Source organism: uncultured Granulicatella sp. (assembly GCF_963516875.1).
GTDB lineage: Bacteria > Bacillota > Bacilli > Lactobacillales > Aerococcaceae > Granulicatella.
In genome coordinates this window covers 115,344-173,014 of the sequence record NZ_CAUQCL010000002.1, presented here as the reverse complement: position 1 = coordinate 173,014, position 57,671 = coordinate 115,344, and the positions used below count along the sequence as shown (strand labels likewise).

Genomic DNA, 57,671 nt, shown 5'->3' with positions numbered 1-57,671 from the left:
TAAATCATACTTAGTCACTTTACTTCTACGATCTAACTCTCCTCGACCGACCACAAATGCATACGTACCATTTGAACCAGCTTCATATTCAAAAGTAATTTTATATGTCTTACCAGCTTCAAATCGATAGTTTTGTGGAATTGTTTGATACACCAATTTATCACGACTCGTTAATCCATTTGTTTTTAGTGACCAGTCACCGTCAATAACATCATTTACTTTTTTACCATTCCATCCACGTTGTGTATATGGTTCATGTTTTTCAGATAAGTGTGTACGGTTATCAGATACGCCTTCAACATTTCCTACAACAAATGGGAAAATACCTTGTGGAACATCTTCAAAATTTTGTTTAAATTTGCCAGTTCCTGTATCATGTCCATCTCCATACATTACTGAATGATTTTCAAATACACGGATTTCATCAAAATAAGTCGCCTTACTATCTGCATCTCTACCTAATTCAAGAGTAACATTTGAAACATCATCACCCGTTGTAAAGAATACATACATATTTTGGAAATAACTTGTATTATTAATTGTTGCATTTTTCGGTAATGTATTATGTGCATGAGCTTGTACATAATTTTTTGCAATAGATTTATTTGTATAGTTAGAAATTGTCTTATCTCCAACTTTCACAGTAATATCTGCTTTTGCATCACTTCGATTATCCACTCCAACATATACAGCATATTTTGTATTTGGTTTCAAATCTGTTAATGTTTGTTTCAAAGTAACTCTTTGAGTATTTCCTTGAATTCGAAGCATTTCATTGGCTCCTTGAGATTTTACAATTTCAGCATGCTCTGCATCTCCTGTTTTTTGCCAATGATCTAAATTACCGCTATTAAACCCTTGATCATATAGGTGTAATCCTTCACTCCAAACAATTGTCTTTTTACCTTGAGGTTCTTTATAAAGTACATATGGTTGATTAGCTTCACCTTTCAAATTAATTTTACGATCTGCTCCAACTTTTACTTCTACAACATCTTGTTTTCCTTGATCCGTTAAACGATAAAGATATACTTTATCAACATTCCAATCTTCTGGTAATGTCCATTCAGTAGTAGCTGATTCATTTGAATAGAAGTACATTTTTTCTTTATTACCTGTTAATGCATTTCCATTTGCATCCCAATTCCAAGGGACTAAATACTTACCATTATCTTCAATGACTCTTCCATTTAATGTAACAGTTCTTTGACGATAACCTACTTCATTAGGATTATTAGATTTACGTTTGATATTCACAGTATTTCCATGATCATCCGTTAATCCAACTTCCATTTCAGGAGTCCATTTATAAGTTGTACCATCATTATTCATTGTAACTGGTTGTCCATTTACCCAACGATTTACTTTAAAGTGTTGGAAATATTTTGTCATAACATCATTTTCAAATAAATTACGAATGTATCCTTCATAATCACTTCGACCTTGCCAACCTTCAAAGTCTTTCATATTATATCCACCTAATAATGGATAATCTGCAGCACCACCATATTTAGGATAATCACCGACCCAAGAATCTTTTTGATGATTTCGAATGAATCGAACAATATTTGAATTAATTCCTTTATTTGTGTAACCACCATATGTTAAATCAGCAGCCCAGTGTTGGAATGTAGAATCATATTCAGCACCATGTCCCCATTCAATCGCCATTCTCCACCCTTGAGAATTCAATTCTTTCGCTAATACATGTGAAGGCCAGGCACTATTATCTCCAGATTGACCATTTCCCCAAACGTCAACATAAATAAAGTCTAGTCCATCTCCTAATTTATCTTTTAAATCTTTCCAACGTTGTAGACGATTGTGTGCTAAGTCATAAGAAGCATCAATATTAATTCCTTGATCTAGCCAGTTCCATCCATACATATAGCTTCCATCTTGGTTTTTACGTAAAATCGCTTCTGAGAAATATTTAGATTCTGGATAAGTTTCAGAAGCATTGACATGGATACCGATTTTTGCTCCATATTCTTTTGCTTTTGCAATTAAAGTTTTGAAGTCTTCTACTCCACCGATACGTTTACCAATATCTGCATAATTCAAGTGTCCTGAATCATGTCCCTCACTACCATATCCTTTTAGTAAAATAGATTGACCTAATCCATCTGTGTGAAGATTAATTTTCTTAATACCATCTAAAGTCATTAGGAATGGATTTTGAGCTTGAGAAGCAAAGTTCATTGCAATACGATATGCTACTAAATCAGGAACATTTTCTGCTCCTTTTGGATTATTCATAATATTACGGTATGCAATAGCACCGTCTTGCCAATCAACTTTATTGTCATTGTTCGCATCTTTTGTAATCACAACTTTTGAACTTGGTAATTCAAGAGTATATTCCGGATATACTAACTTATTGTGAGCACGTTGATAGTAATATGGAGAACTTTGGATTCCTAAATAATTTACCCCTTCTACACGTTCTAAAAATGCTGTTAAACGTGTAAAATCACGATTTCCTCCACCATAACTGAATTGAGAATTACTCCATACTGCTGCAGATAACTCATTAGAAGAAACAAATCCATACATATATGCATCTGCAAAATCTTTCATAACGCCTTTTTTCAAAGCAATATGTTCATCTCCAGATTTACGTGTATTATTGGACATTTTTGCTCCATCAAATTTAGCATCTGTTTTATCAGATCCTACTGAAACAAGAGAGTTCCCAGGAAATTCAATTGTTTGAATTAATTTTTTAGTATTATCAATTTCTTTTCCCATTTCGACTTGATTATTATTTTTAATTTTTGTCACGTCAAAATGCATTTCATTACCAACAATTTCTAATTTAACAGTAATTTCCGCATCAATAAATTCAGCTTCATTTTTTACTTTAAGCGTATATGTTGCTGCTGAATCACTATCTTTATGGTACGTAACAGTTGGAGTCACTGTTTGACCATTAATACTCATTTGACTAATTTTTTGTACTTGTCCAGTTAATGTTTTTCCATCTAATTCATATTGTTTTACACGTGGAAATGCTGTATCAATCACCGCTTTTAAGACATCAGAATGAATCGTTTCATAACGAACATCTTTATCATTTTTTTCTAATCCCTTATTGTCAACAGTTGTATCTTCCGTTGCTTTTACATTTTCTTGATTATCTGTTTTGACATCAACTTTAGTAACTTCATCTCCCCATGCTCCTGCTTTTAACATTACTTTATTAACATCCTTTAATGCATTCTTCACAGTTTCAGGAACTAATACTGTACTAAATAAATTAACTCCATTATTTGTCGCATTTAATTGACCATCTTTTTTATATGAAATTTCTAAATGATTTTCTGAATCTGGGGAAGGTGCTGCCACACGTTCTTTACTATACCAAGTATCAGTGTTTGGACCTTTATATTGCCAAAACCATCCTTGTTTATCATACCCTACAAAAATATTATTTTTATTATCTTTATAATTTACATAAACACCAAAACGTCCTTTTTGATCATCTGAACGTTCTTTAAAGGTTAAATCGATATTGACATTTCCTTCCTCATCACCTTTTAACCCTTGTTTCTCAAATAAAGCTTCTTTATCACTATTATTGTTTGCAGTTGTTGAAGAAAGTTGATTATAACGTACACCGTCTTCGGCAACTTCTTTAACAGTACCTTTAACTTTACTTACTGATTCCCACTCTATTGTTTTTGCTTGAGTAGTCGTTTCTTTTTCAGTTGAAGAAGCAGATTTTTCTGTAGTTGGAGCTGCAGGTTGAATTGGAGTTGTAACCTCTTGTTTTGTAGCTGTATTTGGTATAGTTGAATTTAAAGTTTCTACTGGAGTTGTATTTTTTTCTACCTTATCTGTTTTAACTCCAACTATTTCTGTTTTTTCTTTAGTTTCAACATTTTCCTTATGAGTTGTTTCCTTTCCAGCATCATTAACTACTACAGTTGATGAATTAATATTTGTAACCGCAGCATTCTCCCTTTGTTTTGACACTTGATTTTCGGTTTTTTCAACAGTTTTATCCATTGGTTTTACCGTCTGATTATTATCCACGCCACTAGTAGAAGCGTTTTCATTTTCAGCTGTTACTAGTTCACTTTTTGCTTCAGTTTGTGGATTTTCTGCGGCTGCTACCATAGGTGCACTTCCAAGAAAATATGCCCCAATCAGAAGTGAGCACGTTCCAATGGTCAATTTTCGAATCGAAAATCGTTGTCTCTTCTCTCCTTGAATATTTTGTTTTTTCATATAAATACCCCCTTACAAAATTGTAACGCTTTCAATTCAGAATATAGCATAATTTAATGGGAATAACTATTGCTTTATTGCTAATTTCTATCACTTTTTTGCTATTTTTGTAAAGGGTTACATCGTTGTTATACCGGAGTATTTTAAAAGATAAATTTTGTTATATTTTTTATAATTTTAACAATATAGATTAAACAAAAAAAGACGACTTTCGTCGTCTTCATCATTATTGAAATACATGTTGTAAGTCTTGTAGCATTAATTTAGTAGATTCTAATCCTCCACCACTTAAATACCATAAGTCAGAAGTTAAGTTTACAACTTTATTATTTTTTACAGCATTTGTTGCTTGAATTAATTCATTTTTCATTAAGGCATCTGCTTTAGAATTATCTCCACCGATTGCTAATGTACGATTTAATACAAATAATACATCAGGGTTTAATTCACTAACACCTTCAAAACTAATTTCTTGTCCGTGTCTGCTTTCTTCAATTTTAGCATCTGTTGGACGGAATTTTAAATCTTGATATAAAAATCCAAAACGTGATTGTGCTCCAAATGCAGACATTTTACCTTCGTTTAACATAATTGCTAAACTTTTTTCGCTATGTTTTTCATTTTGAGATGCAATTGTATCAATAACTGATTGTAATTCTTTTACTTGAGCACTTGCTTTTTGTTGAGTTGCTTCATCAAATAAGCTCGCTAAGCTTTTAACATTTTTTTGAACAGAACCCCAATAATCTTTGCTATCTACATTAAAGATAACTGTTGGAGCAATTTCTTTTAATTGAGGGATAAAATCTTTTACACGTGTAGAAGCAATAATTAAGTCTGGTTGCATTGCCGCGATCGCTTCGATATCCGGTTCTTTCATGCTACCTACATTTTGAACCTTTTCTCCTAAATCCTTAATATAAGTTGGTAATGGTTTTGTTGGCATTCCAACGATTGTTTCACCTTGCCCAATTGCACGTAATGTATCTGCTGAACCTAAGTCAAATGTCACAATTTTCTTTGGATTTGTCTTCACTTCAACAGTTTCTGCTCCATCTGTTAGTTGTACTTGTTTCACTGTATTCTCTTGTGTTGTTGATGTTACAGTTGTTGTTTTTGTACCACAAGAAGCTAATAAAAATGTTGCTCCCATCATTACTGTTGTTAATAATTTTTTCATAATTCTCTCCTACTTTACTGTAATATATTTTTTCCCTGAAACTTCTATCACTTCGATATCAATTTCATATAATTCTGATAAACTCTGATTCGTAACTACATCCATGGTTTTACCATGAAACTCACATTTTCCTTCTTTAAAGGCTACTAAATAATCTGAAAAGTTAATCGCCATATTTAAATCGTGCATCACAATGACCACTGTTTTATCTAGATTTTCTACCATATAACGGAGTAATTTCATTATTTCTACTGCTTGTTTTAAATCTAAATGATTTAAGGGTTCATCTAGTAAGACAATGTCTGTATCTTGAGCTAATACCATTGCGATAAAGACTCTTTGCATTTGCCCGCCTGATAACGTTTGTATAGAACGTTCTCTTAGCTCTAATAAATTCGTATGTTTTAATGCTTGATCAATCATTTGATAATCAAGTGTCGATAACTTTCCTTTTGAATATGGATAACGTCCAAAGCTAACTAACTCTTCTACTGTTAAAGATACTTGAAAAGATTGATTCTGTTTTAAAACGGATAATTCTTTTGCCAGTTCTTTGGAATTCCAAGCTTCAATTTCTTTACCCTTAATCCATAATTGACCAGAATCTTTTTGTAATAATCGACTCATAATGGAAACTAAAGTAGATTTTCCTGCTCCATTTGGTCCAATAAAAGCTGTTAATTGATTTTTGGGAATCGTTAATGAAACGGAATCGACAACTACCGTATCATATGCTTTATGAATATTTTTTAATTCCACTACGGTACCTTCCTTTCAATAACAATACAAAATATAATAATCCTCCAAACCATTCGATGACGACACTAATTGGAATGTTTAAATGGAAGAGCTTCTCAATAACAAGTTGTCCTCCAAGTAATAAAATACTTCCTAACAAAAATGCAATCGTCCACATATGTAAGTGTCGATAATCTTTAATCCATTGATACGTTACATTTGCAATCATAAATCCTAAAAATTGCATTGGTCCCACCAATGTTGTAGACAGACTAGTTAGTAATACAATCACTAATAAAATCCACTTCTCTTCTCTTGCGACATTTACACCTAGTATTTGTGCTTGAACTTTTCCAAGGTGAAAAACATTTAACACCATATGTTTTCTTATTAAATAGATTACTGAGATTACCGTTAAAATAACTACCACAATGACTAATTCACTTTGATGATGCATTCTTTGGAAGGATGGAAATAATTTTCCTTGTAATTTATCAAATTCATTCGGATCCATTAACACTTGCACGAATGTACTTAAACTTCTAAACAATGTTCCAAAAGCTAAACAAATAAATAATAGCATTGAAAATGGAATCGACAGTAGATCATTAAATGCTCGATAAATCAAGAAGAAAAAGATCATCTGCAAGACAATCGTCAGCATTGAAATCCATAGATTTGGCGCTGTTTCCATTCCTAAACTTAATTGCCCCCAATAAACCATCGTTTGAAATAATACAAACACACTCTCAATTCCAAGTACACCTGGAGTTAGAAATCGATTCTGTACAATTGTTTGGAAACTAATCGTCGATATTGAAACACATAAACTCACTAGTAAAATAACTGCCCACTTTAAAAATCTCTTTTTAAATAAGAGGACAGAAAATTTTCCCATATTTCCAATTGGAAAGAATAAGAAAATAGCACTGATAATGAGTAATAAGCTTACTAGTGTTATAGTTAATAGAAGGGTTCTCCTCTTCATCGATGGCTCCCTCCTCTTCGAGAACTAATTCTCAAGATTTGACTAATTAATAGTCCAGCTCCAACAATTCCTAAAATCAGACTAACCGATACTTCATATGGTGGAATCACTAATCGAGCAATAATATCACAGGCTAAGACTAACACTGCTCCTAATACTGCTGTCTGAGGAATCGTCTTTTTCAAATCATCACCAGATAAATAGCGTACTAAGTTCGGAATAATAATTCCTATGAAAGGAAGTGCTCCAACTGTAATCATCGTAACACTTGTTGTGAGTGAAACTAATAGTAACGTTAGCCATTCTAATCTCTTATAAGAAATTCCTAAATTCAAGCTAATTGATTCTCCTAAATTAGCAATCGTATAAACATGCGCTAATTTGGTAGAAATAACGATTATGATTAGACCAAAGAATAACCATTCGTATTGGTGAGTTTGAATCATAGAGAAGGATCCTTGTGTCCATGAGGTTAAACTTTGTACGAGATGAAATTGATACGATATCATATTTGTAAAGGCTGAAATCATTCCACTAAAAATTAATCCGACAAGAGGAATCATCCACTTCTCTTTTAAATCTAAAGATTGCTGAATCATAATAAACACTATGGTGAGGGCAAATGAACAGATAAAGGCACATAGCATTTTCTGAAATAAGCTAGGGCCATTAAAAAAGAATAAACTTAACAATAATCCTAGTTTTGCTGCTTCAGTGGTACCAATTGTACTAGGTGCTGCAAATTCATTTTGCGTCATCGTCTGCATTAATAATCCTGCAATACTCATGGAACTTCCTGCTAATATCACACTCAACAGTCTAGGAACTCGAGATAACCAAAAGACTTGTTGCATTTTGCCATCTTGTTGAAATAATAATTCCCAAGAAAATGTTTGGGCTCCAACAGATAAGGAAATCAATGATAGGATGACCAAAAGGATACATAAATTTCTAAATTTCATAATCTCTCCTTTCTAATTGATAATCATTCTCAATTACATAATTATTAGTTTACCAAAAATTTCTGTGATTGCAATGGGTTTGGGGAAGATTGGACTTATTCTAAAATAGTTTGTATAGACTTTTTGACACAGTAGCAACGGACGCAAGCAAACCCGCTGGGTTTCATTGCTAAAAATTGAGCCTTGGTCTCAATTTTTCCGATAATATAAGCCAATTTTGGCTTATATTATTTATGCTACTGTAAAAAGTCTATGGTTGGAGCTTTCTATTACTCTTTTTTCAATTCAATATTTTTTCATTTCTACTTTATTATTCCTTATAAATAAGCTATAATATTCGCAAGAAAACGTTATCAAATTTTAATTTAATTAATTGGAGGTTTTGTTATGATGGTTATAAATCCTCAAAGGTATAAAAATGGAGATACTTTTTATAAATTTTAATCAACAATTCTATTCGATAATCTGTTTAAAATCATTATGGAAAGCTTTTTCTATAAAGGAGGAATTTATATGTTAGGTGTTTTAATTGCTACAGTAGTATTTGCGTTAATTGTTATTGGATTGATTATGAATTTCAAAAAAATAGTTAGATGGATAAAAAATATTTAATATTTAGTTTCAAAGTAAAAAGGTATAAAAGCTTTGCTATTGCTCTGCTTTTATACCTTCTTCTTATACAAATCTTTTATGTTTTGATTGGCTCCATTTTACGGTGATCCAACCGCTGAATGTTCCTACAATTGCTCCTGCTAGTATATCTGTAGGATAATGAACGTATAAATACATTCTTGAAAAAGCAATGAGGCTTGCTAAGACGAAAGCCATAATCCAGTACTTTTTCAAACGAAGGAAATACAATACACTAACTACTGTAAATGAAATAGCTGTATGTCCTGATGGGAATGAATAATCTAATGGTTTTGAAATTAATAAAGAAACCGCTGAATTAACCTCATACGGACGAGTTCTAGCTACGATTGGTTTAATGAGACCATTACACAAAACCGTATTGACTACTACCGCAATAGCTAAAAGAATCCCTAAAGTTCTTGTTTTCTTATTCATTAACAAAACTGCAATTATCGCTAACCAAATGAATCCAACATTCCCTAATGAAGTAATAAAAATCATAATAGAATCTAATATTGGATGATGTAATTTTTGAAATCCATCAAGAATTTGTAATTCCGTCATCTATTTAGAATCCTTTTCTTTTAATTTTTGTAATCCTAATACTAATAACAAACCAACTAAAGCTGCAATTGGTGAAAATGTTGAAAAATTCATTGCTTCTTGAGGAATTTTTAATGTCGTTGGTCCCATTACAATCGCATAAAATGAACCAATCATCATTCCAATGATGCCATAAATCATTTGACTACGATAATGTTCCAGACAATATTTAATGGCTTTAACAACAAATAAGGCTCCTGCTAATACCCCTAAACTAAAAATAGCTAAACTTGGAACATAAGCTAAGTGGAAAGTTAATACTTCTTTCACTGCAAAAACAACTGGAATATAAGCTCCAAAGATTAATAATAATGTTGAACCAGAAATTCCTGGTAAAAACATCGCAGAAATTGCAATCATTCCAATAAAGAACAATTTAATGGAATCTACAATAGAAAACTGGCTTAAATCAAAACTTCCTTTACCAGTACGAGAATTCATCCAAGTAATTCCAGCTACAATCGCTACCCCTAGAAGAATATAAAAAATTCCCATTAATGGTTTTTTCAAAGATTCTTTTTCTTCCATCATCATTAAAGGAATGGCTCCTGCAATAAATCCGATAAATAATGAACTGACACCATAAATATGCGATTCAAATAAGGAAGATAATACTAAAATGGCACTGACCATTCCAATTACCCAACCAATACCTAATTTTACTAAATAAGTAAAAGCTTCTTTCTTCTCCTTTGTACTTCCAAAAGCAATATCATGAATAGAACCGATAAATTGATCATAAAAACCCATAATAAAAGCTACCGTTCCTCCAGAAACCCCAGGAACACTATCGGCTAATGCCATACAAAATCCATTTAAAATTTGACGAAACATAAGTTTCTCCTTTCATTTATAAATAAAGAGACTAGGCTACTGCCCAGTCTCCATCAATACTAGTCTAAGAAATCTTTCAATTGTTTTGAACGACTTGGATGACGTAATTTGCGAAGTGCTTTCGCTTCAATTTGACGGATTCTTTCACGAGTAACTCCAAATACTTGGCCTACTTGTTCTAATGTACGGATTTCTCCATTTTTGTCTAGACCAAAACGTAAACGTAATACATTTTCTTCACGATCCGTTAATTGTTCTAATACTTCATCTAATTGTTCTTTTAATAATGCATAAGCTGTATGTTCAGCTGGACTTGTTGCATTATCATCTTCAATAAAGTCTCCTAAATGTGAATCATCTTCTTCCCCAATTGGAGTTTCTAATGACACTGGTTCTTGAGCAATTTTTAGAATTTCTCTCACTTTTTCAGTTGGTAAGTCCATTTCTGCTCCAATTTCTTCAGGAGTAGGTTCGCGTCCTAAATCTTGTAATAGTTGTCTTTGAATACGAACTAATTTATTAATTGTTTCTACCATATGAACTGGAATACGAATTGTACGTGCTTGGTCAGCAATGGCACGAGTAATTGCCTGACGAATCCACCATGTAGCATATGTTGAAAACTTAAACCCTTTTGTATGGTCAAATTTTTCAACGGCTTTCATTAATCCCATATTTCCTTCTTGAATTAAATCTAAAAACTGCATTCCACGTCCTACATAACGTTTCGCAATCGATACTACTAAACGTAAGTTTGCTTCTGCTAAATCTTGTTTTGCTTCTTGATCTCCTTGTTGAATTCTTAAAGCAAGATTCACTTCTTCATCCGCACTTAATAATGGTACTCGACCAATTTCTTTTAAATACATACGAACAGAGTCATTAATTTTTACATTTGAAGATATAGCTGTTTCATCTTCTGAGATTTCTACTTCTGCTTCTTTTGAAGATTCTGCAGATAATTGACGACTAGTTGGTCCACCATCTGTATCCACTACACTAACACCAGCATCTTCAAATTGTTGAATTAATTTATCCATTCCCTCTGCATCTAATTCATATGGAATCGCAATTTGCGCTGATAAATCATCATATAAAATTTGTCCAAACAATTTTCGTTCTGCTAATAATTTACTTGTAGCTTCTTTTAGCGTTTGACCATTTTTATTGTTTTCAACTGTCATCCACTATTCCTCCATTCATGATTTTTTTAATTGTTTCTGTATATTAATTAACTCCATCATTAACTGATTCGCTTTCGTTTTATCATTTAATAATTGAGCTTCTTTTAGTTCTTGCAAACATCTTTGATACTGTTGTTTTAAATCTTCTTTTTTAGATAAAAAATACATTAAATCATGAATCTCTTTTTCCGTACATTCTTGCGGCATTTCTAACCACTCAATCATCGACAATAAATTCCGATTTACTGTATCCGATTCATCTAAAAAATTCATAAATTCTTGAACTAGTAACTCTTCAAGATGTTGCTCACGAAAACTTTTCAACAAAATATAAAATTGTTGATAGTCCACAAAAGGAAATTCAAACTCTTCATCTTCCCTTAATAAATAACTCCATGCTTCTGGAGAATGTAACAAACGATAGAGAAGTTGTTTCTGAGAAATTTCCATTGGACTTTCCTGAGAAATTTTTACAGGAGTTGATGTCCACTCTCGTGTTGTTTGAGAAGATTGTTGTTTAAATTTTCTCTGGGCAAAATGAACTTGACTAGAAAGTAAATCAACTGAAATTCCGAACTCATCTGATAATGATTTTATCGCAAATTCACGTTCAATGGGTTTAGAAATTTTGGCTAATTCCATCGTCATTTGTTCTAAAAATTGCACTTTTTCTCGTTCAATATCTAAGCGATATTGTTTTGAAAAATATCGTTTTTTAAACTGAAAAACAGATTCTGTATGATGAGACAATTGTTCTAGATAAGCTTTGGCTCCTCGTTGTTGAATGAACTCATCTGGATCTTTTCCAGCATCTAAAAACAAGATTGAAATCGTTAGAGCAGAGTTTTCTTGTAATAATTCAATTGCCCGATTTGTTGCATCCAATCCCGCTCTATCACTATCATAGGCAATAATAATTTCATTTGCCACTCTTGATAAGATTTGAATTTGATCTTTTGTTAATGAGGTACCCATCGATGCTACCCCATTTTTTGCACCAGCTTGCCACGAAGCAATGACATCCATATATCCTTCATATAAAACGACTTGTCCTGTTTTACGAATCGATGATTTTGCTAAATCATAATTAAATAAGAATTGTCGCTTATTAAAAATAGGAGTTTCTGAACTATTTAAGTACTTTGCTTCTTGTTCATCAACTATTTCCTCATCATTGGGTAATATGCGGCCAGAAAAAGCAATGACTTTTCCTTGCTCATTTCGAAGAGGTATCATAATTCGATGATAAAAACGATCGATAAACTCATCATTTCTTGAAATGAATAAGCCTGATTCTTCCATCTGTTGAGGTGTTAATGGAATTTGTTTGATTAAATTCGTTACATACGTACGATCTTTTAACGCAAGTCCCATTTTAAAGGTTTGAATCGTCTCTAATGTATAGCCTCGATTTTGTAAATACTCTAGTGCTTTTTCACCGCCACGTGTTTGTAATAACACATGTTGATAAAATTCAGCCGCTTTTTCATGAGCTGTTATTAGCGGTTGATAAGTATCTTGAACCGTTGGTCGAGAAATCGAATATTTATTTTCAAATGGAATTTGTGCTAATTCTGCAACTTTTGCTACAGATTCAACAAAAGAAAGTCCTTCGATTTCTGATATAAAAGAAAAAACAGATCCTCCTCTACCACAACTGAAACAATGATAGAGTTGTTTTTCCTCTGTTACTGAAAATGAAGGTGTGCGCTCATCATGAAAAGGACAATGGCCAAAATAATTCTTTCCTCGTTTTTTCAAAGAAACATACTGACTAATAATATCCACAATATTTGCTTGTGATTGAATCTGATTCAGTGTTTCTTCAGGAATAACTTGACTCATAAAACTGCCTCCTTTTCCTGAAATATTAAGGAACTTCTCCGGTTTCGCCTAATATCCCTAATGATACAGGATATATAATATCATCAAATGAAAATTGTTTCAACTAATTTTACTTTTCTTTTAAAAATAAAAATAATGGGGCAAAAATGGGGCAAACTTTTCTCGTTTTTACCACTTTGAGCTAGTTTTTGCAAAAAATAAAAACCCAAGAATGCGATAATACCGCGATTCTTGGGTTACAGCTAGTATAGAAAAAGACTAGCCTAATTTGTTGTAATATTCAACGATTAATGATTCGTCAACATCAGATGTTAACTCATCACGTAATGGTAGACGGTTTAATGAACCTTCTAATTTTTCTTCATCAAATGTAACAAATTCTGGACGTCCATATAAAGATTCTAAAGATTCTTTAATGATTGTTAAGTTACGTGATTTTTCACGAACACCAACAACATCTCCAACTTGTACTTGGAATGAAGGGATATCTACACGTTTACCATTTACAGTAACGTGACCGTGGTTTACTAATTGACGAGCTTGACGACGAGTTGAAGCTAATCCTAAACGGTAAACTACGTTATCTAAACGTTGTTCTAGAAGGATCATGAAGTTTTCACCATGTTTACCTTCTTTAATTTTGCCAGCTTTTTTGAATAAAGTAGCAAATTGACGTTCGTTCATACCATACATATGACGTAATTTTTGTTTTTCTTGTAATTGTTGACCATACTCAGATAATTTACTACGGTTATTTGGTCCGTGTTGACCTGGTGCGTATGGACGACGAGCGATTTCTTTTCCTGTTCCTGAAAGTGAAATGCCTAAACGACGAGATAACTTCCAGCTTGGTCCAGTGTAACGTGACATTGAACATTCCTCCAATAATAAAAATTTTTTTGGAGTAAAATAATTGCGAAACAGTAGATTCGTGCAGTCTCTACTAGGGTTCACCTTTGCAGCCGTGGTTACTACCTTCCTCTTAATGGATAGGACTGTTGACGAGCTTCTCTTATTTCTGCTGCATATTTTACACAAAAATTATTGTATCAGATGTTTGAATAAAATGCAAACTATTTTATCCAATTTCTTCCCATTCCATTTGAATATTTGCACATCGATTTCCATCTTGAGAAATTAAATGATACGTATGTGTTCTCTCTTGACTTTCTTTTGGATTTTCTTCCCATAAAGTCGAACATGCAATCGTTGATTCTGGTAATACTTCTTTTTCATATTTAATCACAACTTGTTTTAACTGATGCCCCTTTAAAAAATCCATTCCTAATTCACTAAAAGCAAAATCAAAGTAACGAGCATTATTGACGTGGAGATTAGCATCAATATCATTGATTCGTATTTTATATTCTCCCGTTGTGGCATCTGAAAAATCTTTTTTAGGAATTCGAGTTGCTTTTCTCATTTCTTTTCCAATAGACAATGGATATTCCAACACAACTTCTTCATCTATTGAAACAATTTTGCGTGCCTTCATATCCAGCATAGCAAATGTCGTAATACATTCAAACAATTCTTCTCTTTCTTTTGTAAGAATGCGATATTCACGGTAAGTAAAAAATTTATTATAGCTAATCGCTTGTGTTTCAATGATAACTTCTTCATCTACTTTTGGCATACGCTGAATCTCAATTTCGTGTTGAATCACAATCCATGTATAGCCTTTTTCATAAATTAAGTTTGGATTTTGTAATTGTTGTTGTTGCTTTCTAGAAGCTAACATCATCATTCCTAGAGCTTGGCTTAATAACAAATTTCCTTTCCAATCACATTCATAAGGAAGAATTGTACGCTCTATTTGGCAAATTACGTCAACCGTCATAGCTGCCTCCTATTAATTCCAAATATCTTCACTATTTTCATTTAATACCGATACAATTTCTCCTTTATGGAAAATCACAATTGTATCTGTTGGTAAATGCATCATATCATAAAAGCTAGGATAATCTGGGAAAATTTCATAAGCTTTTGCTCCTGATAATGGTTGAGATTCAATTTCTTGATCCACAGGTGCTACATACCATGTTTCATCATCAAAACGATGCGCATAAAAATCTTCCACTTCAAATGTATGATTTGCAATAATAACAGGACTATCAAAACGGAATGGAACTAACTTTCCTAATGTTTTCGTACGTTTCCCTGCTTTAAATGTTTTTTGAACAATCTCTAAGAAATAACTACAATCTGTAATCCATTCCTCTAATTGTTTTTGTTCATAATTTGGAACGCAAACATGATACTCATTTTCAATGGACACCACTTTAATATTTCCATAATGAATTGGAATCAATTGATTTAATTCTTCTAAATTTTCTTCAAAATAGTCTTCTACAATTGTTAATAAATCTTCTGCTTCTTTTTGGTAAGCCTCTTTGGCTTCTATAATAAATAAATGTTCTTGAATTGTTCTCGTAAATTTCATTTCATCACTCCTCGTTTTCTAGTATACAGTATTTGAAACATTTTTTCTTGTATCTTCCCCTCTTCCTAATAAATTTGTTATACTAGAGTTACTAAGGGGGCTTAATATGAACGACCATTTATTTTATAAATTTTATCAAAAAACACCGCTAGAAAGAAAAAATATTTTAACAAACTTATCTCATTTATCAGATGAAAAAAAATCAAACTTATTAACTGGATTTAACTTACCAGAATCTGTAGCAAATCAAATGATTGAAAATCAAATCGGACTATATGACTTACCACTTGGAATTGTTCCTGAAGTTACCGTAAATGGTATAACTTATACTGTTCCAATGGTGACAGAAGAACCTTCCGTCATTGCTGCAGCAAGTAATGGTTGTAAAATCATCCATCGTTCTGGTGGATTTACTACTTCTCAAGAAAAGAGAGAAATGATTGGTGAAATTGCGATCTATGATTCCCCATACTCTATAGAAGAAATAGAGAAAAAACTTTCAAAGGAAATCGAACATTTATTTACGATTGCTCATGAAGCTCACCCTTCTATTGTCAAACGTGGTGGTGGAATCCAATCGATTTGGGTAGAAGAAAAACAACATCCAAATCATACGTTTTATGTATTTTATATTTCTGTAGATACAAAGGAAGCAATGGGGGCAAATATTTTAAATACGATTTTAGAAACCTTAGTTTCTCCTATCGAAACTTTTACAAATGGAACTTGTATTATGGCAATTTTATCGAATTTAGCAACTCATTCAGTCGTAACGACTACTTGTTGTATTCCATTTGAACAATTAGGAACAAAGACGATTTCTGGAGAAGAAATTGCCAAAAGAATTGAAATAGCAAGTGAACTATCCCACGTAGATACTTATCGAGCTGCTACTCATAATAAAGGAATTATGAATGGAATTGATGCAGTTGTGATTGCAACTGGAAATGATTGGCGAGCGATTGAAGCTGGGGCACATGCTTATGCAACCCTTTCAGGAACCTATCAACCTTTTAGCAAATGGTTTATCCACGACGATAAAGAATTAGTAGGAACATTACGGATTCCAATGCCAATTGGAACGGTCGGTGGTTCTATTGCCATTCATCCCGCTGCTCAATTTGCTCATGAATTATTGATGAATCCATCTGCTAAAGAATTAGCTTCTATTATTGCTTCTATTGGTTTAGCACAAAATTTTGCCGCATTAAAAGCATTAGTAACCGATGGCATTCAAAAAGGACATATGAATTTACAAGTAAAATCTCTAGCTTTAACAGTTGGAGCAACAGAAGAAGAAATTCCACAAATTGTCCAATTACTGAAAGAACAAAAACATTTTAATTTAGAAACCGTACAAAAAATATTAGAAAGCATTAGATAAGCATAAAAGCCATGATATTCGCAAATGCGAATCTCATGGCTTTCGTTACTACCTCAGAAAAATCTATTTCTTTATCTTTCGTCTTCAGTGTATTCCATCAATGTAAAGATGTCATATCCTTCGATTTTTTCACGGCCTTTTAAGTCTGTTAATTCCACTAAAAATGCTAAACCAACTACTTCTCCGCCTAATTTTTCAACTAATTTTGCACAAGCATCCATAGTTCCACCTGTCGCTAATAAGTCATCACAAATTAATACTTTTTGTCCTGGTTTTACAGCATCTTTATGTAAATGCAATTCTGCAGTACCGTATTCTAAATCATATTCTACAGAAACTGTTTCACGAGGTAATTTACCTTTTTTACGAGCAGGTGCAAAACCAATTCCTAATTCATAGGCAACAGGACATCCAACGATAAATCCACGAGCTTCAGGACCAACAATCATGTCAGCTCCTCTGCTTTTTGCATAATCTACGATTTGTTGTGTCGCATATTGGTATGCTTTCCCATCTGCCATTAAAGGTGAAATATCTCTAAAAATAATTCCTTCTTTAGGATAGTTTGGTACACTTGCAATGTAATTTTTTAAATTCATTTTTCTTCCTCCATATTTGTCAGCCAATTCGTTAATTCGGAAAATTGACTATAGATAAATACTCTTTCGAGCCAAAGTTCTTCTTGCAATTGTTTCATTAAGGTTGACTGCATTAAATCCATTGATGTGGATTCTGGATTCAATCTTAAACAGCCGTTTTCTATTATAACAAATTTTAATTCAAAAAACACTTTTAAAATCACTTTAAATTGATCTAATGGAATTTTTAAATAATTAGCTAATTCTCCAGTTTTTTCATTATAAGGAACATTCGAATGTGTTTTTAAATATTGATATACAGCCACAAAGCGTTCTCTTGTCGGAATCCCCATTGTCATAATAGATTTTGGCGTATATGCAATGATATACATTTTTTGCATATATGAGTGTTTACGGAATTCTTGAATGACTTCTTTAGATTTTGGACAATCAAATAATACAATAGATTCAAAATCATCTTGCTGTACTTCTTTCATCCATTCTTCTATTGAGAATACTTTAGAAGTTGTATCAATTCTTTCACTCACTAATGGTTTTAGAGCATCTCTTTCAACTAAATAAGCTGCCCTCTTCACTGATAAATGCTCTGGGCGAATTTTATTTGTACGCCAATCAAAAATTAATGCATCTTTAACAGAGATATCTTTTAACATTAATTGAGGTAAACGATTTTGTTGCCATTCATTGATTTCTAAAGTTCCAATGACTTCAACCTCTGCTTGAAGATTTAAGCTATCTGCCCATTCTCCTTTATTAAAAATTAAAGCCTGTAACTGATTCTGTTCAGAATTCAACGTTAATTTTAAATGCTGCTGTTGAGCTCCAATCTTTTGTTTTTGACCAACTAATATATTACTAATTTTAAAAATCGGTTCAGCATTGTTCGTTCCATAAGGTTTTAATGCTTGAAGAGAATCAATAAACTCAACATTTACTTGAGAAAGTGATAATGATTCTTCAACACTAATCACTTTTTCCTCTTCAAATAATTCAGGATGTTGTTTCGCATAAGTTTCGATAGCTTCCATAAATCCTGGTAGCTTCACCGTTTCTACACTAAGCCCAGCAGCCATATGATGGCCTCCAAATTTAGCTAAAGACTCTTGGCATTCCGTTAGTGCATCATAGAGATTAAACTGAGCGCAAGATCTTGCAGAACCTTTTGCCATTAATCCATCTGGTTGAATTCCTAAAACAATCGTCGGTTTTTGTAATTGTTCGACGATTCGACTCGCAACAATTCCTAATACACCTTCATGCCAATTAGATTGAGCTAATACTAACACTTTATGATCTATTTGAGATTTAGCTAATTCTAAAGCTTCTGCTGTAATATCATCTACAATTTGCTTTCTTTTGGCATTTTCTTGTTGCATTAAAGTCACAACTTCTTGGGCCACTTCATCATCAAAAGTTGTAAAGAGAGCTACACCTGGAGTCGCATCTCCAAGTCTTCCAAGCGCATTTAAACAAGGTCCTACTTGAAATCCTATCGTTTTTTCATCTATTGAACCAGGATTTAATTGTAATTCTTGAAACAAATAACTTAATCCAATTCTCTCTGTTTGATTTAATTGTTGTAAGCCTAATTTTACTAAACTACGATTTTCATCTGTTAAGCTAACTAAGTCTGCGATTGTTCCAATACAAGCAATTTCAGCTAATTCAACAGGAAGTTCTCCTAATAATGCATGTGCTAATTTAAAAGCAACTCCTGCTCCAGATAAATCTCCAAATGGATACTCACCATCGGGATGGCGAGGATGAATCACTGCATAAGCTTTAGGGAGAACAGGAGGAATCTCATGGTGATCTGTTACAATAACATCACATTGTTGACTCATTGCCCATTCAACACTTTCATGAGCAGCAATTCCACAGTCAACCGTTATAATTAAAGATACTCCTTTTTCAAGATACTCTTCAAAAACACGGATATTCGGACCGTATCCATCTATAAAACGATTTGGTAGGTAATATTCTACTTGTGCACCCATCATTTCTAATGTTTCGTATAATACTGCAGTACTAGTAATACCGTCAGCATCATAGTCCCCGAATATTAAAATACTTTCATCCGTTTCAATCGCTTGTTGAATACGTTGAATTGCTTTTTCCATATCATACATTAAATATGGATCATGCCATAATGTCGGTGAAGATGATAGAAATTCTTGAATTTGTTCCTCAGTTTGATATCCTCTTCTCCTACAAATTTGAATCAATAAAGGAGAAAGTCCTAATGCTTTCGCAATGTCTTTAGAGCTTTCTTCTATCTCATTATTCACTAAATCCCATTTAGCATTTGCAAAAGACATCCTATCACCTCCAGAACTTATTTTTTATTAAATAATTTTAAAATACTCATGTCTCCGATTTTTGGGAAACAGAAGTTTAATTTTGCTGCAAGATTCATACTATACGGTACATTCACTTCTCTTTTTTGAAGTTTCATTCCTCGAACAATTTTTCTTGCAACTTCCTCACTTGTTAAAACATACCTAGACACACTTGCTAAATATTTTCCTGTTGGTTCTGCTTTTTCAAAAAATTGAGTAGCAATTGGTCCAGTATTGACCGTCATTACATGAATGCCTTGTTCTTTTAATTCTAATCGTAGAGAATTGGAATAACCTAACACTCCAAATTTTGAAGCTGAATAAACCGAAGTTTTTGGAGTTGCTGTTTTTCCAGCTTGAGAAGCAATTTGTACAAACATTCCTGATTTTTTCAGAATAAATTTAGGAAGATATTGTTGAGTGATTTGAATTAAAGTATATAAATTCAATTGTAACATTTCTTCAATTTCTTTTTTTGATAAATCAACGGCTTGTTTTAAATAGCCTCTACCTGCATTATTAATGACAATATCGACATCAATGGATTGAATTTTTTCTAATAGTAATTCTACTTCAACTGCATTCGATAAATCACAGGCATAATAATAGACGGGTTGATTTGTCCATTGTTGACAAGTGTTAGCTACTTGCTTTAAGACTTCCTCACGTCTTGCCACTAATATTAAACCGGCTTGTTGTTTGGCACATTCATAAGCTAATTGTTCGCCTAAGCCTCCACTAGCTCCTGTAATCAATACCATTTTCCCATTTATTGAAAACTGTTCACGTTTTACCATATTAATTTCTTCCAATCGTAAATGTATCAAAATCTTTAACTACTTTTGTTTGTGGGAATACTTTACGAGCTTCCTGTTCTAATTGACTCACTTGATGCCCTAAATAACGCGCACTAATATGAGTTAAATATAATTGTTGAACATTCGCTTCTAAAGCAATCGTTGCCGCTTGTTTACTTGTTGAATGGAAATGTTGACGAGCAGTTTTTTCTTTATCCGCTTCATAAGTAGCTTCATGAACGAGAACATTAGCATTTTGCGCTAAAGTAATACTTTTTGGAGTAAATCTTGTATCTCCACAGATTACAACAACACGTCCCTTAATATCCTCGCTCACATAGTCTTTTCCATCAATGACACGACCATCCTCTAAAGTAACAACTTCCCCACGTTTTAATCGACCAAAGACAGGACCAAATGGGACTCCTATAGCTCTTAATTCTTCTGCCTTTAACTCACCAATTTGGTCAGCTTCTGTGATTCGAAATCCATAAGAAGGAATACCATGTTCTAACTTCATCGCTTCTACTCTGAATTGTTGATCAGAAAATAATACTCCATCCTCTTCAAATTCAATAACTTTCAATGGATAGCTAAGTTTAGAATATGAAACTGAAATACTTGCATCAATAAAACGTTTAATGCCTTTTGGCCCATAAACGATTAATTCATCTTCTCCACCTTGGAATGACCGACTCGTTAATAAGCCTGGTAAGCCAAAAATATGATCTCCATGAAGATGCGTAATAAATATTTTTTTTATTTTTCCTGGTCGAATAGTTGTGTTTAAAATTTGTTGTTGCGTTGCTTCTCCACAATCAAATAACCAGATTTCATTTCTTTCAACTAATAGTTTCAAAGCGATTGACGAAACATTTCTCATTTTGGCTGGAACTCCAGCACCTGTACCTAAAAATTGTAATTCCATACTTGCTCCTAACTACCTCGTAATGTTTGATAAATCATTTTAGCAATCCATAATCCTTGTTGATGGGCTCCAGTTGTATTTACTATTGATGCTTTTTCATAGAACCAATCTGGATGCGTACTTGATTCTGTCTTCCAATCAATATAATAAACATTGGAATATTTATCAGCTAATTGATTCGCAATTTGATTAATCTCACGTTGCCATGTACGATTAATCGTATTTGATACTAAAAATATTTGTTTATCCATTCCAATATTTTTTAAAACAGCATCTAATTGTCCCTTCGTATAAGCTCCATTACTTCCAACCATTAATACAATGATATCTCCCAATTGTTTTTGTTGTTTCAATTGGTCAATCATTCCACCGAGTTCATACACTTGAAGATCTCGATTGGCACTAATCACGGCATTGGGATATAATGTTGGAATTTCTTGAGCCATCGCTAATAACATCGTATCACCAATAAAAGTAATAGAAGTATTCGAACTAAATACCGTTTCTTCTCGACTCAATCCTTGAATATTATTAATCGTTTTAACGATTTTTTTATCTGTATTTCGAGTGTTTTTTGATAAAGATTCACTAGCTAATAATACTTCTTGTAAAGCTGATTCTTGAGCAGATAATCTTGGACTTGCTTGAATAAATCCAATTACTAAAATCATGACAATCGAAAAATGATACACTACTTTTACTGTTCTACGTGTTGAATGACTCCACTGTGATGTTAATCGTTGCATGACTTTAGTGAATTTTCCTCTTTCAAATAATTGATACCAAAGTTCTCCTAAAATAACTAATAACACAATTTCTACCATTCTATGTAAAACAGGGGTGGAACTTGTATCTCCAATCTTAGCTTGGTATAAAACCGATAATGGTAAGTACCATAAATAATAAGTAAGACTTCTTCTACCAATGACTGTTAAAGGTTTTAAACGGAAAATAAGTGATGTAACAGATTTAGGATGTAATGAAATCATGATTAAAGCCGCTACAATCACATCGAAAATAAACATTCCACCTCTAAAAGCTAGATGACTATGCTCTTTCATCGTAAATAATAGAAGAATTAATAATCCAATGGGTACAAATCGAATCACCGACTCATAACGATATTTTTGCTTGTACTCCCCATAAAATTTTTGAATAGGGAATAATAACGCTACAACTGCCCCCGTTAGAACAGAAAAAGCACGTGTATCCGTTCCAAAGAAAATTCTTAAGAAATGAGCATTTGAAACATCTTTCGTCATCATTAACAAAACAGAAGCTACTAAAAGAACAATGACTACTTTTTGTAACACTTGGTGTTTTTTAATTATCACACTTAAGAATACAAATAAAATTGGCCACAATAAATAATATTGAACTGCTAATGACATATACCATAAATGAGAAAATGGCGATTGCGTTAATACCGTTATCGCATGATCATTTTCCTGAATAATTTGCCACCAGTTATTCATAAAGAATAAATTGGAAACCATTGTACTTCTTAAATTCACTAAGAGTTCCCTTTGAAATAGCAGTAAATAGAAAATTACTGCTATAATCATCGTAAAAGTCGGGACAATAATTCGTTTTAATCTTCGTGTTAAAAATGACTTTAACGGTACTTTTCCATTTTTCATTAATGAATCCATTAGACTAGCGGTCATAAAATAACCTGACAATAATAAAAAGATATTTAAACCTAGAAATCCACCTGGAATACGGTAAGCCATCATTTGATGGCCTACGATACTCATAATCGCAATGGCTCTTAATCCATCAAAAGCTGCGATATAATCTCGTTTTTCAATTTCAGTTCTATCAATCATGACATCACCTAATCGACAAACTCAAAGACAAATTTACGAATTCTAACCATATCTCCATTTTCAGCACCTTGACTACGTAAGGCAGCATCGACGCCCATTCCACGTAATTGACGTGAAAAACGCATCACAGATTCATCATGTTCCATATTCGTCATTAAGAATAATTTTTCTAGTTTTTCTCCATATAATACCCATGTACCATCAGGATCTCTTGTAATATCAAATGGACGTTCTTCTTCTTCCAATCCATAAACCATATGAGTTTGAGCTTCTTGTACCTCATCTAATGGGAAGAATTCTGTTTCTTCTAATATTTCTGCTGTTCTTGCTAGTAGTGCTTGTAATCCATCTTTACGATAAGCAGAAATTGGGAAGATTTCAGGCATTTCTTGACTATCTGATAAGTTTTCTTGTAAATCTTTTTTAAATTGTTCTAATAATTCTTCAGACTGTGGTTGATCCATTTTATTTGCCACAATAATCATTGGACGTTCTAATAACCTTAAATGATAAGAGCCTAGTTCTTGCATAATCACTTGATAATCTTCGTAAGGATTTCTTCCTTCCATTGAAGCCATATCAATGACATGTAGTAATACTTTTGTACGTTCAATATGTTTTAAGAAGTGGATTCCTAAACCAACACCCATATGAGCTCCTTCGATTAACCCAGGAAGGTCGGCTACAACAAATTGCTCACCATTTGGAGCTTGTGTCATCCCTAATTGTGGATTTAAAGTTGTAAAATGATAATCCGCAATTTTTGGTTTTGCGCTAGAAATTACCGATAACAAAGTTGATTTTCCAACAGATGGGAATCCAACTAATCCTACATCTGCTAATACTTTTAATTCTAATTCAATTTCAAATTCTTCTCCTGGTTCTCCATTTTCAGCAATATCTGGAGCCGGATTTTTATGAGTAGCAAAGCGAATATTTCCACGGCCTCCACGACCACCCTTTGCTACGACTACTTCTTGATCTACTTCTACTAAGTCTGCAATCAATTCTTTTGTTTGAGCATTACGAACAATCGTTCCAGCAGGTACTTTAACAATTAAGTCATCTGCTCCACGACCATACATACTTTTACTCATCCCATTTTCACCAGGTTTTGCTTTGAAATGACGTTTGTGACGGAAATCTAATAACGTTCTAAGTCCTGAATCGACTTTAAAAATGACACTACCGCCTCGTCCGCCATCTCCACCAGCAGGACCTCCATCTGGGACGTATTTTTCTCTTCTAAATGCTACCATACCGTTACCACCGTCTCCGGCTTTCACCCATATCGTCGCACGATCATAAAAAACTGCCATTAGGATTTACTCCTTTCTTATTTTTAGTGACTATTTAACAATTAACTCTGTAAAATCAGCAAACTCTAAAATCATTAGTGCTAATTCACGTAAGAAACGTAAACGATTTGCACGAATTTCTTCATTATCGACCATGACCATGTTTTCATTAAAGAATTCATGAATTTTTGGAGTAATCGTTGCAAATGCTGCAAATTTTTCTTGAGCTGAATAGTTCTCGAAGTCTTTTCTTAAAGTAGAAATTGATTCTACTAATTGACGTTCACTTTCTGTCTCAACTTTATCTAATGAGTATTTTGAAGAATGACGAGCTTCTGCAAATCCTTTTGCACTAATATTAATCACTCGATTTAATGCTTCAGTAATATCTTTGATTGCCGCATTAGATACTTCTTTTTCTAATACTGCTACTGCCTGCATTTTTTCTGGAACACTATTAGAGTTAGAATTTAATACTGCTTCAATCACATCATGACGTTTTGAAATTGAAGTCATTCTTTGTGCAAGTCTTTCACGAATAAATCCTAAAATAAATGCTTGAACATCTTCTTTCTTATCCACTAAGAATGCTGCATAATCCAATGCTAATAATGTTTTAGCAAAATCATCAATTTCTAAGTGCCATTCGAACGCTTCTAAAATTTGTACTAATCCCATTACTTGACGACGTAATGCATAAGGGTCATTTGATCCTGTTGGTAACATACCTGCTGCTGTAAAGCTTAAGAATGTATCTAATTTATCTGCAATCGCTAATAATGCTCCTGGTACTGATGAAGGTAGTTCACCATCAGCACTAATTGGCATATAATGTTCACGAATTGCTCTAGCTACTTCTGGAGTTTCCCCATAATTTTTCGCATAAATTTCACCCATAATTCCTTGTAATTCAGGGAATTCACCAACCATATTTGTTACTAGGTCAAATTTGTAAATGGCAGCTGCACGTTGTGCAGTTTGAATATCTTTTTCATCCACATTTAATTCACTTGCAATACGGCCTACTAATAATTGGACACGATTCATTTTTTCAGTCATTGAACCAATTTTCGCGTGAAAGTTTAATGTTTCTAATTTCTTCAAGAAAGCTGTCATTGGAACTTTTTTATCTTCTTCATAGAAGAATAAAGCATCTTCTAGACGAGCTGTTAATACTTTTTGATTTCCTTTTGCCACATTTTCAATCATGTAGTCATTTCCGTTACGTGCAGAAATGAAATAAGGTTGTAATTCACCTTTTGCATTGTATACTACAAAATAACGTTGATGTTCTTTCATAGAAGTTACTAATACTGGTTCTGGAACTACTAAATATTTTTCATCAAATGTTCCAGCAAAAGCTGTTGGATATTCTAAAATAGAGCTTACTTCTTCTAATAATTCTTCATCAATTGGAACTGTCCAAGCATTTTTAGCGGCTAACTCTTCAATTTGTTTACGAACTAATGCTTTTCTTTCATCTTGATTTACAATAACAAATTGTTCAGCTAAAGCTTTTTCATATTGTTCTGGTTTTGCAATCTCAGTATCTTTTCCTAAGAAACGATGTCCTCTTGAAACACGTCCAGCTTTTACATCTAATACTTGAATTTCTTCAATGACTTCTTCTCCATATAAAGCAACAATCCAGTGAATTGGACGTAAATATTCAAACGTATGAGCAGCCCAACGCATTGTAACTGGGAATTTCATATCGGTAATAACTGAAGATAATTTCTTAACAACTTCTTTTGTTGATTTACCTTCTAATAATTGTTTCACGTGGATATATTCTACATCTTTAATTGTTTCTACGTAAATATCGTCTGTTGTTAAACCTTTTCCACGAACAAATCCTTCAGCAGCTTTTGTCCATACGCCATCTTTTTGTGCGATTGCTAGAGATGGACCTTTAAAGATTTCAACACGATCTTCTTGCTCTTCTTCTAATCCATTTACACGAATAGCTAATCTTCTTGGTGTTGCAAAAGCTTCTACAGATTCAAATGATAAGTTTTCTTGTTTGAAAAAGTCTTCCACACGAGTCGCTAATTGTTCTGAACTTGTACGAACATATTGCGCTGGTAATTCTTCTAAACCAATTTCTAATAATAATGATTTTGTCATAATTGTCCTCCTAATGTTACTAGCCTATCCTATTAGTCTTTCAATAATGGGAATCCTAAAGATTCTCTTTCAGCTACGAATGTTTTAGCAATGGTACGGGCCATTTTACGAATACGACCTAAAAATCCTGCACGGTCTGTCGCAGAAATAATGCCACGTGCATCCATTAAGTTAAAGGCATGAGAGCATTTCAATACACAGTCATAAGCTGGGTGAACAAGACCTTTTTCCATTAAGATTGTTGCTTCTTTTTCATATTCTGTAAATAATTGCATTAATAATTCAGGATTACTTTCTTCAAATGCATATTTAGAATGTTCAAATTCTGGTTGTTTGAAAATATCTCCATATTTTACATCACCAGTCCATACTAAATCATAAACACTTTCTACTTCTTGGATATAAGAAGCTAAACGTTCTAAACCATAAGTAATTTCACTTGTTACTGGGTGACATTCTAATCCCCCTACTTGTTGGAAGTATGTAAATTGAGTCACTTCCATTCCATCTAACCATACTTCCCACCCAAGACCAGCACAGCCTAATGATGGATTTTCCCAGTTATCTTCTACGAAACGAATATCATGTTCTAATGGATCAATTCCAAGAGCTTCTAGGCTTCCTAAATATAACTCTTGAATATTTTCAGGAGATGGTTTCATGACAACTTGGAATTGGTGATGTTGGAATAAACGGTTTGGATTTTCACCATAACGACCATCAGCTGGACGACGAGATGGTTCTACATAGGCAGCATTCCATGGTTCTGGTCCAATAGCACGTAAAAAAGTATATGGACTCATTGTTCCAGCACCTTTTTCAGTATCATAAGCTTGTAATAATAAACAGCCTTGATTTGACCAATAATTTTGTAATGTTAAAATAATTTCTTGTACTGTTAATTTTTTTGACATAGTATTCCTACTTTCTATAATTTTTATGACAGGATAAAATTTACCTAGAATCTCTTAATGCAAAACGAAGTCTTTCCTCCTTTTCCCTATAAAAAAATCCCTATGTACACTAAAAAAGCATACATAGGGACGATTCATCGCGGTTCCACCCTAATTTCTTAGACTAATCTAAGCTTCATTGTTGATTGACTCCAATGCGCCACAATACATTCCCTATCAAACGGCTTCCACCTATCCCGTTCTCTCTATCCATATTTAGAATGATTGTCTCATTTTCAACATCATATTTACTGGATTAATATTACTGATTTTTCCTTCAAAAGTCAAGTTATATCAATCATTTATTAGCTTTTACCTCTTCATCATGATATAATTTTCCCATTCTTAAAGGAGGCGATTTTTATGCGTTGTGCTTGGGCAACTATTTCTGAACTTGATCAAAAATATCACGATGAAGAATGGGGCATTCCTTGTTTTGAGGATCAAAAACTATTTGAGATTTTAACATTAGAAGTCATGCAAGCAGGTCTCAGTTGGTCGACTATTTTGAAAAAAAGGGAAGGATTTAGAGAGGCCTTTAACCAATTTGAAATCCATAAAGTTAGTCAATTTACAAAAAATAATATAGAACACTTACTTCAAAATCCTAAAATCATTCGTCATCGTCAAAAGATTGAAGCCACTATTCAAAATGCGAAAATTATTTTGCAACTACAAAATCAATACGGAAGTTTTCATGAATTTTTATGGAGTAAGTTCGACCACACTCCTATTATCAATCACTGGGAAACGATGGAAGAAGTTCCATCTTCTACTCCACTTACCGATCAATTATGTAAAGAATTCAAAAAACTTGGATTCAAGTTTATCGGACCGACTACCCTCTATTCATTTTTACAGGCATCTGGCATCATCAATGATCACCTTGATTCTTGTCCATTTAAACACAAATAAAGACTTTTTATGCGTTGCATAAAAGTCTTTATTTAGATCACATCCATTTAGAATAATCATCATCTTCCATAGCTTCTACTGTTCCAAGTAAATAACCATTCCCTACTTGAGAGAAGAAGTCATGATTACTTGTACCTGTTGAAATACCATTCATCACAATTGGATCCACATCTTCAGCTGTATCTGGGAATAATGGATCAAACCCTAAATTTTGTAAAGCCTTATTCGCATTATATCGAATGAATACTTTTACTTTTTCAGTCCAACCAACTTGATCATAAATTGATTGAGTATACTTCACTTCATTTTGATACAATTCTAAACATAATTGATAAACCCACATTTTAAGAGTTTCTTGTTCTTCTAAAGGTAATTCATTGTATCCTTGTTGGAATTTATAGCCTGTATAAGTTCCGTGAACAGATTCATCACGAATAATTAATTTAATAATTTCCGCTACATTGGCTAATTTATTATTTCCTAAATAATACAATGGTGTAAAGAATCCACTATAGAATAAAAATGTTTCTAACATCGTTGAAGCTACTTTCATTTTTAGTGCATCTCTACTTTGATAAATTTCATTAATTTTTTGAGCTTTGTATTGTAAAAACTCATTATTATTTGTCCACTCAAAAATTTCTTCGATTTCAGCTTTTGTATGTAAAGTACTGAAAATCGTTGAATAACTTTTCGCATGAACAGATTCCATAAATTGAATATTATTCCATACTGCTTCTTCATGTTGTGTACGAACATAGTCTTTCATCAGACTTGCACCTTCTTCAGATTGCAATGTATCTAATAAAGTCAATCCTCCAAATACTTTCCCTACAACATCTTTTTCAGCTGGGGATAATGTTCTCCAGTCATCTAAGTCATTTGAAACAGGAATACGAGTATCTAACCAAAATTGCTCGGTTAACTTTTCCCATGTCATTTTATCAATCATATCTTCTACTTGGTTCCAGTCGATTGCTTTATAATAAGCTACTGGGGCAGAAGCATTTTGTGACAAAATCTCATTAAAATATCGTTTCTCACTCATGATAAGTCTCCTTTTTTGAATTAAATACTACAACTTTCGCAACCATTACTTCCAATTTCATCATTATTTTCTGTAAATGTACGAACATAATAAATCGATTTGATTCCTTTATTCCAAGCATAGTTTCTTAAGATATTTAAATCTCTTGTTGTCATTTTTCTTGTACGACCATTTTTCCATTCATATAATCCTTCTGGTAATTCAGAACGCATGAATAATGTTAAACTCATTCCTTGGTCAATATGTTTTTGAGCCGCTGCATATACATCAATCACTTTACGCATATCAATATCATAAGCTGATTTATAATATGGTAATGTTTCATTTGATAAGAATGGTGCTGGATAATATGTTTTACCAGTTTTCTTCTCTTGACGCTCCTCAATTAAACGAGTAATTGGATGCAAGCTTGCACTTGTTTCATTTACATAGCTGATTGAGCCTGTTGGAGCAATTGCTAAACGATTTTGATGATATAATCCATCAGCCATAACATCTGCTTTTAATTGTTTCCAATCTTCTGCAGTTGGAATTGGTAAGTTTGCAAAAATTTCTTTTACTTTTTCAGATTTAATTTCTACATCTGATTCTGTATAAGCATCGAAATAAGTTCCTGATGCATAGGCAGATTTTTCAAAGCCATCAAATGTTAAGCCACGTTCTTTCGCAATTTTATGACTTGCTTTTAATGTATAGAAATTCAATAGACGGAAGTATAAATCTGTCACTTCAATCGATTCAGGAGAACCATATTCCATTTGATTTAATGCAAAGAATGTATGTAAGCCCATTGCTCCTAAACCAATTGTATGAGCTTTTTGGTTTCCATTTTTAACGGTTGGAACTGCATCAATACTTGAATGATCTGTGACAAATGTTAATGCACGAACCGCCACTTCAATCGAGCGTTCAAAATCAGGTGATTGCATTAAATTAACAATATTTGTAGAACCTAAATTACAACTAATATCCGTTCCAAGCACTTCATACTCTTGTGCATTATTAATCACTGAAGGACTTTGTACTTGTAAAATTTCTGAACATAAGTTACTCATAATGATTTTTCCATCAATTGGATTTGCTTTATTCACTGTATCAATATTTACGATATATGGATAACCAGATTCTTGTTGTAATTTACTAATTTCTTGTTCTAAATCACGTGCACGTAATTTTGATTTACGAATATCTGGATTATTCACCATATTCTCATACTCTTTTGTAATATCTACATAAGAGAAAGGAACCCCATAAATACGTTCTACATCATATGGACTAAATAAATACATCATATCATCATTCTTAATTAACTCGTAAAACTTATCTGGAACTACTAGCCCTAATGATAATGTTTTAACACGAATTTTTTCATCCGCATTTTCTTTTTTAGTCGACAAGAATGATACAATATCTGGGTGGAAAACATTTAAATAAACGGCTCCTGCACCATTACGTTGTCCTAATTGGTTTGAATAACTGAAACTATCTTCTAATAATTTCATAATTGGAACAACCCCGCTAGAAGCATTTTCAATTTTCTTAATTGGGTCTCCAGCTGCACGAACATTTGATAAGCTTACTCCAACTCCCCCACCAATTCTTGAAAGTTGTAAAGCAGAGTTAATGGTACGACCAATGCTATTCATGTCATCTGTTGTTTGAATTAAGAAACAAGACACTAATTCACCACGACGTTTTCTTCCAGCATTTAAAAATGTTGGTGTCGCAGGTTGATAACGTTGATGAATCATTTCTTCAGCTAAATCTCTAGCTAATTGTTCATCTCCATCTGCTAAAAATAAAGCATTAAAGACAATACGATCTTCAAAACGTTCTAAATAACGTTCGCCATCATTTGTTTTTAAAGCATATTGTTTATAAAACTTAAATGCTGACATAAATGAACGAAAACGGAATTTTTTCTTATAAATTTCTTGCATTAAGCTTTTAACAAATTCACGGTCATATTTATTTAAAAACTCTTCTTCTAAATAATCATGTTCAATTAAATAATCTAATTTTTCATCTAATGTATAGAAAAATACGGTATTTGGATTAACATGCTCTAGGAAGAATGCACGTACTGCTTCTTTATCCTTATGTAAAGGAATTTTCCCATCAACCGGACGGTTCAATTCATTATTTAATGAAAAATATGTTACTTCTTGAGATTTACTAATTAATTTTGGACTATCCAAGTTCGCTCACCTTTTCCTTTATTATAGTTACGTCTTTTTGAGTTCCATGAAACTCAAAACAATGCAATAGTGGAACGTCATAAGTAGTAGAAATGATTTTTGCTGTTTGACAAAAGGAAGTATTAAAATTGCGATTTCCAGAACCAGCTACTCCTTTTAATAAAGCTTGGTTATTACCTGTTTCAATAAAATCTTGAAAATATTCAAATACTTCCATATCATAAGTAGGACTTATAATAATATACGATTCATCCATAGTTAGAAATACATTTTGTGGTGTAATTTCTACAGTTGGTAACTCTAATTTTTGAACAAATCTTCTCGTCTGTCCAGTTAATGATAAAAAAACTACTTTCATACTTACTCCTCTATTTCATACCTCTTTATTATATCTACTTTCCAGTCTTATATCAACCAAAAGATTCTATATTTAGTATTTCACATGAAGAACAACACAAAATATAGTAATATAGTTTAGTTTCTATCAATATATTGACAAAGAGATTTTTCAGATTTACACTTATTAATATCAAAGAAAGGAGAAGAAAAATGACACTTTCTCATACAATTAGCGCATCAGAAAGACAAGTTCTTCGAGTAATTTGGGCAAACCCAAAATGCACGAGTACTTTTATCATTGAAGCATTATCTACAAATTTCAACTGGCAAGCTGCTACGATTAAAACTCTTATCAATCGACTGTTGAAAAAGGAATTTATTATACCAACTTCAAAAAGACCTTATCAATATGTCGCAACAGTAACAGAAGAAGAATTACTAGATTTAGAATGCAATGAATTATTAAGTCATGTTTGTCAGAAAAAACAAGGTGAATTATTATCCTTACTTATTCAAAAATCTCAATTAACAAAACAGGACACTCATCAATTACAAAAATTATTACAAGAAAAAGAAATCGATGCACCTGAACATCTAGCTTGTACTTGTATACCAGGTCAATGTCGTTGTTGTCATCACTAAAAAAAGCCAGACTTATGTCTGACTTTTTTCATATTTCTTATATTTATTAATACCAAACGCTAACGTCTACTCGACCACTAATCCCTTTTAAGTATTCGCTTGAAGTATATTGCCAACCTTTAAAACCTGAATAATATGGATTATTCCAATCTAATGCATCTGTATATGCAGCAACCCAGTCCACATATTTTAAAATATCTGGATGATTTAAACGTGTTTGTAATAAATGTCTATAACTATAAATTCTTACATTAGAATATCCCGCTTTATGCATTGTATCCATGTATTTATTCACAATTTTCACCCAAGTTGCTGTATCTTTTGGAGCTGCTTTTGCTTTATTAACATATTCCCAATTTTCAACATCATAATAAATTGGATAACTTGGTTGAATATGGTATTTTTCCATTAATTTAATCGTATGTTTTGCTTCTAATTCTGCGTCTGTTTCATTTTCTGCATACGTATATAAATATACTCCATAAGGAATTCCTAGACGGTTTAATTCTTTAATATTATATGCTAATTGTTTATCTTCATCATATGCATAATAACCTAGGCGAACAATTACTCCATCAATGCCATTTTCACGAATAACACTACTCCAGTTTTGGATTTTTCCATTATGTTCACTGACATCGATAACTTTCTTCGCATCACTTCCGCCCACTTGTTCTTGACGGCGATTTAAGAAATAACGTTGGCCATTTTTTTGTACCCAACCCCATTCTAATCGCTCTTGCTTTTGAATTTCACCAGTATCTGAGAAAGTATATTTCGTATCTCCCACTGTTACAACTCCTGTTGCCATTACTCCGGATTCACCTAAATAATAATTACCTGCCCATTCTTTTTCTGCTCTAGCACCATTCGCTTTGAAGTAATACCATTTTCCATCAATTTGAGCCCATTGACTACGAGCATATTTCCCATCAGCATTTAAATAGAACATCGCATTATATTGTGGATCAAATAACCATTCTTTTGCCATCATAGCTCCTTCACCGTTGACAAAATAATCACTGACCCATTGACGAGTTGCTAAGTACCCACCTGATAGTAAGTAATACCATTTATTTCCATCTTGAATCCATTCTTTATCAGCATATTTTCCATCTGCTTTCAAATAGAAATATGAACTATATTTATTATCGTAAATCCATTCTTTTTTCGCCATGGCACCACTTGGATTTAAATAGTAATTCCCTTTCCATTCACTCTTAGCCATATAGCCCCATTCTTTGAAATAGTACCATTTGCCACCAATTTCTAACCATTGATTTTCAGCATAGTTACCATCCGCTTTTAAATAAAAATAAGACTTGTAATTTTCATCATAAATGAAAGAAGCAATAACTTTTTTGCCGTCTTTATCTACATATGAACGATCAATCCATGAAGACGTAGCTTTTGATCCATCTTCTTTTATAAAATATTGTTGTCCATTAATAGTTTGCCAACCTTTACCTTGTGGGGCTGTTTCTTCTTGAGCACCAACTGTTGGTAAAGTGAATAATACTAACGCAGATAATGATAATGCGATATTTCTTAATTTCATTTACTGTAAATCTCCTTTTTCTTAAACTCTCACTTTGCCATTGTATAATTAAATGCATAAAAACACAAACAAAATCCTAAATGACACACTCTAGCAATATAAAAATTTTGCAACATAAAAGAGGAACTTCTACTAATAGAAAATTCCTCTTTTAACGATACTTAAAATTAACTCAAACAATTAATCATTAAATAATGAACGGATTGTTTTGAAAATTTCTTTATTTTGTTCAATTTTCACATCGTTACCCACTACTACAAAGGCATTTTGAGCTAATACCTTTTCCATTGTTGATGCAAATGAACGAACTTTTTCTGGTGTTACATTTAAAACTTCATCACGAGTTTTTTGAACAAGTTCAGTTGTCACATGTGTAAAGTAACGTGTGAATGCGATATTTCCTTTTTGATTTGCAGATAATGGACGATCAATGCTACTAAATGTTCCAATAAGGTTTTTCTCAAATTCTTCTTTAGATGGATTGTAATTTTCTAAATATTGAACTTGTCCATCATAAGTTTTTAGAGTTTCCACTAAGTTTGGATCACGGTATGACACAGCAGCTACTTCACCTTTTCCACCAATGACACTCATTCCACCGTATGCTCCACCTTTAACACGAACGGTATTCCATAAATAATCTAATCCTAAAACCGTTTGTAAAAATGCATTAGAACCTTCAAATGGAACTCCTAGTAATGTTTGATTGTAACCTTTTGCTACATATTGAATTTCTTGAGCTGTTTTAAACCCTTCGTTTAAAATTTCAACAGGAGATGTGAATGGTTGTGGTGTCACTTCCTCTTGTGATAACTGTTGGAAGAATGATTGAGATAATGCTTTGAATTGTTCAAAGTCTTCTTTACTTCCGACAAATGTTGCAGTCACTCCATTAATATTTAAAATTTGACGAAGTACAGCTATCAATTGTTGACTAAAGCTTTCTTTTCTCTCATCGTAATGCTTCACTAAATCAGAAATATAATCATAGTAATCAATACCTTCTAATGCTTGAGCATATTTTGCGCCTTCTGAATAGTATGATTCTAATCGACGAACAGCAATTGTATGCGAAGCATAATTCATATGCATTTCTAAGTTAGCTTTTGTATTTAATAACAATTCTTTAATTTTATCATAGTCTTCCAAGTTTGAACGTAAGACAATTTCTTCTACTAATTCAATTAATTTTGGTAAATATTGTGACAATGCTTTTCCTGAAACTGTGAAGAATGGATAATAGACATTTTTCGCAACATCTTCTGTCATGACAAAAGTATTTGTTGAAATTCCACCTGTATAGAAATCCATCTCTGTATTTAAATCTTCATCAGCAAAATGTTTTGTACTAATTTCACCTAATAATTCAGTGACAAACGCCGCTACTGGAATTTCTTCTGTTTTAACGCCTCTCATATCAAAGAAATATTTCGCATATGAAATACCTGCTGTAAAGTCTTCATAATGTAAGAAAGTCGGCGTGTCTTTTCCTTCTTCAACGGTTAATGGATAATGAGTTGCTTTCTTTTGAATATCATCAATCGATAGAGTCGGAATTTTCGCTAAATCTTCTGGGCTATCAGGAGATTCTTGTCTTTCAATTAATTTTTGAGTTGTTTCTACTAATTGGTCTAATTCTTCTTCGCTTAAACTTGCTTTGTACTCTGCTAATTTTTTAGCTAATTCAGCTTCTTTTTCTTCTAATAAACCTGGTTCTGGTTTTAGAGTAATGATTGCAGCATGAGTATTGTCTAATAAATATTTTTGAATAAGATTTTCAAAATAGCCTTCTTCAACTTTAGCTTGAATAGCATCTAAATGTTGTTGGTATTCAAATGATACATATGGACTTCCATCATATAACCAACTTGTTAAAGCATTCATTCCATACATCACACCTTTTGGTGTGCTTCCTTCTAAAGCTGTTAATTCTTTATAACGGAAAGCTGTTTTATTTAAAGCAGCTTGAATCGCTTTTTTAGAAATACCTTCTTCTACTAAACGTTGTAATTCCTGTTGAATAATTTGAACAAATTGTTCTTTTTTATCAGCATCTGTATCTTTTAAAATCACTTCAAATGTTGGAGAATACGTGTAAGCAGAATACCCTCCCATAACATCACTACCGATATTCGCTTTTAATAAAGCTTTCTTCAGTGGTGCTGTATTACTACCTAATAACAATTCATCTAAAATGCTTAAAGCAATTCCTTCTTCTCCATTAGTACTTGTGCCAGTAGCCCAAGCATATTCTAACAGTGTTTTATTTTCCGTTGAGTCTCCTTTAGAAACAGAATACGTACTTGTCAGTTCTTTTACTCTTGTAAATGGTTCTTGTTTGTAGCCTACAAATGGAACCTCTTTTGCTTCAAAAGCATCAAAGTATTCTGATAATTGTTCCATTGCTTTTGGTAAATCTAAATTCCCATATAAAGTTACTCGAGCATTACTTGGGTGATAATACGTTTGATGGAAATCAATGAATTTTTCTTGAGTTAATGTTGGAATTGAAGCTGGCATTCCTCCAGAAACGTGTTTATAAATTGTGTCAGGGAATAATGTTGGTTCAACTAAACGGTTTAATTCTGATTCTGGTTGAGAAAATGCTCCCTTCATTTCGTTATAAACTACGCCTTTATACGTTAATTCATCTTCTTTATTTTCTAAATGATAATGCCATCCTTCTTGCATTAAGATTTGTGGGTTTGATAAAAGATTTGGATAAAATACCGCATCTAAATAAACGTCCATTAAATTCTCAAAATCTTTCTGATTTCTTGAAGCTACTGGATACATTGTTTTATCAGAGAATGTCCATGCGTTTAAAAATGTTTGTAGGGAACCTTTTAATAATTCTACAAATGGTTCTTTTGTTGGGTATTTTTTTGATCCGTTTAATACAGAGTGTTCGATAATGTGCGCAATTCCGTTGTCGTCATATGGTGGTGTGCGGAATGCGATGGAGAATGCTTTGTTGTCATCATCTGTTTTTAAGTACATGACTTGAGCGCCTGTTTTGTCATGTTTGTATAAATAGTAATCGCAACGGATATCTGGTAATGGTTTTTGTTCTACGAGTGTAAAACTATTAAATTCTTTTGTCATGAAATGACCTCCATTTCTAAATTAAATCTACTTGTCTTTTATTCAATCACGATTTGTATCAATAAGCAAGAGGAAATCCTTAAAACGTAACATAAAGAAATAAAAAATAATTTTTTGTGTAGCTAGGACGCCAGCAGCCCTTCCGTCTCATGGCTAAAATTTGAGCCTCGGTCTCAAATTTTCCTTTGTGATAAAATCACTATCCAGCGATTCTATCACTATAGCTACAAAAAATTATTTTTTATTTCTTTATTTTAGTTATTTAGTTTTCTAACGTTACGTTCTTACACCTCTTACAAAAATAGAAATTAATTGTTGATGTGGTAAGAGCATTCAATTATTTTGAAGTTATTCTACAAAATTTTTTTGAATAAATTTTGTAGAATAACTTAATAACAAGAGGTGTAGTGATTAATGTAATTAGGAAAAAGATTATAAAACGATAATCAAATGAACTTAGCACACAACCGGCAAAAGCTCCAATATTCCAAATAACAGCTAAACAAATTTTTTGCAAACGATTCATGATAGTTTCCCCCTTTTAATTTATCTATCTATGTATACGCTTATTTTACTACCATGATAACTTTTTAACAAGATTTTGAAGGAAAAGTTCTTAGAGTAAAATAAAGAAATAAAAAACAATTTTTCGTATAGCTAGGACGACAGCAGACCTGACGGTCTCATGGCTAAAATTTGAGCCTTGGTCTCAAATTTTCCTTAGCGATTAAATCGCTATAGCTATAAAAAAATATTTTTTATTTCTTTATTAATGTTATTTAATTTTCTTAGACGATATTCTTACGTATCATATAAAAACAGAAATTTAATTTTGATGTTTTATCGTAAGTTCTCCTTTACGATATAAACTCAATTACCATTTCTATCACTTCAGCTACCAAATGTTCACTACGTAAAAAATAAAGAATACAAAAAATATTTCCTTTTTAGCTTGAGTGATAGAAATACTGGGAAGTATTTCTATCACTGTTGGAAAATTTGAGACCTTAGGCTCAAATTTTAGCCATGAGATTCGCATCGCGAAGCTGCTGGCGTCCTAGCTAAATCAGGAAATATTTTTTGTATTCTTTATATGTTATATTTACGCTTTTTCTTTCACACGATTAGCAATCAATTTAAACAAAGCTGTTGTGAAAATGGCAATCAGAATCGAATTAATCATACTAAAAATCCAACCATTAATAAAAACAACTGCCGTAGAAGCCTGATAGAAAAAGACCTCTAACGTCGGTAAAATCAAACCAAAAATAATCACATTCGCAACCACTTGAATCACATTAAAACGCAAAGCATCATGACGAGAAAAAGTACCCGCTAAAAACGACTTACGACGAATGCCCAAACCGAACACATATCCAAGCAATCCAACAGAAATCGCAATCGCAATCCATTGCTCCGTCGTTCCTAATAATAAATCAATCAAGATCGTTACTACCCCAACCACTGCAGCAAACAACGAACCGGCTAAGCCAGCCACAATCGCTAGTAAAATATAAAAGAAGTTAATATCTACTCCAGTAAAAATAGGCAATGTAATTCCTACATAGTGATAACTTAAAACTAAAATAATTAATGAAACTACATGAAGAAGACCCGTTTTTATGAATTTATTCTCTTTCATCATTTTTCTCCTCTATTTTGACTCTTCACCAATAATTTTTACTTCTGGTTCAAGCGCCACTTGGAATTGTTCAAACACCACATCTTGAACATGTTGAATAACTGCTAAATAATCCGTAGCCGTTGCATGGTCAATGTTTACAATAAAGCCTGCATGTTTTTTAGACACTTGAGCTCCACCAATTTGGAATCCTTGAAGTCCAGCATCTTGGATTAATTTCCCAGTAAAATGTCCTTCTGGACGTTTAAACACACTTCCACAAGAAGGATATTCTAATGGCTGTTTACTTTCACGTAAATGCGTTAATTCTTCCATTTTACTTTGAATTGTTTCCTTTTGCCCTGGACTTAGATTAAAGCAAACATCAATCACTAAATCTCCACTTTCTTGTAAAGCACTATGACGATATGAAAACTTTAATTCTTCATTTGTTAAACGCTTGATTTCACCTGTACGAGTCACAACATCGACATATTCAACTACTTCGCAAACTTCTCCACCATAGGCACCAGCATTCATATACATAGCTCCCCCAACGCTTCCTGGTATGCCGCATGCAAATTCTAAACCTGTTAAAGATTGTTCTAATGCGCATTTTGTCACTTCGATTAAAGACACGCCAGCTTCTGCTAAAATTTTATTTCCCATTACTTTCATAGCAGTCATTTCATTTAATAAAATAACCGCTCCTTTAATACCACCATCTCTAACGATAACATTACTAGCATTTCCTAGTACTGTAATAGGAATTTGTTTTTCTTGTAAAGCTTTAATAATTTTTGCAGTTTCATGTTTATCTCTTGGGAAAATTAAACACTCAGCTTCTCCACCTGTTTTAGTAAAAGTATATTTTTTTAATGGTTCATGGAAGCATACTTTTACTTCTGGAAATTGTTCTTTCCACCAATCTTTCATCTTTTTCTCTCCTATTATGCAATATCTTTTTAATGATACTATTCAACAGTTTCTACGTCAAATGATAAAAAGCCTTCGGATGCTTTTGCATGAGCTAATCTCTCGCAAATAAAATGACTTAATAAGCTTGACATAGGAGAAACTGGATTTTCCCCCTGAATTTGAACAGCAATAATAAAGGAATGAACAATACTTTCAAATCCTCTCTTATATAAAGTTGAATCCCATGATGAAAAATGATCTTTAATTTCTTCTCCACCTTGATAAATGATCAAATCTGTTAAATTTTGTAATGAAAAAGTACCTGTTTCAGCTTGAACTTCAATTCTTTCAAGATTCGCTCCAGATTCTGTATTCATCATGACAATGGCTGATTGTTCCTCATTTTCTAAATAAATCGTACATTGTTCAATAACGCCTCTGGTTTTCTTATAATAAAATGATCCACGTTTTGGTTTTTCATCCATTAAAAATAACGCTGTATCCAATGGATGAATAAAAACATCAAATATACGAGTTCGATTATCAAAACTTGGAATTGTACAATTTTTTTCTGTGACAATTCTCTTCTTATGAGCAACATTTTTTAACTCCACTACTTTTGGAGCAAAACGTCGATTAAATCCAGCTGTTAAAAAAGTTTGATTTTCTTTAGCTAATCGATACAATTCAAGCGTTTCTTCATAACTTGGGGCAATCGGTTTATCTAAATAAACAGGTATTCCTTTTTCTAAAAATTGCTTTGCAACTTCAACATGAGCAGCTGTTGAAACATGAATCATCACTCCATCTAGATCAAACTGTAATAATTCCTCAACACTACTACATGGAATACAACGCCCTAATAATTTTGATTCTCGTTGTAAAACTTCTACATTTCTAGTACACATATACCATTTCACATTACCAATTGAACGCATTACTGGTAAATAGGCTTTTTGTGCAATCGCACCAATCCCAACAACTCCAATATTTAACACGAGAACTCCCCCTAATCATTAAGCTTTTTTTAAATGATGTAATAATTGATGAACAATCAGTGCTGATTTTCGACCTGCTTCTACAATAAATGTATCAAAATCAACTGCTGATGTTCCTTTTTCAGGCATATCCGAGATGGCTCTAACAACAATTACTGGAGTTTGCAATGCATAACAAGCTTGCGCAATAGATGCTCCTTCCATTTCTGTTGCTAAAACATCAGGGAAATGATTTAAAATAAATAAACGTTGATCTTCACGATGAATAAAACTATCTGCTGAAACTACTAAGCCTTTAAACACAGATAACTTCAATTCAGATTGAATTTCCTCAATCACGTCATCTTCAATTACTTGCGCTTGAAAACGTGCAGGCATTCCTGGCATTTGACCATATTCATATTGAAAAGCTGTTACATCTGCATCGCTATATGCTAATTCTGTAGCAACTACAATATCTCCAATATTCATTTCTGTTCCAAATCCACCCGCTGATCCTGTATTAATAACTAGTGTCACATTAAAACGGTGAATTAATAAAGCTGCTGTTACACTAGACATTACTTTTCCAATACCAGATTGCACTAATACAATAGAAACTCCATTTAAAGTTCCTTCTAAAAATGTCCATCCTGCAATTTTTACTTCCTTTTCAATTGTCATTTCTTCAGATAGAAGACGTTTCTCCTCTTCCATCGCTGCAATAATTCCGACTTTCATGTATTACTCCTTTTCTAAAAAATAGGCCATTTGAATGACATCATAATATTGACCATTTACTTTCATTTCTTTTTCTTCAATCGCTACTACTTCAAATCCAAACTTTTTATATAAAGCAATAGCGGCAACATTTTCTTTAACGACTGCTAATTTAATTTTTTCAAGAGGTGAATAGTCTTTTGCCCATGACAATAATTCTTCCATTAAGGCACTTCCAAGACCTTGTCCCCAATATTCTTTTAAAATACTAATGCCTAATTCTCCAACATGTTGGAATTTTTCTTTAGAATTCCCACCAATTGAAGCAACTGCAATAATTTCTTGTCCTAATTTTGCAAGTAGCATCATTTGATTATCACTTTCTAAAACAGATTGAATATATAATTCTTCTTGTTGGATACTTAATTCTAATCCTTCTTCACCGAAACTTAAAAAATTTGTTTCTTTTCCAACTTTTTTTGTATACTCAATTAAAGCTTCGGCATCTTCTACAGATACTACTTCAATTTCTAATTCAACTTTCTCTTTCATTTGTCCACCAACTTTCAAATTGATTTAACCAATTTTCGTATTCTTCTCCAATTGCAGACATTGTAATCGTACGAGTCGTAAGTGAAGTTTGTTCGATAGAAATAATTAATCGATTCATAGGTAATTCTTCTTCGATAAAATTTGCCCATTCCACCATGACAACACCTTCACGATGAAAATATTCTTCTAAACCTATTTCACTTGCTCCTCCACTTTCTTCAATACGATACATATCCATATGAAATAAAGGCAAACGACCTTTAGTATACTCACGAATTAATGTATAGGTTGGACTTTTGATGACACGTGTAATGTCTAAACCTAAAGCAAAGCCTTTTGTAAAAGTAGTTTTTCCAGCTCCTAAATCTCCAGATAAAATAATCGTACTGTTAGGAAAAGCATCTTTTGCTAATAATTCGCCGATTTTCATCGTTTCTTCCTGTGATGTTGTTTGAATTGTGGTACTCATATTGTTCCTCACTTCAGTGAAAATTCCTCAAAAAAAGACAAGAGGTTTACTCTTGTCATTATACCATAATTATCTATTTTATTAGTATTGTTTTCAAATCACTTTTGTTAAAAAACGTTAGATTTACAGACTATACTACTTATACCCCACCAATATAGTAAGTGGCTATATTAACGAACCGAAAATGATTATTTATATCCCACACCATCGGTAAGTGGCTACATTTAATCTCATCATTTTATACCCCGTCTGATAAGAAACGGCTAATATCTTTAAGTTGATTAAAACATAACAATCTTTTTTTACTATTAAAGTGTTCTTTAAAAATTTTAAATCTCATTCTTTGCTAAACGAACTAATTTTTGAACTTCAAACGCACGTAGTTCACGATAATCTCCTGGTCTTAAATTTTCTAATGTTAAGAATCCAAATTCTTCTCGTTTTAATTTTTGAACAGGTAATTCTACTGCTTCAAACATTTTCTTCACTTGGTGATTCCAACCTTCGTGAATCGTTAAAGAAACAATTCCCGTATTTTTTTCCGTATCAACGGATAAAATTTTGGCAATTGCTTTAGAAGTTTTCTTGTCATCAATCCAAATACCTCTTTCTAATTGTCTCATATGGCGAGGAGTTGGAACACCTTTTACTTTAGCAATATATTTTTTCTCAACATGATGTTTTGGATGCGTCATTAAATTCGCAAACTCTCCATCATTTGTTAATAAAATTAATCCTGTTGTATCATAGTCTAATCTTCCTACTGGATAAACACGTTGAGGAACATCTTTAAAATAATCACTAATAACAGTACGTCCTCTGTCATCTGTTACACTCGATAAAACAGATTTTGGTTTATAAAACATAAAGTAAACAGGCTCTTCTTTATAAATCGGAATGCCATCTACTTCAATTTTATCCGATTGAGATACTTTATATCCCAATTCTCTCACAACTGTGCCATTTACTTTAACACGACCTTCTTCAATAAAGGCTTCGCATTTTCTACGAGATGCTATTCCGGCATGTGCCATAACCTTTTGTAATCTTTCCACGAGATACTCCTTCCTTTCTTACGAAATGGTTTCTTCCTCTTGATGCTTCTGTTCTAATTCTGCAAACAAGTCTTCATTAGTTTTAAATAATTGCTTACTTTCTTCTTGATTTAATTCTAGTAATGATTCAACATCTGGCAATTGATCCAATGTTTCTAATCCAAAATAATCCATAAAATAAGTCGTTGTACGATATAATTTTGGACGACCTGGACTATCCATTCGACCAGCTTCTTCAATTAAATCTCTTAACAATAATTTTTGAATAGCTCCACTACATTGAACTCCACGAATACTTTCTACTTCTAATCTTGTAATAGGCTGTTTATAAGCAATAATAGCCAATGTTTCAAGAGCTGCACTAGATAATTGAGAAGAAAATGGAGAAACAGCATATTTTTCAAGATAAGGTTTTAACGATGCTTTCGTCACAAATTTATATCGTTGTGCCGTTAAGATTAATTCTAAACCACTTGTTTCATCTTTTAATTGTTCCATTAATTCTTCTAATAGTTGGCGAACTGCCGTCTTATCAATACCAACGACATAACTAATTTCTTCTAGTGTTAAGCCATCATCTCCTGCTACAAATAATAAAGCTTGAGTTGCTGCTAAATAATTATTCACTAAACGCACCACCTTTATCGCAAGTTTCTAAAACAATATCTTCATAAGGCACATGTTGAACCAAACGAATTTTATGTTCCCTTACCAATTGTAACATCGCCAAAAATGTTGTCACAATAGCATGACGATGAAACGAAGGGAAACATTTATCAAATCGAATACTTTTTTGAGGATTTTCTTGAATTTTTGTTAAAATCGAATCCATCATTTCCTCTACTGTATGTGTTTCATGTTGAATATTCGCTTGTAGAGGCATTTTTTCAAGATTTCTTCTTGCAATCTTCTTTAATGCATTCCATAAATCTTGAGTCGTTACTTGTCCTTCTTGTAATGGAATAATTTCTTGAAGAGCGGATAAATCACTTGCTTCTTTCCCATAGTGCATCCCTCTTTGAACCGAAAGTTCTTCCAGCTTTTTAGCACCTTCTTGGAACTGCTTATATTCCATTAATTTTTCAACTAACTCATCCCTAGGATCTTCTTCTACCTCAACTTCATCAATTTCAACTTTTGGTTTCGGTAAAAGCATTCTTGCTTTAATTTCTAATAAAGTTGCTGCCATTAATAAATACTCGCTAGCTACTTCTAATTCCATTTCTTGCATGGAATGAATATAGGATAAATATTGATGCGTTAATTCCACCATTGGAATGTTATAAATATCAATTTTCATCTCTTTAATTAAATGTAATAACAAATCCATTGGGCCTTCAAATTCCCCAATTCGTAGCGTTAACGCATCCACTTTCTCTACTCCTATTCTAATTAATAAATTTCAATAACTTTACGAACTAAACCTTTAAATGATTCTTTTACACGTTGAGTTGTTTCTACAACTTCCTCATGGTTTAAATTTGCTTGTAATCCTGCTGCTAAGTTTGTAATACAAGAAATACCAATAACTTTAATTCCTGAATGGTTTGCAATAATTACTTCCGGAACAGTTGACATACCAACTGCATCTCCACCTAATACTTGTACCATACGAACTTCAGCGGGTGTTTCATAAGTTGGGCCAGATAAACCTGTATAAACTCCTTCTTGTAATTGCACTCCTACTTCTTTTGCTGCCTTACGAACAACTTCTTGTCCATAGACATGATAAGCATGAGACATATCAGGGAAACGAGGTCCAAAGCGATCATCATTTGCTCCAATTAATGGATTTGTACCTGTAATATTAATATGATCTGTAATTAACATTAAGTCCCCTGGTTTGAAGTTTGGATTGCTTCCTCCAGCTGAGTTTGTCACAATCATTGTTTCAACTTCTAATAATTTCATTAAACGAATTGGGAACGTAACAGTTTCCATTGGATATCCTTCATAAAAATGGAAACGTCCATCCATAATTAAAACTTTTTTACCAGATAATTCGCCATAAACTAAACGACCAGCGTGACCAACTACTGTAGATACTGGGAAGTTTGGAATATCTTTGTAATCGAAGATAACTGGATTTTCAACTTCAGTTGCTAATTCTCCTAATCCAGACCCTAAAATTAGTCCAAAATCAATATTTTGAACTCCATTACTTTGTAAAAATTCTTTTGTTTCTAATAATTGATCATATAAAGCCATGCTACTCTTTCCTCTCTCTTTTTAGATAATTTAAAAAAGAAGTGGAAATCCAATAATGGAACTCATTGAATTTCCACAATGTATTATTGTAATTCACTTAAGAAGCTTTGTCCGTTTCCTGTTGAAGATACGCCAAAGTTTTCAGAAATTGTTTCAGCAATATCTGAGAAATGTCCTTGAGTTAAGCGTGTTGGATGTTGAAGAGATTTGCTAATTGCTAACACTGGAATATACTCACGAGTATGGTCAGTTCCTGGGAATGTAGGATCATTACCATGGTCAGCAGTAATAATTAATAAGTCATCTTCATGCATATTTTCTAAAATTTCTGGAATACGTGCATCAAATTCTTCTAATGCTTTACCATATCCAACAGTATCTCTACGGTGTCCATAAGCAGCATCGAAGTCTACTAAGTTTAAGAAACTCATTCCAGTGAAATCTTTTTTCAAGATATCTACTAATTTATCGACACCATCCATATTGTTTTTCGTACGAACAAATTCAGTAATTCCTTGACCGTTGAAGATGTCATTAATTTTACCAATCGCAATGACATCAAACCCTTTTTCTTTTAAGAAATCTAATGTTGTTTGACCAAAAGGACTTAATGCATAGTCATGACGGTTTGAAGTACGTTGGAAGTTACCAGGAGTTCCCACATATGGACGAGCAATAATACGACCAATCATATATGGATCATCTTTTGTAATTTCTCTTGTATATTCACAAATACGGTATAATTCTTCTAATGGAATCACTTCTTCATGCGCTGCAATTTGTAATACTGGGTCAGCACTTGTATAAACAATTAAATCGCCTGTTTCCATTTGATGTTTTCCAAAATCATCAATAACTGCTGTTCCGCTATACGGTTTATTACATACAATATTTCTTCCAGAGAATTCTGTAATTTTATCTAATAAATCTTGAGGGAATCCATCAGGGAATACTCTAAATGGTGTTTTAATATTTAATCCCATTAATTCCCAGTGGCCTGTCATTGTATCTTTTCCTACAGAAACTTCTTCTAATTTAGTGTAGCTTCCTTTTGGATTTTCAACTGGAGGTACAGTTTTTAATGGAGCAATATTTCCTAATCCATAAGCTTGCATATTTGGAACATTTAAACCAACTCGTTCTGAAATATGTCCTAATGTATGAGAACCTGCATCATTAAATGCAGCAGCATCTGGTGCTTCTCCAATCCCAACTGAGTCCATTACAATTACGTGAATTCTTTTAAATTTCATCTGACATTCTTCTTTCTAGTATAAATTTTATTTTTTTGCACGAGGGTGCGCTTGTTGATAAATTTCCTTCATACGTTCATTTGTTAAATGCGTATAAATTTGAGTTGTACTAATATCGCTATGTCCTAATAATTCTTGCACAATTCTCAAATCAGCCCCTGCCTCTAAAATATGCGTTGCAAATGAATGGCGCAATGTATGGGGGCTTACTTCTTTATGAACGCCTGCTTCTTGAACAATTTTCTTTAAATTTTTCCAAAAACCTTGTCTTGTAAATCCATTTCCACGATGATTTAAAAACAAATATTCCACTGGATTTGATTCTTGCTCTAACACCACTCTTGCATAAGTTAAATAATGCTGAACCCAATTAGTGGCAGCTTGTCCAATAGGAATAATTCTTTGTTTATTTCCTTTACCAATCGTTTGAAGAAATCCTAATTCTAAATGTAAGTCACTTAGTTTTAAAGTAATTAACTCACTAACACGCATTCCGGTCGCATAAAGTAGTTCTAACATAGCTTTATCTCTTAATCCTAATACCGTTGAAGTATCACAGGAATTTAATACTTGTGTCACTTCCCCAACCGTTAATGCTTTTGGTAACGTCTTACTCTTTTTAGGAACTTTCAAGGGTTGTACTGGATTTGTTTCAACTAATTGTTCCTGTTGTAAAAATTTAAAAAATTTTTTTAGGCAACTAATCATTCTACTAGTAGAACTTGTCGCATAACCATCCTGTTTTAAGTCTTGTAAAAATAATACAATTAGAGAATAATCGACTTCTTTCCAATCTCGAATCTGCTGTTCTTTCAAAAATTGGTAAAATTTCATTAAATCTCTTTGATAACTCATCACTGTATTTTGAGATAATCCTTGAATTGCTAATGAATCCACAAAATAATCCAAATTACGTTGCATGAGTTTCACCTTCTCTACATTTTTGACAAATACCATGGAAAGTTAAACGATGATCTTCCACTTTAAAATGGAATCGTTCTTCAACCGTTTTTTCAACTTCACCTAATAGATTTTCATGAATTTCTTCAATATTTCCACATTTATTACATAGTAAATGATGGTGGAAACGATTGGATTCATCTCGTTTTAAATCAAAACGAGCTAATCCATCATCAAAAACAACCCGATAAGTAATATTTAAATCCGTTAAAATTTCTAAAGTACGATAAACCGTTGCTAATCCAATATCAGGATATTTCCGTTTAACGAGCATATAAATTGCTTCAGCACTGAGATGGTCATCTTCTTTTTCTAATAAAATTGCAACCGTCGCTTGCCTTTGGGGCGTTAATTTAAACCCTTCTTCCTGCAATTTCTTTTTGATGCCTTCCATTGTTAACACAGTCCTATCCCCCCTACTCTAACTCTTATTTTTCCTCTATTAATTGAATAAATCCTTCTGATTGTGTAATTTTTTTCGCTTTTAATAAAGAACCAATCGCACGTTTAAATTGTCCTTTACTAATTCCAAAAATTTCTTTAATAATCGTTGGATCCGTTTTATCCCAATATGGCAATGTATGTGTTGGACGATTTCTTAACATCGTTAAAATCATCTCTGCATCATCTCCAATTGCTTCATACGCTCTTGGTCTCATGGAAACATTTAACACACCATCTGGACGAACTCCAATGACTCGAACAGTCACTAATTCCCCAAGAGTTGGTTCATATAATCGTTCACTTGGATGTAAGAAGCATCGATAGCCTTCTTCTGTCATTAAAAACGTACCTACTAATTTTACATTGGTTACAGTTGCAGAGACATCTTTGTTTTTCAATGTATGATTGGCTCTAATGGATTTTGCTTTTAACTCTGTTCCATCTCCCATTGTTGCCCAAGTACGATTTTTCTTATCTTTTATTAAAGTTACATATAATCGATTATTTTTCTTCGGCCATAATTCTTTTAAGTTTGGTAATTCATCTAATGAAACAACCATATCTTTATCCGGTAATCCAATCGATACGAATACGCCTAAATCTTTTCTCACTTGAGTAACTGTTGCCCATCCATAAGTTTCATTGGTTACTTCTGGAATATCAAGGGTCATGATTTTCTTACGATCACTATTTTCATATACAAAGCCCCTCACGACATCTCCGATGGCTAATGTTACATCGGGATTTTTTGAAACACGATACGTTTCACCTTGTTTTTGAACAAAGTACGCTTTATCATTTTCATCCGTCACAATAGCTTGAATAATAGTAGATAAATCATTTGTCATCGCTTTCCCTCCTTTACTTATTTAGCATTCCTATTCTAACACAGAATTCATAAAAGCCAAAATAAAAATAAAAAATCGAGACGATGCCTCGATTTTTTAAACGACTCTTGTTAGAATGCAAACTCCATAATAGACTTTCTAATAGTAGTATGGGTAATATAAGCCGAAACCTCGGCTTATATTATAGGTAAATTCGAGACCCAAGGCTCGAATTTTAGCCATGAAACCGAAGGTTTGCTGGCGTCCTAATACTACTATTCCCTAGGAAGTCTAAATCATTAAATCTCTTCTCTTTCGTAAGCTTTCAAGTCTTTCAAGAAACTTGCCACAATTAGAACAATAATTAATCCTATTGGGAATGCTGCAATAATCGCAACAGATTGTAAATTATACATTGAATTTTCTGAGAAAATTAATGCAATCGGTAAAATAATAAACACTACTGCCCAGAACATACGAACACGTTTATCAGAATCATGTGTATCTTCTAATGTCTTATAAGAATAAGCAGAAATGACTAAAGTCAATGCATCAAATGTTGTCGCATAAAAAGCAACCATTGTAACAGCTAATAAAATCAAACCTAATTGACTTAAAGGCATCGTATCAAAAATTTTCAAAATGATACCTGCATAATCAGGATTATCCACTAATAATCCACTTGAAACATCTAAACCATGTTTCAATTGTTGTGCTAAACCATAGTTCCCTAAAATGATAAATGAAGTAAATGTTCCAGCAATTCCCCAAGAATAAGCCCCTAAAATAGTTTGTTTAATCGTACGTCCTTTACTAATACTTCCAATGAAGAAAGGAGTTGCCACACACCAAACCATCCAATAAGCCCAATAATAAATCGTCCATTTTTGTGGGAATGAAGTTTCACGTAATGGATCTAACCAAGTAGATAATCCAATAAAGTTTTGAGCTAAGTTCCCAATTGAACTAAAACCAGTTTCTAAAATATAAACCGTTTCTCCCCCAGCAAATAAGAAATATGCTAGTAAAGCAAAGAATAAATATGAACAATAAGTTGCTAATTTAGAGACAGCTTCCATCCCTAATAATACTGTTGAAGTGTAAACTAAAGCAATAACTAATAAAATAACAATCGTTGCACCAGTTGAATTTTCAAATCCAAAAACATGACCCATTGCTGCTGATAATAAAGGAGTTGCTAATGAGAATGTTGTTGCAGTTCCCGCAATTAAGGCAAAAATGGCAATTAAATCAATAACTTTCCCCATCCATCCGTCTACTTTATCTTTTAAAATAGGACGACAAGCTTCAGAGAATTTTTGTTTTTCAACTTTACGTACATGTAACATAAAACCAAATGCCGCAGCTAACATAATATAAAATCCCCAAGCAATTGGTCCCCAGTGGAATAATGGGAATGTGGGAGCCCATCTTTGAATGCCTCCTAATTGAGCGACATAATCTTCATTGGCATATAACGCCCATTCACATAAAGAATAGAACAAAATGTCTGCAGCCATTGTGGAAGTAAAAATCATCACTCCCCATTGGAAAGACGTATATTCAGGCTTTTCCCCTTTTCCTAAAACAATAGAACCATATTTTGAAAAAGCGACATACATACTACAACTAAAAACACCAACTCCTAAAAGCGCATAATAAATACTAAATTGATCTCCTAGCCAAGTACGAATCCCCCCTAGAATGAGTGATGATTGTTCTGGTATCACTAAAAATAATACTCCTAAAAATAATACTCCTAACAAAGGTACAATTGTCGATACCCAGTCAATTTCTTGATGTAATCTTTTTTGCATACTTACTTTCTCCCTTCAGCTAAGATACTTTTATAACTTGAATCTAGCTCTAATAATTCTTCTAAATTGTCAATTTCAACAATATCTGATTTTTCCATCGGATAAATTCCTAATTCATATTCATCTGGATAACAAAACATTGCTACATCATCCCAATAAATTTGACGATTTTGTTTCTCATCAAATTCTTGTTCTAAATGACGTGCTAAACGTTGCCCATCTTCTTTATTCCAACGAGAAATACTATATAATTGCCATCCATTTTCTCCACCAGTACGTGAACAATGAATAACTTTTTCCTGTTCATCGACAGTCATTAACCACTCATCTGTATGTCCCTGTGACCATACACAGTTATACCCTGAACGAGTAAAGTCTGTATGAAGAATCTCAGGATTATAAATTAATTGATCACTGTCTAAAATAACGACATCTTCTAAATGTTCTCTCGCAACATATAGAGAAGAAATATTATTACACGTATCATAGTAAGGATTCTCGATAATTTTTAATCCTGGATATTCTTGTTCTAATGGATAAAACTGTTCTTTTAAATATCCAACGACTACATAAATTTCATTAATACCATTTTTATGTAGCGCCTGAATGACAGTATCAATCATTCGTACTCCATTTACTTTTACAAGAGGTTTTGGAGTATGATTCGTAATAGGTCTCATTCTAGTTCCTTGACCTGCAGCCATTAAGATGGCTCTTTTAATTGTGTTTGTCATCTTTTCCCTCTTTTCACAGTTCCTTTAATAAAGATAGCACTAATTTAGAATATTCTTTTGCATAACGGTACTGACATAATGAATATTCTCCAAAATCAATTCCTAAACTTCTCTTATATTCGCACCAATTACTCCATAATAATCCTGCACTTGCAATATATGCATAAATTTTCGTACGAATTATTGGAGAAACTTCACCTTTGAAGTATAAATCGATTAAACGATCAACTTGTTCTTTTGAATATAAAGAATAAATACTAAACATCGCAATATCAACATGTGGATCTTGCATTCCCGCATATTCCCAGTCAATAATTCGAATACCATTCTTAGTAAATAAGAAATTATCTGGAACTGCATCAATATGCACAAGCGTTTCTGTTTTGTCTAATGTATCAATCCATTTTTTTAATTCAAAAATAGCTGCTTTCGTTTTTTCGTAATCTTTAAAATATGATTTTTCCCCATTCCATAAACTTTCATAAAAATCAATTTGTCCAAAAATATCAAAACGATGATCTACTGATAAGTTTAATTCATGGAATTCTCTAAGTTTCGTCATACATAACTCTACTTCATTCCAGTTTTCTGCATCACAGTTTGTTGCATCTTCTAAATAAGCTGTAATTTTGTACCCGTTATCCGGATTCATGTATAAAACATCATCACAAATTTGTCTATTTTCTAATGCTTGATAAACAGCTGCTTCTTCTTTTCGATTAATTAAATGATCCGTTCCTTCACCCGGAATACGCATAATATATTTTTGATTTTGACATTCAAATAAGAACGAACGGTTCGTCATTCCCTTTTTCAAAACAGTAATATTTTTAATTTCATCAACTTCAACATTAAAACAATTTTGAATAATTGAAATAGCATCTGTCTGCAAGTTTGCAGAATTTCCATCTAATTCTCTCAATTGTTCATACGTATTAATCTCAATCAATTGTTTTGCATTTACCACTTTAGAAGGAATGATCCATTTATTTTTCTCTTGTAAAGTACATTCCCAAAATTCATGGTCATAAGAAGGTTTCTTAGAAAATTCTTGTAATTTTTCTTGAACAATTTTTGCTTCTTGTCCAGCTAAATAACAAAGTCCCACCATTTCATTTCCTTCATCTTCTTCATCCACCGTCACTAATTCTCTTTTACGATTCACACGAACGTAACTTTCAACAGATGTTTCGTCGCTTACCATATACCATGAATAGGGTTCAAAATCACTAAACGGATTTTCTGCTGCCCAAATATCACATGGAATAATATACGTATTGTCTAATGACGATTTCACCTTGCTTAATGAATGTAAATTATTTTTAACTTGGTATTCAGAATTTACGACTAATTTTACTTGGAATTCGTCAATTAAATATTCATATCTTTCCTTCATAAAGCCAACAACTACTTGAATATCTGTAATGCCCACTTCATGAAGATGACGAATCATTCTCTCAATTAATACTTCACCTCTAACTTCCAATAATCCTTTTGGAATTTCCGTATTAATTGGAACCATTCGCATACCAAATCCTGCTGCTAAAATAATTGCTTTCTTTGGTTGATTTTCTTTTATAAACGTTTTTGCTTTTTCACTTAATTCCCCACTTGGAGATAGCCACTTTTCTTCTTGTAATTCTTTTACTACACGATTGACTAATCCTAACGAATATCCTGATTGATTTGCGATTTCTCGTTGATTCATCATAGGATTCATCCGAATTGCGTTCAGAATATCTAATTCTTGAACGTTCATGTAATCACCTCTTTACGTTTTTATGAACTGAGATTAGTTTACACCTCCTATTTCTAAATAGCAATAGTATTTTTTTAAGAATTGTTAAATATTTACAAAAAAACTTTTCAAAATAGCTTAAATATCATAGCTATTTTGAAAAGTCATCTATAAACTAACTTTTAATATATACTCCTCTTAATACATGGAAAGAACTTTTATTCGTTTCCAGCATTTACAAATTGGTACACCGATTACCTCAGATTCAATTAATTCGATAATGGATTCAAAAATAAATTCTTTATTCTTTTTAATATTATTTAGCAGAAATGAATTTTCATTTCGATAACTTAAATATTTTTGTTCTCCAATTTCAAATTCAATTCGATACCCTTTTTCTAACATATCTATAAACAAATTCAATGATTTTAATTGACGATTCATTGCATACATTGCTATCACCTATACCATTAGATTTGTGAATCATAAAGTAACACTTCATCATTCAATATTCAGACTGTCTTTCATTCCGTTCAAATAATTCTTTTTAATTAATCCCCCCGATATATTTTCACATTTATTTCGTAAATTAAGAATAAATGCTTTAATCTATACACGTCTCTATTCTCACCAAACGTGTCTAACGATGCTAGAGGGATTTGAACCCCCGACCTAACGTTTAGGAAACGTTTGCTCTATCCACCTGAGCTATAGCACCCCTCGAATGTATTCTGTCATAAAACAGATTCAAAGTCTAGTAGTACAGTTATATTTTTATCAGATTTTAATCAGATTTTTTCCGTTTTATTCTTTTTTCTTGTCTTCTCTTTTTAGCTCGATGTTCTCCAATTAAAACTAATAATAATAACAATGATCCTCCAATAATTACTGCAAAAGCAAAAGCGTTTTGAATTATATACACTTGAAGCGTTTGCTGTCTTTTCTCAGGTTCCTTTGGCAAATCTGCAAAACCACTTTCTGCGATAACTTCTACACTTGGAAATGTTTGATTTTCTTTTAGGAAATCCCCTTTTAATGGAATCGTTACTTTTTTATTTTCAACTTTCCACTCCGGAGTTTTCCCCTTTTCAAAAATCATTGTCAATGCCTGATTTGTTGTAATTTTATGACCATCAAAATCATGCTCACCTGCTGGTAAAATGGTTTCATATGAAAAATGTTCTAATACATATTTTAAAATCGCATTTCCGAATGTATGTCGAATAAATTCTCCATCTTGGTTCGACCAATTTCCTACTCCAAGAACAACTTCCACTAGTTTCATCTTATCTTTTTCATAAGTAGCAATATAATTAAATGCTCCATAACCACTTGAACCTGTCTTTAGTCCATTAACTCCTTCCATTCCATATTTAGCACCTGGAAGTGAATAATTATACGTATCAAATTTTTCTTCATATGGAGTACCTTCCATAGTTTTAACAACAGCTGAATTGGTATATTGTAATACTTGTGGATATCGATTCATTAAATCCATCGCCAATATCGCTAAATCTCGAGCAGTTGTTTGATTTGGTTTTGAAGCATCATATCCTTCCGGTTGATAGTAACCTTGGAATAGTTCCGCTACAGCTCCTGAAGCATTATTAAACTGTGTATGATTCATCCCTAATTCTTTCGCTTTTGCATTCATTTTTTCAATAAATTTTGCAGCATCATTCGTAATTGTATTTGCTAACATAAGAGTTGCAGCATTTGAAGAAGGCACAAGTGTCATTTTGATTAATTCTTCAATCGGGTATTCCACCCCTTCTACAATTTTATTATTACTAATTGCATAAATATTTGAAATAGCTTGATCCTCTTTTGTAGCAGTTACTTTCTGAGTAAGAGATAAATCTCCTTTGGCAATAGCTTCCATCACTAAATATACAGTCATTACTTTACTAATACTAGCAGGATCACGTTGTTCATCAATATGATCTTGCCATAAAATTCTACCGGTATACGCATCTACTACAATAGATGCCTTTGGTTTATCTTCTGGGTTCACTTCATAACCAGCACTTTTTGTTAATTCAATGATATCTACTGTTTCTACAGCAATTGGTTTACCAATTCCCATGAAAAACAATAAAAAAATAATTCCCAAAGCCTTCGATAAATTCCTCAAGTATCTCTCACCTTTTCTCTAATATTCTAAGATAATTATAGCATATTTCGATAAACAGTTCACATTTTATTCAAACAAAAAACTGTAAGAGTTTATTCTCTTACAGTCCACAAAAGATTTCTTATACAGATTCAATTTTTGTAATTCTTACTTTCATATCTCCACCAGGAGTTTGGATGACAACTTCGTCATTTAATTTCTTACCAAGAATTCCTTTTGCAATTGGAGAATCATTTGAAATTTTTCCTTCAATTGGATTTGCTTCTGCACTACCAACAATTGTATAAGATTCTTCTTCACCATTTGGTAACTCAATAAAAGTAATTTTACGTCCTAATGAAACGACATCTTTTTCGACATTATTATCATCAATAATTTCAGCAAAACGAATCATTTTTTCAAGAGTTGTAATTCTTCCTTCAACAAATGCTTGTTCATCTTTAGCTGATTCGTACTCTGAATTTTCAGATAAGTCGCCATAACTACGCGCAATTTTAATACGCTCAACGATTTCTTTACGTTTAACTACTTTTAATTCTTCCAATTCTGCCTCAAGTTTTGCTTTTCCTTCAAGCGTCATTGGATATAATTTCTCAGTCATTTGGCTTCTCCCTCTTTTTCATTTTTCTGTATTGACAGTGGTAAAACCATACCATTTTATGAAGAAGATTGCAAGTATTATTTCTAAAATTCTATTTTTTATGCTAAATCACTTAAAATAGAGGCAATTTTTGTTGTCATTAAATCAATGGCAACTGCATTAGATCCACCTTCAGGTATAATAATATCCGCAAATTTCTTGGTCGGTTCAATAAATTGATGATACATTGGTTTTACGACTGTAATATATTGATGAATAATCGAATCCAATGTTCTACCACGTTCAACCATATCTCGTTTAATACGTCGAATAATGCGAATATCATCATCTGTATCAACATATACTTTAATATCCATTAAGTTGCGTAATCGTTCATCTTCTAAAATTAAGATTCCTTCAATTAGAATAACATCTTTTGGTTCTTGATGAATCATTCGATCACTTCTCGTATGATTTTCATAATCGTAAACGGGTTCATCAATCGATTCGAAATTAATTAATTTATTCATATGTTCAATTAATAAATCCGTATCAAATGCAAATGGATGGTCATAATTTGTTTTTAATCGTTCTTCAAAGGGCATATCACTTTGGTCTTTATAATAGAAATCTTGGTCAATTTTTACAATGCTTAATTCTGGAAAATGATCCAAAATCTTTCTACTAACAGTAGTTTTACCACTACCAGAACCACCAGTCACTCCAATAACAATCGGCTTCTTTTTCATAAATTACTCCTTATCAACGTATTTGGCTTTTAATACTAAGTGTTCTTCATATGTTTTTGCAAAATAAACTTCTTTTGTTTGAATATCCGCTACGAAATATTCATAATCTGTTTGAGCTGGATCAATAGCTGCTAAAATCGCTTCTTCACTTGGACTATTAAACGGTCCAGGACCCATTCCTCTATTTCTGTATAAATTATATGGAGAATTTAC

General features: G+C 32.7%; 51 protein-coding genes and 1 tRNA gene (2 of these 52 cut by a window edge). 3 read left to right on the top strand and 49 right to left on the bottom strand.

What is annotated here, in order from left to right; genetic code table 11:
• The 12 genes from RWM24_RS01630 to RWM24_RS01575 form a co-directional block, all read right to left on the bottom strand.
• Positions 1 to 4,233, bottom strand: partial view of an endo-alpha-N-acetylgalactosaminidase family protein gene (locus RWM24_RS01630; RefSeq protein WP_314110920.1) — the 5' portion only. Its footprint begins 2,079 nt before the window's first position; 4,233 of the gene's 6,312 nt are visible here — the first part of the coding sequence; the start codon lies at positions 4,231 to 4,233; its stop codon lies beyond the left edge, outside the window.
• A 226-nt stretch (positions 4,234 to 4,459) separates the two neighbouring features.
• Complete coding sequence (locus RWM24_RS01625) at positions 4,460 to 5,413, bottom strand: ABC transporter substrate-binding protein (RefSeq protein WP_314110918.1); 954 nt, start codon at positions 5,411 to 5,413, stop codon at positions 4,460 to 4,462.
• A 9-nt stretch (positions 5,414 to 5,422) separates the two neighbouring features.
• Positions 5,423 to 6,172: an ATP-binding cassette domain-containing protein gene (locus tag RWM24_RS01620; protein WP_314110917.1), complete on the bottom strand. Its 750-nt coding sequence runs from the start codon at positions 6,170 to 6,172 to the stop codon at positions 5,423 to 5,425.
• On the bottom strand, positions 6,150 to 7,139 hold the full coding sequence (locus tag RWM24_RS01615; RefSeq protein ID WP_314110916.1) for an iron chelate uptake ABC transporter family permease subunit: 990 nt from the start codon (positions 7,137 to 7,139) through the stop codon (positions 6,150 to 6,152). Before RWM24_RS01615 ends, RWM24_RS01620 begins: the two co-directional genes overlap by 23 nt.
• On the bottom strand, positions 7,136 to 8,101 hold the full coding sequence (locus RWM24_RS01610) for an iron chelate uptake ABC transporter family permease subunit (protein WP_314110914.1): 966 nt from the start codon (positions 8,099 to 8,101) through the stop codon (positions 7,136 to 7,138). The genes RWM24_RS01615 and RWM24_RS01610 overlap by 4 nt, the downstream gene beginning before the upstream one ends.
• A 675-nt stretch (positions 8,102 to 8,776) precedes the next feature.
• Complete coding sequence (locus RWM24_RS01605; protein ID WP_314110913.1) at positions 8,777 to 9,298, bottom strand: phosphatase PAP2 family protein; 522 nt, start codon at positions 9,296 to 9,298, stop codon at positions 8,777 to 8,779.
• Complete coding sequence (locus RWM24_RS01600) at positions 9,299 to 10,171, bottom strand: DUF368 domain-containing protein (protein ID WP_314110911.1); 873 nt, start codon at positions 10,169 to 10,171, stop codon at positions 9,299 to 9,301.
• A 59-nt stretch (positions 10,172 to 10,230) separates the two neighbouring features.
• Entirely contained in the window at positions 10,231 to 11,355 is a 1,125-nt protein-coding gene (gene rpoD, locus RWM24_RS01595; protein WP_314110910.1) for an RNA polymerase sigma factor RpoD, read from the bottom strand.
• 15 nt (positions 11,356 to 11,370) lie between these two features.
• Positions 11,371 to 13,200 carry a DNA primase gene (dnaG, locus tag RWM24_RS01590; protein WP_314110909.1) on the bottom strand — a complete coding sequence of 610 codons (1,830 nt, stop codon included), beginning with the start codon at positions 13,198 to 13,200 and terminating at the stop codon, positions 11,371 to 11,373.
• A gap of 258 nt (positions 13,201 to 13,458) precedes the next feature.
• On the bottom strand, positions 13,459 to 14,070 hold the full coding sequence (rpsD, locus tag RWM24_RS01585; protein ID WP_006702788.1) for a 30S ribosomal protein S4: 612 nt from the start codon (positions 14,068 to 14,070) through the stop codon (positions 13,459 to 13,461).
• 208 nt (positions 14,071 to 14,278) lie between these two features.
• The gene (locus RWM24_RS01580) at positions 14,279 to 15,040 is read right to left on the bottom strand and encodes an acyl-ACP thioesterase domain-containing protein (RefSeq protein ID WP_314110908.1); all 762 of its coding nucleotides are present in this window, start codon (positions 15,038 to 15,040) and stop codon (positions 14,279 to 14,281) included.
• Positions 15,041 to 15,052: 12 nt separating this feature from the next.
• Entirely contained in the window at positions 15,053 to 15,643 is a 591-nt protein-coding gene (locus RWM24_RS01575) for a hypothetical protein (RefSeq protein ID WP_314110906.1), read from the bottom strand.
• 106 nt (positions 15,644 to 15,749) lie between these two features.
• Here RWM24_RS01575 and RWM24_RS01570 point away from each other — a divergent pair, with 106 nt between their 5' ends.
• Positions 15,750 to 17,027: a hydroxymethylglutaryl-CoA reductase, degradative gene (locus tag RWM24_RS01570; protein WP_314110904.1), complete on the top strand. Its 1,278-nt coding sequence runs from the start codon at positions 15,750 to 15,752 to the stop codon at positions 17,025 to 17,027.
• Between the two features lie 71 nt (positions 17,028 to 17,098).
• Here the strand turns inward: RWM24_RS01570 and RWM24_RS01565 are convergent, their stop codons facing one another.
• The 8 genes from RWM24_RS01565 to glyQ are packed head-to-tail and all read right to left on the bottom strand — an operon-like array spanning position 17,099 to position 27,858.
• Positions 17,099 to 17,626 carry an adenine phosphoribosyltransferase gene (locus RWM24_RS01565; protein ID WP_006702792.1) on the bottom strand — a complete coding sequence of 176 codons (528 nt, stop codon included), beginning with the start codon at positions 17,624 to 17,626 and terminating at the stop codon, positions 17,099 to 17,101.
• Complete coding sequence (gene recJ, locus RWM24_RS01560) at positions 17,623 to 19,944, bottom strand: single-stranded-DNA-specific exonuclease RecJ (protein ID WP_314110902.1); 2,322 nt, start codon at positions 19,942 to 19,944, stop codon at positions 17,623 to 17,625. Before recJ ends, RWM24_RS01565 begins: the two co-directional genes overlap by 4 nt.
• 17 nt (positions 19,945 to 19,961) lie before the next feature.
• Positions 19,962 to 20,762, bottom strand: coding sequence for an SDR family oxidoreductase (locus tag RWM24_RS01555; RefSeq protein ID WP_314110901.1), 801 nt, complete (start codon positions 20,760 to 20,762; stop codon positions 19,962 to 19,964).
• A gap of 1 nt (position 20,763) precedes the next feature.
• Positions 20,764 to 21,690 (bottom strand): ribonuclease Z, encoded by a 927-nt coding sequence (gene rnz / locus RWM24_RS01550; RefSeq protein WP_314110900.1) that lies wholly within the window; start codon positions 21,688 to 21,690, stop codon positions 20,764 to 20,766.
• A gap of 8 nt (positions 21,691 to 21,698) precedes the next feature.
• Positions 21,699 to 23,519: an acyltransferase family protein gene (locus tag RWM24_RS01545; protein ID WP_314110899.1), complete on the bottom strand. Its 1,821-nt coding sequence runs from the start codon at positions 23,517 to 23,519 to the stop codon at positions 21,699 to 21,701.
• Positions 23,520 to 23,527: 8 nt separating this feature from the next.
• Entirely contained in the window at positions 23,528 to 24,838 is a 1,311-nt protein-coding gene (obgE, locus tag RWM24_RS01540; RefSeq protein WP_314110897.1) for a GTPase ObgE, read from the bottom strand.
• 30 nt (positions 24,839 to 24,868) lie between these two features.
• Positions 24,869 to 26,944 (bottom strand): glycine--tRNA ligase subunit beta, encoded by a 2,076-nt coding sequence (glyS, locus tag RWM24_RS01535; protein ID WP_314110895.1) that lies wholly within the window; start codon positions 26,942 to 26,944, stop codon positions 24,869 to 24,871.
• Between the two features lie 32 nt (positions 26,945 to 26,976).
• A complete protein-coding gene (glyQ, locus tag RWM24_RS01530; RefSeq protein ID WP_314110893.1) occupies positions 26,977 to 27,858 on the bottom strand; it encodes a glycine--tRNA ligase subunit alpha in 882 nt (293 codons plus the stop codon).
• A 402-nt stretch (positions 27,859 to 28,260) separates the two neighbouring features.
• Between glyQ and RWM24_RS01525 the strand changes: the two genes are divergently transcribed.
• Positions 28,261 to 28,812: a DNA-3-methyladenine glycosylase I gene (locus RWM24_RS01525; RefSeq protein WP_314110891.1), complete on the top strand. Its 552-nt coding sequence runs from the start codon at positions 28,261 to 28,263 to the stop codon at positions 28,810 to 28,812.
• A 37-nt stretch (positions 28,813 to 28,849) separates the two neighbouring features.
• On the opposite strand, the gene nrdF is transcribed toward RWM24_RS01525, so the two are convergent.
• From nrdF to nrdI, 3 genes are read right to left on the bottom strand one after another with little or no spacing between them, the layout of a single operon-like run.
• Positions 28,850 to 29,860 carry a class 1b ribonucleoside-diphosphate reductase subunit beta gene (gene nrdF, locus RWM24_RS01520; protein WP_006702800.1) on the bottom strand — a complete coding sequence of 337 codons (1,011 nt, stop codon included), beginning with the start codon at positions 29,858 to 29,860 and terminating at the stop codon, positions 28,850 to 28,852.
• Positions 29,861 to 29,880: 20 nt separating this feature from the next.
• Positions 29,881 to 32,058: a class 1b ribonucleoside-diphosphate reductase subunit alpha gene (gene nrdE, locus RWM24_RS01515; protein ID WP_314110889.1), complete on the bottom strand. Its 2,178-nt coding sequence runs from the start codon at positions 32,056 to 32,058 to the stop codon at positions 29,881 to 29,883.
• On the bottom strand, positions 32,051 to 32,416 hold the full coding sequence (nrdI, locus tag RWM24_RS01510; protein ID WP_314110887.1) for a class Ib ribonucleoside-diphosphate reductase assembly flavoprotein NrdI: 366 nt from the start codon (positions 32,414 to 32,416) through the stop codon (positions 32,051 to 32,053). Before nrdI ends, nrdE begins: the two co-directional genes overlap by 8 nt.
• A 191-nt stretch (positions 32,417 to 32,607) precedes the next feature.
• On the opposite strand from nrdI, the gene RWM24_RS01505 reads away from it, so the two are divergent.
• The gene (locus RWM24_RS01505) at positions 32,608 to 33,039 is read left to right on the top strand and encodes a BlaI/MecI/CopY family transcriptional regulator (protein WP_314110885.1); all 432 of its coding nucleotides are present in this window, start codon (positions 32,608 to 32,610) and stop codon (positions 33,037 to 33,039) included.
• A 46-nt stretch (positions 33,040 to 33,085) separates the two neighbouring features.
• Here RWM24_RS01505 and RWM24_RS01500 read toward each other — a convergent pair whose 3' ends face one another.
• The 26 genes from RWM24_RS01500 to mltG form a co-directional block, all read right to left on the bottom strand.
• The gene (locus RWM24_RS01500) at positions 33,086 to 34,597 is read right to left on the bottom strand and encodes a GH25 family lysozyme (protein WP_314110883.1); all 1,512 of its coding nucleotides are present in this window, start codon (positions 34,595 to 34,597) and stop codon (positions 33,086 to 33,088) included.
• 180 nt (positions 34,598 to 34,777) lie between these two features.
• Positions 34,778 to 37,702: an insulinase family protein gene (locus RWM24_RS01495; RefSeq protein WP_314110881.1), complete on the bottom strand. Its 2,925-nt coding sequence runs from the start codon at positions 37,700 to 37,702 to the stop codon at positions 34,778 to 34,780.
• Between the two features lie 337 nt (positions 37,703 to 38,039).
• Entirely contained in the window at positions 38,040 to 38,228 is a 189-nt protein-coding gene (locus RWM24_RS01490; RefSeq protein WP_314110879.1) for a hypothetical protein, read from the bottom strand.
• 576 nt (positions 38,229 to 38,804) lie between these two features.
• Complete coding sequence (locus RWM24_RS01485; protein WP_314110877.1) at positions 38,805 to 39,344, bottom strand: ECF transporter S component; 540 nt, start codon at positions 39,342 to 39,344, stop codon at positions 38,805 to 38,807.
• A gap of 12 nt (positions 39,345 to 39,356) precedes the next feature.
• Positions 39,357 to 40,259, bottom strand: coding sequence for a UDP-N-acetylmuramate dehydrogenase (murB, locus tag RWM24_RS01480; RefSeq protein WP_314110875.1), 903 nt, complete (start codon positions 40,257 to 40,259; stop codon positions 39,357 to 39,359).
• 38 nt (positions 40,260 to 40,297) lie between these two features.
• The gene (locus RWM24_RS01475) at positions 40,298 to 41,239 is read right to left on the bottom strand and encodes a Gfo/Idh/MocA family oxidoreductase (protein ID WP_314110873.1); all 942 of its coding nucleotides are present in this window, start codon (positions 41,237 to 41,239) and stop codon (positions 40,298 to 40,300) included.
• 18 nt (positions 41,240 to 41,257) lie between these two features.
• Positions 41,258 to 41,959, bottom strand: a complete 702-nt coding sequence (locus RWM24_RS01470; RefSeq protein ID WP_314110871.1) for a 5'-methylthioadenosine/adenosylhomocysteine nucleosidase — start codon at positions 41,957 to 41,959, stop codon at positions 41,258 to 41,260.
• A gap of 3 nt (positions 41,960 to 41,962) precedes the next feature.
• On the bottom strand, positions 41,963 to 42,490 hold the full coding sequence (locus RWM24_RS01465; protein WP_314110869.1) for a GNAT family protein: 528 nt from the start codon (positions 42,488 to 42,490) through the stop codon (positions 41,963 to 41,965).
• Positions 42,474 to 42,959 carry a tRNA (adenosine(37)-N6)-threonylcarbamoyltransferase complex ATPase subunit type 1 TsaE gene (tsaE, locus tag RWM24_RS01460; protein WP_314110868.1) on the bottom strand — a complete coding sequence of 162 codons (486 nt, stop codon included), beginning with the start codon at positions 42,957 to 42,959 and terminating at the stop codon, positions 42,474 to 42,476. Before tsaE ends, RWM24_RS01465 begins: the two co-directional genes overlap by 17 nt.
• Before the next feature lie 329 nt (positions 42,960 to 43,288).
• Entirely contained in the window at positions 43,289 to 44,014 is a 726-nt protein-coding gene (locus RWM24_RS01455; RefSeq protein WP_314110866.1) for a pseudouridine synthase, read from the bottom strand.
• An 18-nt stretch (positions 44,015 to 44,032) separates the two neighbouring features.
• Complete coding sequence (gene scpB / locus RWM24_RS01450; RefSeq protein ID WP_314110864.1) at positions 44,033 to 44,641, bottom strand: SMC-Scp complex subunit ScpB; 609 nt, start codon at positions 44,639 to 44,641, stop codon at positions 44,033 to 44,035.
• On the bottom strand, positions 44,634 to 45,386 hold the full coding sequence (locus RWM24_RS01445) for a segregation/condensation protein A (RefSeq protein WP_314110862.1): 753 nt from the start codon (positions 45,384 to 45,386) through the stop codon (positions 44,634 to 44,636). Before RWM24_RS01445 ends, scpB begins: the two co-directional genes overlap by 8 nt.
• A gap of 20 nt (positions 45,387 to 45,406) precedes the next feature.
• Positions 45,407 to 46,222, bottom strand: coding sequence for a purine-nucleoside phosphorylase (locus RWM24_RS01440; RefSeq protein WP_314110861.1), 816 nt, complete (start codon positions 46,220 to 46,222; stop codon positions 45,407 to 45,409).
• 83 nt (positions 46,223 to 46,305) lie between these two features.
• A complete protein-coding gene (gene deoB / locus RWM24_RS01435; protein WP_314110859.1) occupies positions 46,306 to 47,475 on the bottom strand; it encodes a phosphopentomutase in 1,170 nt (389 codons plus the stop codon).
• A gap of 27 nt (positions 47,476 to 47,502) precedes the next feature.
• Positions 47,503 to 48,396, bottom strand: a complete 894-nt coding sequence (gene xerD, locus RWM24_RS01430) for a site-specific tyrosine recombinase XerD (protein ID WP_314110857.1) — start codon at positions 48,394 to 48,396, stop codon at positions 47,503 to 47,505.
• Positions 48,386 to 48,829 (bottom strand): Fur family transcriptional regulator, encoded by a 444-nt coding sequence (locus RWM24_RS01425; RefSeq protein WP_314110942.1) that lies wholly within the window; start codon positions 48,827 to 48,829, stop codon positions 48,386 to 48,388. Before RWM24_RS01425 ends, xerD begins: the two co-directional genes overlap by 11 nt.
• 34 nt (positions 48,830 to 48,863) lie before the next feature.
• On the bottom strand, positions 48,864 to 49,727 hold the full coding sequence (locus tag RWM24_RS01420) for a S1-like domain-containing RNA-binding protein (RefSeq protein WP_314110855.1): 864 nt from the start codon (positions 49,725 to 49,727) through the stop codon (positions 48,864 to 48,866).
• Between the two features lie 278 nt (positions 49,728 to 50,005).
• Entirely contained in the window at positions 50,006 to 51,523 is a 1,518-nt protein-coding gene (locus RWM24_RS01415; protein WP_314110853.1) for a BCCT family transporter, read from the bottom strand.
• 2 nt (positions 51,524 to 51,525) lie between these two features.
• Positions 51,526 to 52,257: a phosphocholine cytidylyltransferase family protein gene (locus tag RWM24_RS01410; RefSeq protein WP_314110852.1), complete on the bottom strand. Its 732-nt coding sequence runs from the start codon at positions 52,255 to 52,257 to the stop codon at positions 51,526 to 51,528.
• Between the two features lie 13 nt (positions 52,258 to 52,270).
• Complete coding sequence (locus tag RWM24_RS01405; protein ID WP_314110850.1) at positions 52,271 to 54,016, bottom strand: phosphotransferase; 1,746 nt, start codon at positions 54,014 to 54,016, stop codon at positions 52,271 to 52,273.
• A 177-nt stretch (positions 54,017 to 54,193) separates the two neighbouring features.
• Complete coding sequence (locus tag RWM24_RS01400) at positions 54,194 to 54,448, bottom strand: hypothetical protein (protein ID WP_314110848.1); 255 nt, start codon at positions 54,446 to 54,448, stop codon at positions 54,194 to 54,196.
• A 191-nt stretch (positions 54,449 to 54,639) separates the two neighbouring features.
• A tRNA-Arg gene (locus RWM24_RS01395) sits at positions 54,640 to 54,713 on the bottom strand.
• A gap of 66 nt (positions 54,714 to 54,779) precedes the next feature.
• The gene (locus tag RWM24_RS01390; protein WP_314110847.1) at positions 54,780 to 56,108 is read right to left on the bottom strand and encodes a serine hydrolase; all 1,329 of its coding nucleotides are present in this window, start codon (positions 56,106 to 56,108) and stop codon (positions 54,780 to 54,782) included.
• A gap of 142 nt (positions 56,109 to 56,250) precedes the next feature.
• Positions 56,251 to 56,730 carry a transcription elongation factor GreA gene (gene greA / locus RWM24_RS01385; RefSeq protein ID WP_314076923.1) on the bottom strand — a complete coding sequence of 160 codons (480 nt, stop codon included), beginning with the start codon at positions 56,728 to 56,730 and terminating at the stop codon, positions 56,251 to 56,253.
• Positions 56,731 to 56,828: 98 nt separating this feature from the next.
• Positions 56,829 to 57,458: a uridine kinase gene (udk, locus tag RWM24_RS01380; protein ID WP_314110845.1), complete on the bottom strand. Its 630-nt coding sequence runs from the start codon at positions 57,456 to 57,458 to the stop codon at positions 56,829 to 56,831.
• 3 nt (positions 57,459 to 57,461) lie between these two features.
• Positions 57,462 to 57,671, bottom strand: the end of a protein-coding gene (mltG, locus tag RWM24_RS01375) for an endolytic transglycosylase MltG (RefSeq protein ID WP_314110843.1). It continues 933 nt past the right edge of the window; 210 of the gene's 1,143 nt are visible here — the last part of the coding sequence; its start codon lies off the right edge, out of view — the gene reads right to left on this strand; its stop codon occupies positions 57,462 to 57,464.

What these genes read in the sequence shown, in the direction of transcription:
- RWM24_RS01625 (WP_314110918.1), bottom strand. Translation starts at nt 5,413, where the DNA reads ATGAAAAAATTATTAACAACAGTAATGATGGGAGCAACATTTTTATTA.
- RWM24_RS01615 (WP_314110916.1), bottom strand. Translation starts at nt 7,139, where the DNA reads ATGAAGAGGAGAACCCTTCTATTAACTATAACACTAGTAAGCTTATTA.
- RWM24_RS01610 (WP_314110914.1), bottom strand. Translation starts at nt 8,101, where the DNA reads ATGAAATTTAGAAATTTATGTATCCTTTTGGTCATCCTATCATTGATT.
- RWM24_RS01605 (WP_314110913.1), bottom strand. Translation starts at nt 9,298, where the DNA reads ATGACGGAATTACAAATTCTTGATGGATTTCAAAAATTACATCATCCA.
- RWM24_RS01600 (WP_314110911.1), bottom strand. Translation starts at nt 10,171, where the DNA reads ATGTTTCGTCAAATTTTAAATGGATTTTGTATGGCATTAGCCGATAGT.
- rpoD (WP_314110910.1), bottom strand. Translation starts at nt 11,355, where the DNA reads ATGACAGTTGAAAACAATAAAAATGGTCAAACGCTAAAAGAAGCTACA.
- dnaG (WP_314110909.1), bottom strand. Translation starts at nt 13,200, where the DNA reads ATGAGTCAAGTTATTCCTGAAGAAACACTGAATCAGATTCAATCACAA.
- rpsD (WP_006702788.1), bottom strand. Translation starts at nt 14,070, where the DNA reads ATGTCACGTTACACTGGACCAAGCTGGAAGTTATCTCGTCGTTTAGGC.
- RWM24_RS01580 (WP_314110908.1), bottom strand. Translation starts at nt 15,040, where the DNA reads ATGACGGTTGACGTAATTTGCCAAATAGAGCGTACAATTCTTCCTTAT.
- RWM24_RS01575 (WP_314110906.1), bottom strand. Translation starts at nt 15,643, where the DNA reads ATGAAATTTACGAGAACAATTCAAGAACATTTATTTATTATAGAAGCC.
- RWM24_RS01570 (WP_314110904.1), top strand. Translation starts at nt 15,750, where the DNA reads ATGAACGACCATTTATTTTATAAATTTTATCAAAAAACACCGCTAGAA.
- RWM24_RS01565 (WP_006702792.1), bottom strand. Translation starts at nt 17,626, where the DNA reads ATGAATTTAAAAAATTACATTGCAAGTGTACCAAACTATCCTAAAGAA.
- recJ (WP_314110902.1), bottom strand. Translation starts at nt 19,944, where the DNA reads ATGTCTTTTGCAAATGCTAAATGGGATTTAGTGAATAATGAGATAGAA.
- RWM24_RS01555 (WP_314110901.1), bottom strand. Translation starts at nt 20,762, where the DNA reads ATGGTAAAACGTGAACAGTTTTCAATAAATGGGAAAATGGTATTGATT.
- rnz (WP_314110900.1), bottom strand. Translation starts at nt 21,690, where the DNA reads ATGGAATTACAATTTTTAGGTACAGGTGCTGGAGTTCCAGCCAAAATG.
- RWM24_RS01545 (WP_314110899.1), bottom strand. Translation starts at nt 23,519, where the DNA reads ATGATTGATAGAACTGAAATTGAAAAACGAGATTATATCGCAGCTTTT.
- obgE (WP_314110897.1), bottom strand. Translation starts at nt 24,838, where the DNA reads ATGGCAGTTTTTTATGATCGTGCGACGATATGGGTGAAAGCCGGAGAC.
- glyS (WP_314110895.1), bottom strand. Translation starts at nt 26,944, where the DNA reads ATGACAAAATCATTATTATTAGAAATTGGTTTAGAAGAATTACCAGCG.
- glyQ (WP_314110893.1), bottom strand. Translation starts at nt 27,858, where the DNA reads ATGTCAAAAAAATTAACAGTACAAGAAATTATTTTAACATTACAAAAT.
- RWM24_RS01525 (WP_314110891.1), top strand. Translation starts at nt 28,261, where the DNA reads ATGCGTTGTGCTTGGGCAACTATTTCTGAACTTGATCAAAAATATCAC.
- nrdF (WP_006702800.1), bottom strand. Translation starts at nt 29,860, where the DNA reads ATGAGTGAGAAACGATATTTTAATGAGATTTTGTCACAAAATGCTTCT.
- nrdI (WP_314110887.1), bottom strand. Translation starts at nt 32,416, where the DNA reads ATGAAAGTAGTTTTTTTATCATTAACTGGACAGACGAGAAGATTTGTT.
- RWM24_RS01505 (WP_314110885.1), top strand. Translation starts at nt 32,608, where the DNA reads ATGACACTTTCTCATACAATTAGCGCATCAGAAAGACAAGTTCTTCGA.
- RWM24_RS01500 (WP_314110883.1), bottom strand. Translation starts at nt 34,597, where the DNA reads ATGAAATTAAGAAATATCGCATTATCATTATCTGCGTTAGTATTATTC.
- RWM24_RS01495 (WP_314110881.1), bottom strand. Translation starts at nt 37,702, where the DNA reads ATGACAAAAGAATTTAATAGTTTTACACTCGTAGAACAAAAACCATTA.
- RWM24_RS01490 (WP_314110879.1), bottom strand. Translation starts at nt 38,228, where the DNA reads ATGAATCGTTTGCAAAAAATTTGTTTAGCTGTTATTTGGAATATTGGA.
- RWM24_RS01485 (WP_314110877.1), bottom strand. Translation starts at nt 39,344, where the DNA reads ATGAAAGAGAATAAATTCATAAAAACGGGTCTTCTTCATGTAGTTTCA.
- murB (WP_314110875.1), bottom strand. Translation starts at nt 40,259, where the DNA reads ATGAAAGATTGGTGGAAAGAACAATTTCCAGAAGTAAAAGTATGCTTC.
- RWM24_RS01470 (WP_314110871.1), bottom strand. Translation starts at nt 41,959, where the DNA reads ATGAAAGTCGGAATTATTGCAGCGATGGAAGAGGAGAAACGTCTTCTA.
- RWM24_RS01465 (WP_314110869.1), bottom strand. Translation starts at nt 42,490, where the DNA reads ATGAAAGAGAAAGTTGAATTAGAAATTGAAGTAGTATCTGTAGAAGAT.
- tsaE (WP_314110868.1), bottom strand. Translation starts at nt 42,959, where the DNA reads ATGAGTACCACAATTCAAACAACATCACAGGAAGAAACGATGAAAATC.
- RWM24_RS01440 (WP_314110861.1), bottom strand. Translation starts at nt 46,222, where the DNA reads ATGGCTTTATATGATCAATTATTAGAAACAAAAGAATTTTTACAAAGT.
- deoB (WP_314110859.1), bottom strand. Translation starts at nt 47,475, where the DNA reads ATGAAATTTAAAAGAATTCACGTAATTGTAATGGACTCAGTTGGGATT.
- xerD (WP_314110857.1), bottom strand. Translation starts at nt 48,396, where the DNA reads ATGCAACGTAATTTGGATTATTTTGTGGATTCATTAGCAATTCAAGGA.
- RWM24_RS01425 (WP_314110942.1), bottom strand. Translation starts at nt 48,829, where the DNA reads ATGGAAGGCATCAAAAAGAAATTGCAGGAAGAAGGGTTTAAATTAACG.
- RWM24_RS01420 (WP_314110855.1), bottom strand. Translation starts at nt 49,727, where the DNA reads ATGACAAATGATTTATCTACTATTATTCAAGCTATTGTGACGGATGAA.
- RWM24_RS01415 (WP_314110853.1), bottom strand. Translation starts at nt 51,523, where the DNA reads ATGCAAAAAAGATTACATCAAGAAATTGACTGGGTATCGACAATTGTA.
- RWM24_RS01410 (WP_314110852.1), bottom strand. Translation starts at nt 52,257, where the DNA reads ATGACAAACACAATTAAAAGAGCCATCTTAATGGCTGCAGGTCAAGGA.
- RWM24_RS01405 (WP_314110850.1), bottom strand. Translation starts at nt 54,016, where the DNA reads ATGAACGTTCAAGAATTAGATATTCTGAACGCAATTCGGATGAATCCT.
- RWM24_RS01400 (WP_314110848.1), bottom strand. Translation starts at nt 54,448, where the DNA reads ATGTATGCAATGAATCGTCAATTAAAATCATTGAATTTGTTTATAGAT.
- greA (WP_314076923.1), bottom strand. Translation starts at nt 56,730, where the DNA reads ATGACTGAGAAATTATATCCAATGACGCTTGAAGGAAAAGCAAAACTT.
- udk (WP_314110845.1), bottom strand. Translation starts at nt 57,458, where the DNA reads ATGAAAAAGAAGCCGATTGTTATTGGAGTGACTGGTGGTTCTGGTAGT.